The following is a 55429-nucleotide window of genomic DNA, read 5'->3' as shown; positions in this document are numbered from 1 at the left end:
CGAGGCGCACATCTTCGTCGGCGTGCAGACGCACCCGGAGAACGACCCGCGTGCGGCGCTGGTGCAGGGGCTGCGCGACAAGGGCTTTCCGGTGCTCGACCTCACGGATAACGAGCTCGCCAAGCTGCACACGCGGCACATGGTCGGTGGCCACGCAGCCGGCGTCAGCGACGAGATGGTGCTGCGCTTCGAGTTCCCCGAGCGGCCGGGTGCGCTGTTCAACTTCCTCAACAAGCTCGGCGGGCGCTGGAACATCTCGATGTTCCACTATCGCAACCACGGCGCTGCCGATGGCCGGGTAGTCGCAGGGCTGCAGGTGCCTTTGGAGGAGCGCCATATGGTGCCGGCGGCGTTGGACAAGATTGGCTACCGCTATTGGGATGAGAGCGAGAACCCCGCCTACAAGCTGTTTCTCGGCTAAGCGAACTTAAAGGAAGGCACATGGACCACTACCTCACCCTCAGAATCATTCATGGCGCGACGGCGGTGCTGTTGCTGCTGGGTGTCATCGTGCATCTGCTGATGCTATGGAAGGCCGGCCGCGGTGGCGATCAGGCCGTGCTGCAACGCAAGCTGCAGCGAACGCGCCGCCTGTCCCTGCCGCTGCTGGCGGTGATTGGCCTGTCGCTGCCGGTGACCGGCTGGTGGCTGACGCATCTGGCCGGGTGGCCGCTGGGCCAGTTCTGGTTGCTGGCCAGCTCGGTACTGTTCCTCGTACTGATCCCGCTGGTTCTGCTGCTGGCCGGGCGTCTTGCCGCCTGGCAGGCGCCGGGCAGCGCCACCGCGGCGCGTAACGCCGGCATCTATGCCGTGCTGGTGCTGGTCGTGCTAATCGCGATCACCGCGCTGATGGGCGCCAAGCCGGTCTGATTCGACCGGCTCGGGCATGACTGCTGCGCTTGCTCAGCGCAGCGAGATGATCTGCCAGCCACGTTCGGTGGCGAAGTCGCGCAGCACCGGGTCCGGGTCCACTGCCACTGGGTGAGGGACGCGCTGTAGCAGCGGCAGGTCGTTGCGTGAGTCGCTGTAGAAGTAGGCGTCTTCGAGAGTCTGCTCGGTTTCCGCCAGCCAGCGCTCGATGCGCTGGACCTTGCCTTCCTGGAAGCAGGGGATGTCGGTCAGACGGCCGGTGTAGCGCCCGTCACGCATCTCGCATTCGGTCGCCAGCAGGGTATCGACGCCCAGGCGTGCAGCGATCGGCCCGGTGATGAAGCGATTGGTGGCGGTGATGATCACTACCTTGTCGCCCGCCTCCAGATGCTGGCGTAGTAGGGCCTCTCCCTTGCTCAGCACGATGGGCTCGATGAAATCCTGCATGAATTCGTCGTGCCACTGCTGCAGCTGCGCCATCTCGCTGCGGCCGAGCAGTTCCTGGCAGAAATTCTGATAGGCGTGCACGTCGAGATTGCCGGCCAGGTAATCCTGATAGAAGGCGTCGTTGCGCGCCTTGTACTGGGTCGGATCGACGATGCCGCGCTGGCAGAGGTATTCGCCCCAGGCGTGGTCGCTGTCACCGGCCAGCAGGGTGTTGTCGAGATCGAATAGAGCCAGGCGCACGGATGTTTTCCTCGATGATGGTCAGGGCAGCCCCAAGCATACCGGTTGCAGCGCCTTGCGCGCAGCCTCGGGCGGCCCCTCGCCGAGCGCGCGGGTACGTGCCGAACGGCGGCTTGCCGTGCTTTCGGCTTATCGCGGTTTTGTGGAACAATGCCGCGACATGCGTCTGCGAGGTTGTATGCCGTGATCGACTCCGATGGTTTTCGCCCGAACGTCGGCATCATCCTGACCAACGATGTCGGTCAGGTGCTGTGGGCCAGGCGGATCAATCAGGATGCCTGGCAGTTCCCGCAAGGCGGGATCAATGCCCGTGAAACGCCGGAAGAAGCCCTGTTTCGCGAACTCAACGAAGAAGTCGGCCTGGAAGAGCAGGATGTGAAGATCCTCGCCTGCACCCGTGGCTGGTTGCGCTATCGTCTGCCGCAACGCCTGGTGCGTACCCATAGCCAGCCGCTGTGCATCGGACAGAAGCAGAAATGGTTCCTGCTGCGCCTGACCAGCGCCGAAGAGCGTGTACGCATGGACCTGACCGGCAAGCCGGAGTTCGACGGCTGGCGCTGGGTCAGCTACTGGTACCCGCTGGGACAGGTGGTCACCTTCAAGCGCGAGGTCTATCGTCGCGCACTTAAAGAACTCGCACCGCGTTTACCGGTGCGGGACTGAGATTCGGGGAGAAAGCCTCTGAGCATGCTCGGCACGCTGCGCAAGATTGTCCAGGAAGTGAATGCCGCCAAGGACCTCAAGGCGGCGTTGGGCATCATCGTGCTGAGAGTCAGGGAGGCCATGGGTAGCCAGGTCTGCTCGGTCTATCTGCTCGATCCGGAAACCGAACGCTTCGTCCTGATGGCCACCGAAGGCCTCAACAAGCGCGCCATCGGCAAGGTCAGCATGGCGCCCAACGAAGGCCTGGTCGGCCTGGTCGGCACCCGCGAAGAGCCGCTCAACCTCGAACACGCCTCCGAACACCCACGCTATCGCTACTTCGCCGAAACCGGCGAGGAACGCTATGCCTCCTTTCTCGGTGCGCCGATCATCCACCACCGTCGGGTGATGGGCGTACTGGTTATCCAGCAGAAGGAACGCCGCCAGTTCGACGAAGGTGAAGAAGCGTTCCTCGTCACCATGAGCGCGCAGCTTGCCGGTGTTATCGCCCATGCCGAGGCGACCGGTTCGATCCGCGGGCTTGGCCGGCAAGGCAAGGGCATCCAGGAAACCCGCTTCATCGGCATTCCGGGTGCGCCAGGCGCCGGCGTCGGAACCGCCGTGGTGGTGCTGCCGCCGGCCGATCTGGATGTGGTGCCGGACAAGAACATCGACAACATCGATGCCGAGCTGACGCTCTTCGAAGCTGCGCTGGAGGCCGTGCGCGCCGACATGCGCACTCTCTCGGAAAAGCTCGCCACGCAGATGCGCAAGGAAGAGCGCGCGCTGTTCGATGTGTACCTGATGATGCTCGACGACTCCGCCCTGGGCGGCGAAGTGACCAAGGTCATCCGTACCGGCCAGTGGGCGCAGGGCGCGCTGCGCCAGGTGGTCAGCGAGCACGTGCGGCGCTTCGAGATGATGGACGACGCCTACCTGCGAGAGCGCGCATCGGACGTCAAGGACATCGGTCGGCGCCTGCTTTCCTACCTGCAGGAGGCGCGTCAGCAGACGCTGACCTATCCCGACAAGACCATTCTGGTCAGTGAGGAGCTCTCGCCGGCGATGCTCGGCGAGGTGCCAGAGGGCAAGCTGGTGGGCATGGTTTCGGTGCTCGGCTCGAGCAACTCCCACGTCGCCATTCTCGCCCGTGCCATGGGCATTCCGACGGTCATGGGCGCGGTCGACCTGCCGTACTCCAAGGTCGACGGCATCGAGCTGATCATCGACGGCTATCGCGGCGAGATCATCACCAACCCGGGCAAGGTCCTGCGCGAGCAGTATGAAGTGCTGGCCGAGCAGGAGCGCCAGCTCTCTGCCGGGCTTGACGTGCTGCGCGAGCTGCCGTGCGAGACCACCGACGGTCATCGCATTCCGCTGTGGGTGAATACCGGCCTGCTCGCCGATGTGGTGCGCGCGCAGGAGCGCGGCGCCGAGGGCGTGGGCCTGTATCGCACCGAAGTGCCGTTCATGATCAAGGAGCGCTTCCCAAGCGAGAAGGAGCAGATGGCGATCTACCGCGAGCAGCTGGAAGCCTTCCATCCGCTGCCGGTAACCATGCGCAGCCTCGACATCGGCGGCGACAAGTGCCTGCCGTACTTCCCGATCAAGGAAGAAAACCCGTTCCTCGGCTGGCGCGGTATCCGCGTCACCCTCGACCACCCCGAGATCTTCCTGCTGCAGACCCGCGCCATGCTCAAGGCCAGTGCCGGGCTGAACAACCTGCGCATCCTCTTGCCGATGATTTCCGGCATCCGCGAACTGGAGGAGGCGCTGCATCTGATTCACCGTGCCTGGTGCGAGGTGCGCGACGAGGGGCTGGACGTGATCATGCCGCCGGTCGGCGTCATGATCGAAGTGCCGGCGGCGGTCTACCTGACGCGCGAACTGGCGCGCATGGTGGACTTCATCTCGGTCGGCTCGAACGACCTTACGCAGTACCTGCTGGCGGTGGATCGCAACAATCCGCGGGTCGCCGATCTCTACGACTATCTGCATCCGGCGGTGCTCGAAGCACTGCAGCGTGTGGTCAAGGAAGCCCATGGCGAGGGCAAGCCGGTGAGCATCTGCGGCGAGATGGCGGGCGACCCGGCGGCGGCCATGCTGTTGCTGGCGATGGGCTTCGACAGCCTGTCGATGAACGCCACCAACCTGCCCAAGGTGAAATGGCTGCTGCGTCAGATCAGCATGGATACTGCTCAGCAGCTGCTGGCGCGGGTCATGCTGCTGGACAGCCCGCAGGTCATCCACAGCACGGTCCAGCTGACCTTGCGCAACCTCGGCCTGAGCAAGCTGATCAACCCGTCCGCCGCCGTCTGAGCAGCCTGCCGCTCGCCAATCAGCTCGTTGGCGGGTGGCGGTAGCGCACCTCGCCCACTGGGCCGTCCGGGCCGAAACTACGCTCCAGGATGTCCAGCGCCCCGTCGGCATGACGGATCAGCGCTGTGCTGGCGCGCGTGCCGTACTCCGGGCTGGCGATGAAGATGCTCGACAGCCGCCTTTCCCATTCCAGCGGCACGCCGGTCTGCGGCAGTTCATGCTCGGCCGCTGGGCTTGGGTCCGCCAGCAGGGCGAGCAGGTTCTCAGGAGTCGCCGGGTCGAGGTTGGTCGCCAGTGCTGCGCGGGCTTTTCTCAGCTTGGGCCAGGGCGTGTCGAGGCCGGCGTTGGACAGACCGTAGATTCCGGGCTGCAACTCCGTCGGCTCACCGCGGTGTGAGTTCAGGTGCCAGAGTGCCTGCCGATCGCCGACCAGCAGGTTGAAGCCGGCGTAGTCGGCGCGGCGGCCGGCCAGCTCGGCGAGGTAGTCGGCCGGCGGCAAGTTTCCGCGCAGGTACTGTTCCGGCAGCTCGCCGCGCGAACGTGGGCCGATCACCTGGCCGGGTGCGCGAATGTTGGTCAGTGCGGCGAAGCGTCCGCCGGTGGTGACGCCCATCCAGGTGCCGCCTGCCTGCAGGTCGCGCCCGCCGACGATCCAGGGTGCATCCTCCCAGTGCCCCAGCGGCAGGCTCGGGCGGGCGTGGAACTCGTCGCGGTTGGCGGCTACCACCAGCGGTTGGGTGTGGCCGGGGCGCCAGGCGAAAACGATCAGGCACATGGGAAAGCCAAACTATGTCCGGACCGCCAAGAGTACAGGCGCGGCCGGCGTATGAGCCACCGCCGGGTTTTTCACGCTCAACGTCGCCGCGCGGGGCGGGCGCATTTTCCGCTAACATGCCGCTTTGTTTCGCCGGGACGGGGCGCATGGAGTTTCTGCTGTATCTGCTGCTGGGCGGCTTCGCTGGTGTGCTGGCCGGGCTGTTCGGCGTGGGCGGCGGGCTGATCATCGTGCCGGTGCTGGTATTCAGTTTCAGCGCCCAGGGATTTTCTCAGGAAATCCTCACCCATCTGGCCGTCGGTACGTCCCTGGCTACCATCGTCTTCACCTCGGTCAATTCCATTCTCACCCATCACCGCAAGGGTGCGGTGCGCTGGCCGATGGTGCTGTGGATGACCTTTGGCATCCTCCTTGGCGCCGCCCTGGGCAGCCTGACTGCCGCGGCGATCCAGGGGCCGATGCTGCAGAAGATCATCGGTGTGTTCGCCCTGGCGATGGCGGTGCAGATGGGTTTCGACCTGCGACCCAAGGCCACTAGCCGAGCACCCGGGCGGCCGGAACTGTCGCTGGTCGGGGTAGTGATCGGCTGGGCTTCGTCGATTTTCGGCATCGGCGGCGGCTCGCTGTCGGTGCCCTATCTGACCTGGCGCAGCGTGCCGATGCAGCAGGCGGTGGCGACTTCCGCGGCGTGCGGCCTGCCGATCGCGATCGCCGGGGCGCTGAGTTTCATGGTGGTCGGGTGGCACGAAACGCAACTGCCCGACTGGAGTCTGGGCTTCGTCTATCTGCCGGCCATGCTCGGCATCGCGGCAACCAGCATGTTTTTCGCCAGACTGGGTGCGAAACTGGCGCATCGTCTGTCGGCCAAGGTTCTGAAACGGCTGTTCGCTCTACTGCTGCTGAGCGTCGGCATCAATTTTCTGGTTTGAGGAGTAACGGATGCTGCCCTATCCGCAGATCGATCCGGTGGCCATTGCCATCGGCCCCTTGCAGATTCACTGGTACGGCCTGATGTACCTGATCGGCATCGGCGGCGCCTGGTGGCTGGCTTCGCTGCGGGTGCAGCGCTTCGCGCCCGAGTGGCCGAAGGACAAACTCTCCGACCTGGTGTTCTGGGTGGCCATGGGCGTGATCGTCGGTGGCCGTCTGGGTTATGTGCTGTTCTACGATCTGGCCGCCTACATCAATGACCCAAGCCTGATTTTGCAGGTCTGGAAGGGCGGCATGTCCTTCCACGGAGGACTGATCGGCGTGCTGCTGTGCAGCTGGATCTTCGCTCGGCGCAACGGCAAGAGCTTCTTCGAGCTGATGGACTTCATCGCGCCGTTCGTGCCGATCGGCCTGGGCGCCGGGCGTATCGGCAACTTCATCAATGCCGAACTGTGGGGCAAGGCCACCGATGTGCCCTGGGCGATGGTCTTCCCGACCGATCCGCAGCAACTGGCGCGGCACCCGTCGCAGCTCTATCAGTTCGCCCTGGAGGGCGTCGCGCTGTTCCTGATCCTCTGGTTCTATTCGCGCAAGCCGCGGCCGACCATGGCGGTGTCCGGACTGTTCGCGGTGTGCTACGGCATCTTCCGCTTCATCGTCGAGTTCGTCCGTGTGCCGGATGCACAGCTGGGCTACCTGGCGTTCGGCTGGCTGACCATGGGCCAGCTGCTCTGCGTGCCAATGGTGCTACTCGGTGCCGGGATGATCGCCTGGGCCTATCGCCGCGACGCCGGCCGGGCTCCGGCCTGATTCCGTTGCCCTGCCTGTCGCCATGAGGGCGACAAGCGGGGCGCAGGCCTTTTACTATTCGCGCAGCCTTTTCACCGCGCTTCGGCGCCTGCTTCGAGTCAATCGATGAAACAGTACCTCGACCTGATGCGCCACGTGCGCGAACACGGCACCTTCAAGACCGATCGTACCGGCACCGGCACCTACAGCGTGTTTGGCCATCAGATGCGCTTCGACCTGGCCGAAGGCTTTCCGCTGGTCACCACCAAGAAGTGCCACCTCAAATCCATCATCCACGAGCTGCTGTGGTTCCTTCAGGGCGACACCAACATCAAGTACCTGAAGGAAAACGGCGTGCGCATCTGGGACGAGTGGGCCGACGAGAACGGCGAGCTGGGCCCTGTCTACGGCTACCAGTGGCGTAGCTGGCCGGCGCCGAACGGTGAATCCATCGACCAGATCGCCAACCTGCTGGCGATGATCAAGAAGAACCCGGATTCGCGCCGCCTGATTGTTTCGGCCTGGAACCCGGCGCTGGTCGAGCAGATGGCGTTGCCGCCATGCCACGCGCTGTTCCAGTTCTACGTCGCCGACGGCAAGCTCAGCTGCCAGCTGTACCAGCGCTCGGCGGATATCTTCCTCGGCGTGCCGTTCAACATCGCCAGCTATGCGCTGCTGACGCTGATGGTGGCGCAGGTCTGCGACCTGCAACCAGGCGAGTTCATCTGGAGCGGCGGCGACTGCCATCTGTACGCCAATCACCTGGAACAGGCCGACCTGCAGCTGACCCGCGAGCCGCTGTCGCTGCCGACCATGAAGCTCAATCCGGACGTGAAGGACCTGTTCGCCTTCCGCTTCGAGGACTTCGAACTGGTTGGCTACGAAGCGCATCCGCACATCAAGGCACCCGTTGCCGTCTGACTTTGGTCGGTTTTGCCGTCGTGGATAACCCGGCTGTCATGTTTGCTGTATAGACTCGACCGCTCAGGGACTGTCGGGAGGCGAATCATGCGTAGGGTCGTGTTCAATCAGAAGGGCGGTGTCGGCAAGTCGAGCATCGCCTGCAACCTGGCAGCGGTCAGTGCATCGCAGGGCTACCGCACGCTGCTGGTGGATCTGGACGCCCAGGCCAACTCCACGCATTACCTGACCGGGCTGACCGGCGATGACATTCCCACCGGCATCGCCGATTTCTTCAAGCAGATTCTCGCCGGCGGTACCGCTGGCAAGAAGGCGCGCCCGCCCATTCTAGAAACGGCCTTCGACAATCTGCATTTGATCAGCGCGACGGCAGAGCTGGCCGACCTGCAGCCCAAGCTGGAGGCCAAGCACAAGATCAACAAGCTGCGAAAATTGCTCGATGGTCTTGCCGAGGACTATGACCGGATTTACCTCGACACCCCGCCGGCGCTGAATTTTTATACGGTCTCTGCACTTATCGCAGCTGATCGCTGCCTGATCCCCTTCGACTGCGACAGCTTTTCCCGCCAGGCGTTGTACAGCCTGCTCGACGAGATCGAGGAGATGAAGGAAGACCACAACGAGACGCTCGAGGTCGAGGGCATCGTGGTCAATCAGTTCCAGCCGCGTGCCGCGCTGCCGCAGCAAATGATCGATGAACTGCTGAGCGAGGGTCTTCCGGTGCTACCGGTCTACCTGATGAGTTCGGTGAAGATGCGCGAGTCGCACCAGGCCTGCACGCCGCTGGTTTACCTGGACCCGCGGCACAAGCTGAGCCAGCAGTTCGTCGAACTGCATGAACTGCTCGAAGCGAACGGCTGAGCCGGTTCGGCTTCAGTCCTCGGGGCGCCGCTGCAGCTTCTTGCCCAGCCGCGAGGCATAGAGTTCGCCGATCATCCCGCGCCGGAACACCAGTACGCAGACCATGAAGATGATGCCGGTGACCAGCGTCACCGGTAGCTCCGATGTGGCGAAGTAATTGCCCAGCGTGGTCACCAGCGCCGCGCCAAAAACCGGGCCGACCAGCGTGCCAATACCGCCGAGCAAGGTCATCAGCACCACCTCGCCGGACATCTGCCAGCTGACATCGGTCAGCGTGGCGAACTGGAACACCAGCGCCTTCAGCCCGCCGGCCAGCCCGGCCAGCGCGGCGGACATGACGAAGGCGCCGAGCTTGTAACGCGACACCGAATAGCCCAGCGAGATGGCGCGGTTCTCGTTCTCGCGGATCGAGCGCAGGATCATGCCGTACGGCGAGTGGATCACGCGCCAGATCAGCAGCATCCCGGCGAGGAACACCGACAGCACGAAGAAATACATGTACAGCGGTTCCTCGAGATCGATGAAGCCGAACAGGTGCCCGCGCGGGATGTTCTGAATGCCGTCCTCGCCGTGGGTGAACGAAGCCTGCAGGCAGAAGAAAAAGAACATCTGCGACAGCGCCAGGGTGATCATCGTCGAGTAGATACCCTGCCGGCGGATCGCCAGGAAGCCGATGATCAGCCCGAGAAACGCCGCGCCGGCGACGCCGACGAGAATGCCCAACTCCGGAGGCAGCCCCCATTCCTTCACCGCGTGGGCGGTGAAATACGCCGCGCCGCCGAAGAACGCCGCGTGGCCGAAGGATAGGATGCCGGTATAGCCGAGCAGCAGGTTGAAGGCGCAGGCGAAGAGGGCGAAGCACAGCACCTTCATCAGGAAGATCGGGTAGAAGTAGAACGGTGCCAGTGCCAGCGCGACCACGCCGATCAGGATCAGCACGGTCTCCAGGCGCAGCAGCGGGCGTTTGGTGGTCGGCGTGACGTTCACCTGGCTGTTCATCAGGCGTCCCTCCCCATCAGGCCGGCCGGGCGCACCAGCAGTACGATCGCCATGATCACGAAGATCACGATGTTGGAAGCCTCCGGATAGAACACCTTGGTCAGCCCCTCGAGGATGCCGAGCATGTAGCCGGTAATGATCGCGCCGAGAATCGAGCCCATGCCGCCGACCACCACCACCGCGAACACCACGATGATCAGGTTCGAGCCCATCAGCGGGCTGACCTGGTAGATCGGCGCGGCGAGCATGCCGGCCAGGCCGGCCAGCGCTGCGCCCATGCCGTAGGTGAAGGTTAGCAACAGCGGCACGTTGATGCCGAAGGTGCGCACCAGCGTCGGGTTTTCCGTGGCGGCACGCAGGTAGGCGCCGAGCTTGGTCTTCTCGATCAGCATCCAGCTGGCGATGCAGATCACCAGGGAGGCCAGTACCACCCAGGCGCGGTACTTGGGCAGGAACATGAAGCCCAGGTTGTAGCCACCGGCCAGCTCCTTGGGCACGGCGTAGGGCTGCCCGGAGGAGCCGTAGAAGTAGCGGAACGCGCCTTCCAGGGCGAGCGCCAGGCCGAAGGTGAAAAGCAGGCTGTAGAGGTGGTCGAGGTTGTACAGCCGCGATAGCGCCAGGCGCTCGATTACCGCGCTGCATAAGCCGACGATGATCGGCGCGAGGATCAGCGCCGGCCAGTAGCCGATGCCGAGGGTCGCCAGCAGCAGATAGCCGGCGAAGGCGCCGATCATGTATTGCGCGCCGTGGGCGAAGTTGATGATCTTCAGCATGCCGAAGATGATCGCCAGGCCCAGGCTGAGCATGGCGTAGAACGAGCCGTTGATCAGGCCGATCAAGAGCTGGCCGAGGAAGGCCTGGATCGGCACATCGAAAATCGTCGTCATCAGACCCCCAGGGCTTCGTTGAGCATGGTCATGCGGCCGGGCAGATCGGCGACGTCGAACGAATCGATGACCTTGCCATGATCGACCACATAGAAACGGTCGGCCACCTTGCTGGCGAAGCGGAAGTTCTGTTCGACCAGCAGGATGGTCATGCCGCGCTGCTTGAGCGTCTGCAGCACCTCGCCGATGCGCTGGATGATCACCGGTGCCAGGCCTTCGGTGGGTTCGTCGAGCAGCAGCAGCTTGGCTCCCGTGCGCAGGATGCGCGCCATGGCCAGCATCTGCTGTTCGCCACCGGAAAGCTTGGTGCCGGGGCTCTTGCGGCGCTCTTCGAGGTTGGGGAACAGCTGGTAGATCTCCGCCAGGGTCATGCCGCCCTTGGCGATCACCGGCGGCAGGGTGAGGTTCTCCTCCACCGTCAGTGTGGAAAAGATGCCGCGTTCTTCCGGTACATAACCGATGCCGTGGCGAGCGGTGCGGTGCAGCGGTACGCGCAGCATGTCCTTGCCGTCGAATCGGATGCTGCCGCTGCGCTTGCGGATGATGCCGACGATCGAGCGTAGCGCGGTGGTCTTGCCGACGCCGTTGCGGCCGAGCAGGGTCACCGTCTCGCCCTGGTGCACGTCGAGGTCGATGCCGTGCAGGGCATGGCTTTCGCCATACCAGGCGTTGAGGTCGCGCACGCTGAGCAAGGGTTCAGTCATCGTCGGTCCCCATGTAGGCCACGCGTACGCGCTCGTCCTGGCTGACCGTGCGGTAGTCGCCGGAGGTAAGGATTTCGCCGCGCTGCAGCACGGTCACCTGATGGCAGAGGTCGGCGACCACCTTGAGGTTGTGCTCGACCATCAGCACCGCACGCTGGGTGGCCACCTCGCGGATGATCTCGGCCACCACGTGCACGTCCTCGTGGCCCATGCCGGCCATGGGTTCGTCCAGCAGCAGCACCTTGGGCTCCAGCGCCAGGGTGGTGGCGATCTCCAGTACGCGTTTGCGACCGTAGGAGAGATCAGCCGCCAGCTCGTTGCGCTTGTCGGCCAGGCCGACCGACTCGATCAGCTGCATGGCGCGCTCGTTGAGGCGGTTGAGCGAGCGCATCGGCAGCCAGAACTGCGTGGCCAGCCCGCCCGGCCGCTGCAGGGCAACGCGCACGTTGTCCAGCACGCTAAGGTGCGGGAATACCGCCGAGATCTGGAACGAGCGCACCAGCCCCATGCGTGCCACCTTGGCCGGGTCGGTGCGGGTGATGTCCTGGTCGAGCAGGCGGATGGTTCCGCTGGTGGGCTGCAGGAACTTGGTCAGCAGGTTGAACACTGTGGTCTTGCCGGCGCCATTGGGGCCGATCAGGGCGTGCACCTGTGCATGGCGCACGTCCAGGTCGACGTTGTTGACGGCGACGAAGCCGCCGAACTCCTTGCGCAGGCCGCGGGCAGAGAGCATCACCGGCGTGTCCGTGGCTGTGCCAGCGGCCGAACCGCCGGCGTCCAGACCTTGCGCTGCCGCCATGCTCACTGCCCGACCAGATCACAGCCACTCTCGGCCGGATCGATGTAGGCCTCGTTGCCCGGCACGGTCGCCAGCACCTTGTAGTAGTCCCACTCGCGCTTGCTCTCTTCGGGCTTCTTCACCTCCATCAGGTAGACGTCGCTGATCAGCCGGCCGTTGGCGCCGACCTTGGCGTTGCGCGCGAAGACATCGTCCACCGGCATCTCGTGCATCGCCTTGGCGACCGGCTCGGTGGCGTCGGTGCCGGCCTTTTCGATCGCCTTGAGGTACTGCATGACGCCGGAGTAGGTGCCGGCGTGGACCATGTTCGGCATACGGCCGGTGCGCTTGAAGAAGCGTTCGCCGAACTCGCGGGATTTGTCGTCGCGGTCCCAGTAGAAACTTTCGGTCAGGGTCAGGCCCTGGGCGGCGTCGAGGCCCAGGCCGTGCACTTCGGCGAGGGTGAAGAGCAGCGCGGCGAGGCGCTGGCCGCCGGCGACGATGCCGAACTCGGCGGCCTGCTTGATGCTGTTGGCGGTGTCCAGGCCAGCGTTGGCCAGGCCGATGACCTTGGCGCCGGAGGATTGCGCCTGCAAGAGGAACGACGAGTAATCGGTGCTCGCCAGCGGATGGCGTACCGCGCCCTTGATTTCGCCGCCCTTGGATTTGACGAACTTGCCGGTCTGCTCTTCCAGCGAGTAGCCGAAGGCGTAGTCGGCGGTGAGGAAATACCAGCTGTCGCCACCCTGGGAAACCAGTGCGCCGCCAGTGCCGACCGCCAGCGCATGGGTGTCATAGGCCCAGTGGAAGCCATAGGGTGAGCACTGCTTGCCGGTCAGCTCCGTGGTGGCGGCGCCGGTCACCAAGTTGATCTTCTTCTTGCTCTTGGAAATGCCCTGTACCGCCAGCGCCACCGAGGACGTGGTCAGCTCCATGATCGAGTCGACCTGCTCGCGGTCGTACCACTGCCGCGAGATGTTGGAGGCGATGTCCGGCTTGTTCTGGTGATCGGCGGTGACGATCTCGATGGGCGCGTCGAGTACCTTGCCGCCAAAGTCCTCTGCAGCCATCTTCGCTGCCTCGAACGACCACTTGCCGCCGAAATCGGCATACACGCCGGACTGGTCGTTGAGGATGCCGATCTTCACCTTGCCGTCGGAAATCTCGGCCGAGGCGGGTACCGCGGCCACTGCCGTCAGGGTTGCCACTGCGATTGCTGAAAGCTTCATGCGTATCTCCTTGCACGGTTTGCTCGGCATACGGGTTCGCCCCATGCGAAGCGGTCCGTATGGGCGGGTTAGGGGAAAGCTGGGCAGACGGTCAGGCGCGCAATGCCGTGGATCGCCGGCGGGCTGAATGCAGCGGCCAGGCATTGATGCACGCACGGCGAACGCACTCGTGCGCGGGGCATCACGTCGTCGTGGAAAGTCGCAGAGATGAGAGCTGGAAAGCGGGACCAGAAACGAGTCGAAGCGAGGCTCATGGGCGTCTTCTTCTTATTGTTGTTCTGGCTCTAAACGTAGCAGGGGTTTGCAAGGACGCAACCTGATGGTGGCGTGCCGATCAGTGATGCTGTGCCTGCATGCACCTGCGCCGTCGGGCGCAGGCGGGCAGAGACGCGCTTCAGCGCGCGATCAGGATGTCGCAGGGCGGGTTGTCGATAAACTGCCGGGCGAGGCTGCCGAGCAGAGCGCTGCTCAGTTCACCGCGGCTGTGACTGCCAAGGGCCAGCAGCTGCGGTTGCAGGTCGCGCAGCGCCTCGTCCATGCAATTGTTGCGCTCACCCTGATGCAGGCTGTAGCTCAGCAGCGCGCCGGTATCCGGCAGCTGCGGCTGGATATCTTCGATCAGCTGGTCGAACAGCTCCTGCTGCAGCGACAGACCTTCGTAATCGGGGCCGTGTACTTCGGCCATCTCGTCGATGTGCAGAGCGTGCAGTTCGGCACCTTCGCCCAGCAACTCCCAAGCGCAGTGCATGGCGCGCGTGGCGCAGCGGGAGAAATCCAGCGCAGCCACGGCGCGATGATACGGGGCGTCCGCCGGGGTGATAGCCAGCAACAGCGGCGCCCGGCTTTCCAGCATGACGCGCTCCAGCGTGGTGCCGGCGAATCCCTGGCTCGACCCCTTGTGATGGCGGCCCAGCACCAGCAGATCGGCCTCCAGCCCCTCGGCCTGGGTGAGGATCTCCTCCACCGGCTGCCCGCGGCGAATCCAGGGTTCGAGCTGACCCAGCCCGTTCTCCTGCAGGCGTTGCTGCAGGAGTGCGCGTGCCTGCTGTTCGTCGCTCCCGGCGTCGCGCTCGTCGAGTACGTGAAGCAGGCTGATGCGAGCACCGGTCTGGCGCGCCAGGCCGGCGGCACGTTGCAGCGCGAGATCGGCGTCCGGGCTGAGATCGTGGGCGACAAGAATGTGCTGAACCCGATTGTGCTGAAGCATGGGCGGCCTCGCGAAGCTGGCGAAAGGCGCAAGTATGCCGTGGCCGCGGGGGCATGTCCCGCCCGTGACCCGCGTCGCTGGGTTGATCGGGCGCAACAACTTCACGGGCAATGGCCACTCGTGCTTTTGTCGATCCGATCCTGCGGCTATGCTTGCCGGCATTCGAGCAGGAGTTAAGGATGAGCAAGGTCAGTGTGCTGGTGGTGGATGACGCGCCCTTTATCAGGGATCTGGTGAAGAAGGCGCTCCGTAGTCACTTTCCCGGCATTCGCATCGAGGATGCGGTCAACGGGCGCAAGGCCCAGCAAATACTCAGCCGTGAGCGCTTCGACCTGATCCTCTGTGATTGGGAAATGCCGGAGATGTCAGGTCTGGAGCTGCTGACCTGGTGCCGCACGCAGGATGCGCTGAAGATCACGCCGTTCATCATGGTCACCAGCCGTGGCGACAAGGAGAACGTGGTACAGGCCATTCAGGCCGGCGTTTCGGATTTCATCGGCAAGCCGTTTTCCAACGAACAGCTCACCAGCAAGGTACGCAAGGCCCTCGGCCGCGCCGGCAAGCTGGATGCCCTGGCCGCCAGCGCGCCGACGCGAACTCTGGCGACCGGCATGGCCAACGACTCGCTGGCCGCGCTGACGGGCGGCAAGGCCGAGGTGGTACGACCCGCCGCTCCGGCCGCCGAAGCCAAGGCCTCGCCGCTGATTCAGCCCAGTGCAGCGCCTGCCAGCGCACCAGCCGGTGCCGCGTCCGGTCGCGGGCAGGGCCAGTTGCGCCTGGCCAACGGCAGTGTCGCCTGCGTGATCAAGGCGCTGAGCCTCAAGGAAGCGCTGCTGGTGGTCAAACGCGGCGAGCAGTTGCCGCAGGTGCTGGAAAGCGCCGTGCTCGATCTCGAGCAGGGCGAGGGCGGTGAGGTCGCCCGTCTCAATGGCTACCTGCATGCCGTCGCCGCGTTCGAACCCAAGCCCGACAGCGAGTGGCTGCAGCTGTCGTTCCGCTTCGTTGATCGCGATCCGCAGAAGATGGACTACCTGTCGCGCCTGATCGCCCGTGGTACCGCGCAGCGGCACTTCGTCCCAGGCGCCTGATTCGACCCGGCCAGGCGACCGTTCGGCGCCTGGCCGCGCAGACAAACTGACGAGCATCACACCCCGACGGTCGGTGGCTCGCACAGGTCCGCCGGCACTGCTAGTCTTCCCGCTCCAACACTATAACCACTAGAAACTGCCGTTATGCTGGGGCGCATTCTTTTGTTGCTCGGGCTGCCGCTGCTGGCTACGCCGGCGCTGGCCCTGACCATCTACAAATACACCGACGCCAATGGGGTCGTGACCTACAGCGACCAGGCTGCGCCTGGCGCGCAGGTTTTCGTCTTCAGTGACCGCATGGTGGAAAAGCTCGACACCCAGGTCAAACTGGAAACCCGCAAGCACGCGGCAGGCGAGACGCTGCTGGTGCGTAACGACCTGTTCGCGCCGGTCGATATCGAGCTGAAGCTGGAAAACGTCGTCAATGCCGTCGGGGCACCGGCCAAGCCGATTCGCTGGGTATTGCCGCCGCGCAGTCAGATTCGTCTGGCCACCCTGGCCCCGCGCGATGCCAGCAAGCCACTCAAGTACACGCCCAAGCTTCGCCATGCCCTGGGCGATCCGCGCCTGCTGCCCAAACCTTACAAGTATCCGCTGCCATGGCGCGGCGGTCCGTTCCGCCTGACCCAGGGCGCCAACGGCCAGTACAGCCATTTCACGCCCAAGGGCCGCTATGCGGTCGACATCGCCATGCCCGAAGGCACGCCCATCGTCTCCGCGCGCGGCGGCATGGTGGTGAAGATCGAGAACGAGCAGAGCGGGCGGGGCAACAACCCGGCCGGCAACTTCGTGCGCATCATGCATGACGACGGCACCATGGGCGTCTACCTGCACCTGATGAAAGGGTCGGTAGCGGTGCGCGAGGGACAGCGCGTCGAGAGTGGTACGCGTATCGCGCGTTCCGGCAATACCGGCAACAGCACCGGGCCGCACCTGCACTTCGTGGTGCAGCGTAACGTCGGCCTGGCGATCGAGTCGATTCCCTTCGACTTCTCCCAGCCGGTCAACAGCCTGCCGAACTTCGCCGTGGGGGGTGAGTAGCCGCGCGGGCCGCTCACCGGTCCGTTCATGACAGGCCGGCAACTTCAGCGACTCAGAATGCCAGGCCGACCTTCAAACCGACCTGTTCCTGCTTGAGCTTGCTGTTTTCGGCGAACTCGCTGTCACTGTCGATCTCGTAGCGGGTCTGGGTGTAGTACAGGCTGGTGCTGATTGGCATGTTGTTGATGCCCTTGTTCCACAGCACGCTCAGCTCACCGTAGGGGTTGACCTTGTCCTTGAGGTCGACGGTGTCGCTTTCGCCGCCAACCTTCAGCGTGCTGTCCGCTTCAATGGAATAGCGGGCGCCCACTTCAAGGCGCACGGTGTAGTCGGGCGTCAGGTAGTTGTAGCCGATACCTGCCTTGGCGAATGGCGAGCGGGTGGTCAGCTTGACGTCTTCCTCGAAGATGCCGACGCGCACGTCATCCTGCTCGATGCGTCCCCAGTCGTAGCCGCCGCCGACAATCAGGTCGACATAGTTGTTGGTACTCAGGGCTGCGCGCAGGCCCAGGTCGAGATCGGCGCGAGCGGACAGATACTCCACATCGTCTTTTTCACGGTACTGACCTTCGATTCCTGCCTGGTAGATGAAGCCTTCCTGTCCGGTCATCTTGTTGCCGAAGTTGTAGTACAGCCCGCCCTGGTTGAGGCGCTCCTTGTCGCTTTCGTCGTTCACGGTCAGCTTGTACTGATTGTGCGAGCCAATGACGCCGAACGTGGAGATCGGGCCGGTGGCCGATTGAGCGAAAGCCTGAGAGGTGGCTGCCAGGCACAGGGCCAAGGCGGTTGTGGTAGTCAAACCATTGATGCGCATGCGGGAAGCTCCATCGTCATTCGATAAGAAATCGGTGGCGGCTCAAGCGAGCCGCCTATGGCGTGGACTGGCGCTGTCTGAAAATAATTCTGCGTATCACGATGGGCGGTCGTTAATACTTGTAAATCAAGGATTAGCGAGCGGTATGTAAACGAAAAGGTAACTGTGGCTGGCCAGCAATGGGGGCGATCTATCCCGGAAAACGAAGAACCTTGGCCAAGACGATCTTCGGTCCGCGCATCTTCTTGATGACTATCTGCAGGCCATCGACCTGGAGCACTTCGTCTTCATCGGGGACACGTTTCAGCGTCTCGTAAACCAGACCGGCAAGGGTTTCAGCCTCGACGTGATCGAGATCGATCTCCAGCAGGCGCTCCAGCTTGAACAGCGGGGTGTCGCCGCGGACCAGCAGCTTGCCGGGCTGGTAGGCAAGCACGCCGCGTTCGGTCTTGCGATGTTCGTCCTGGATGTCGCCAACCAGCACTTCGAGCACGTCTTCCATGGTCAGGAAGCCAATCACCTTGTGGTCGCCTTCCTCGACCAGTACGAAGTGCGCCCCTCCCTGACGAAACTGCTCGAGCAGGCTGGCCAGCGGCATGTGCTTGGACACCCGTTCCAGTGGGCGCAGCAGCTCGGTCAGGCAGAAGTGCTCGGGCAGGTGATCATCGGCGGCCAGCGCCAGCAGCAGATCCTTGATGTGCAGCAAGCCGACGTACTCGCCCTGCTGGTTGTCGTAGACCGGGTAGCGGCTGTACTTGTGGCGGCGAATGACCTCGAGGACCTCGCTCAGCGGCGCATCGTGCTCGAGTTGCAGCAGGTCCTCGCGGGAGTTGGCCCAGTCAACGACTTCCAGCTCGCTCATTTCCACCGCCGAGGCCAGCACTTGGATCTGCTGGTTGCCGGGGTCGCGGGCGCGGTTGGAATGCAGGATCAGCTTGAGCTCGTCGCGGCTGTAGTGATGATCGTGGTGCGCCCCCGGCTCGCCCTGGCCGGCAATGCGCAGAATGGCGTTGGCACTGGCATTGAGCAGGTAGATGGCCGGGTACATCAGCCAGTAGAACAGGTACAGCGGAACGGCCGTCCACAGCGATAGCAGCTCCGGCTTGCGGATCGCCCAGGACTTCGGCGCCAGCTCACCAACCACGATATGCAGGTAGGAAATGATGAAGAAGGCGGTGAAGAAAGCGATGCCGTGCACCAGCGCCTGGGACTGGATGCCGATGCTGGCCAACAGCGGTTCGAGCAGATGCGCGAAAGCCGGCTCGCCGACCCAGCCGAGGCCGAGCGAAGCCAGTGTGATGCCCAGCTGGCAGGCCGAAAGGTAGGCGTCGAGCTGAGCGTGAACGGTGCGCAGGATGTGCCCGCGCCAGCCGTGCCGGCTGGCAATCGCTTCCACCTTGGTGGAGCGCAGCTTGACCATGGCGAACTCGGCGGCAACGAAGAAGCCGTTGAGCAGCACGAGGAACAGGGCAAAGAGAATCAGACCGAAATCGGCGAAATAGGACGAGGCGGCGTAACTGGGGGAGGGGTCCATGAAGGGGTCGGGTAGCCAATGATCGCGACAGGATGGCGGCGGCGGGCCGGCTTTTCAAGCCATGAGCCGGGATTTTTCCGGCTCGCGCAGGCAGCGGGTCAGCGTTCGGACACCTGGCTGTTCTGGAAGTGGCAGGAGAAGCGGCTGCCTCGGCCAGGTGTACTGCTGATATCCAGGCGGCCCTGGTGGCGCAGCAGCACGTGCTTGACGATGGCAAGCCCCAGTCCCGTGCCGCCGGTGCTGCTGGCACGGCTGGAGTCGACGCGGTAGAAACGCTCGGTCAGGCGTGGCAGGTGCTTCTGCTCGATGCCGATACCGCTGTCCTCGACACTCAGGTGCGCGCCCACCTCGTCACTCCACCAGCGCACATGCACGCTGCCACCATCGGGCGTGTACTTCACTGCATTGAACACCAGGTTGGAGAAGGCGCTGCGCAGCTCCGTCTCGCTGCCCTTGAGCAGCAGCGCCGGGTCGGCATCGAGGCTGATCAGGTGGCCGCGGCTGCCAGATAGTGCGCGGGCATCGCTGACGATCGATTGCAGCAGCAGGCCGACCGCCACCGGCTGGTTGTCGGTCGGGCGACTGCTGGTTTCCAGGCGAGCCAGCAGGAGCAGGTCGTTGAGCAGGTGCTGCATGCGCCCGGCCTGCTGATTCATCTGCTGCAGCGCCCGGAGCCAGCGCGGGTTCACCGCGTCGGCGTTTTCCAGCAGCGTCTCCAGATAGCCGGCGATGACGGTGAGCGGCGTGCGCAGCTCGTGGGATACGTTGGCGACGAAGTCTTTGCGCATCTGCTCCAGCTGGTGCAGGCGGGTGACGTCGCGGACCAGCAGCAGGTGCTCGCGGTTGCCGTAGCGAGTGATGTTGAACTGCAGGCGAATGCGGTCATCGACGGGAGAGGCCAGCTCCAGCGGCTGGTCATAGTTGCCGCCGTCGAAGTACTCCTTGAACGCCGGATGACGCACCAGGTTGCCGATCGGGTGACCGGCGTCCTGCGGCTTCTTCAGCCCCAGCAGGCGGTTGGCGGCGGGGTTCCACCATTCCAGATTGCCATCGCTGTCGAGCATGATCACCGCATCCTTGAGTGCGGCGGTAGAGCCCTGGGCGCGATCGATGATGCCTTGCAGTTCGCCGCGCAGGCGCAGGTCGCGGCGCTGCAGCTGGTAGAGGCTGTCGAAGATATCGCCCCAGATGCCGGCCGAATCCGGCGGCGCTTCGTCCGGGTCGGCACGCCGCAGCCAGCGCTGCAGGCGCAGCAGCTGGCGCAGGGTCCAGATCAGGTAGCCGGTCAGGCCAAGGACCAGCGCCCAGGCAAATTCGCCGGTCAGCAGTCCCAGCAGCAGGCAGCCGCCCAGCAGAAGCAGCAGGCGACGCACGAGGGCTCCTTGCCAGTCCTGATTCAACCGATGCACTCCAGAGCGGTGGCGATGATGGGATGGATGACGCCGGGACGCATGCTCACCCGGCGCGCTCAGCTTTTGCTGGAGAAACGATAACCGGTGCCGCGTACCGTCTGCACCAGGTTCTCGTAGGCCTCACCGAGCGCCTTGCGCAGCCGACGGATATGCACATCGACAGTGCGCTCCTCGACATAGACATTGCCGCCCCAGACCTGATCGAGCAGCTGGCTGCGGGTGTAGGCGCGCTCCTGGTGGGTCATGAAGAATTGCAGCAGACGGTATTCGGTGGGGCCCATCTCGGCCGGTTTGCCGTCGATGGTGACGCGGTGGCTGACCGGGTCGAGCAGCAGGCCACCGATCTCGATCGGCGACTCGCTGTCCACCGGCGTCGCACGGCGCAGTACGGCCTTCAGGCGCGCTACCAGCTCGCGCGGCGAGAAGGGTTTGGTGATGTAGTCGTCGGCGCCGACTTCCAGGCCCTGAATCTTGTTGTCCTCTTCACCCTTGGCGGTAAGCATGATGATTGGCGTGTCGGCGGTCAGCTCGTCACGCTTGAGGCGGCGGGCCAGTTCGATGCCGGAAGTGCCGGGCAGCATCCAGTCGAGCAGGATCAGGTCCGGCTTGCGGTCGATGATCAGCGCGTGGGCCTGCTGGGTGTTCTCTGCTTCGAGACAGTCATAGCCGGCCATTTCCAGGGCGACGACGATCATCTCCCGGATCGGCGCCTCGTCATCGACGATCAGTATGCTCTTGCCGTTCATGGTCAAGCCTCGGGTCTGTTCTTGTCGTCCGGCATTAGATAACGGAATTATTGCAGCCATGTGACAGGCAGACGGCAACAGGCTGCCGTGCTCCGGCGCTCTAGCCCGGCGCGCCTGGGCTTAAGCCTTGGTAGCGTAGTCCAGCACGATGCCCGCCAGGATCGCCAGTCCTGCCCAGTGGTTGTGCAGGAACGCCTTGAAGCAGATCTGCGGTTTGCGCGATTGGGTTTTCCAGAACTCCCAGGCGAAGCAGCCGGCGGCGACCACCAGCCCGAGGTGGAACCACTGGCCCAGCTCGAAGCGCACGCCGGCAAGGAGCAGGCAGAACAGCGCCAGGCCCTGCAGGGTGACGATGATGACGCGGTCCGCTTCACCGAAGAGGATGGCGGTGGACTTGATGCCAATCTTCAGGTCGTCCTCGCGGTCGGCCATGGCGTAGTAGGTGTCGTAGGCCACCGTCCACAGCAGGTTGGCGATGAACAACAGCCAGGCCTCGGGCGGCAGGCTGCCGGTCTCCGCGGTGAAGGCCATCGGCATGCCCCAGGAGAAGGCCGCGCCGAGCACCACCTGCGGATAGAAGGTGTAGCGCTTCATGAATGGGTAGCAGGCGGCCAGCGCCAGGGCGCCGAAGGACAGGTAGACGGTGGTCGCGTTGGTCAGCAGCACCAGGCCGAAGCTCAGGCCCACCAGCACGGCGAACAGCGTCCAGGCCTCGCGCGAGCTGATCTTGCCGGTGGCCATGGGGCGCGCCTGGGTGCGTTGCACGTGGCCATCGAAGTTGCGGTCGGCGAAGTCGTTGACCACGCAGCCGGCGGCGCGCATCAGGATCACGCCGGTGACGAAGATGAACAGGTTCTTCGCGCTGGGCACGCCTTCGGCAGCGATCCACAGCGCCCACAGCGTCGGCCATAGCAGCAGATAGGTGCCGATGGGCCGGTCCAGGCGCATCAGCTGGATGAAGTCCCAGGCGCGCGGGTGCAGGCGATTGCACGATTGCAGCAGTTTCAGATACATCAACGGCTCTCCTTGGCGGAAGGGGGCATGCAGAGCGGCGCGCTCAGGGCGTGACGGCGGCGGCCTGCCACAGCTCGGGGAGGAACACCTCGGCGACCAGCACGCCGAGCCGATTCTGGCGGAAGCACGAGCGCCGCGCCCAGAGGCCGTCGACACGGCACGCATCCGGTAGCCAGCGCGCGGGATAATGACAGGCCTCGAGCGTGCCGCGGGCAAAGGCCGGATCGCTGAACAACAGCTCACCCAGGGAACGATTGCCCAGGCGCTGCAGGTCGAGGCCGGAGTCCTCCAGCTGCGCTCGCGCGGCGACGCTGCGGGCGAACACCCAGGGCTGGCCATGACCGCACAGATAGACTTCACGCACCCAGCCCTCGCTGTCGGCCGGAACGCCTAGCGCGGCGCACTCGTCTGCACGCAGGGGCTGCCAGGCTTCGTGTAGCGGCGTCACGCTGAAGGCGCCATCGGCCAGCTCGGTCAGGCGGCGGGTGAGCGAGCCCTTGTCGACGTAGAGCCAGTCGTGCAGGGCGGGATCGAGGGGGGAGGGGAGGCGGTCGGCACTTAGCCAGTCATGAATTTCGGACACGGTGCGTCAGAGCTAGCGGAAAAGAGCGGCGAGTCTAGCATGCGACTTGGGCGCGGCACGGGTGCGGGCTGTCCGGCCAGGCTGTAGCCGCGCTCGGTAAACGCTACATACGCCTCAGGTCCAGCCTTCAAGACGCATGGTGGCGCGCACCAGGCGCTGCTCCTCCTGTTCGATCTCCTTGAGGTTGTCGCGAATGCCGTGGATATGGTCGCGTGCCGCACGCTGGGCCTGTTCCGGCAGACGCTCGATCACCGCGTGATAGAGCCGCGAGTGCTGGCGGTCGATCTGCCTCTTCTGCGCTGGTCGATGGTAGAGGTTGTTCACCGAGGCGAAAACCGTGCTGAGCATCAGGTCGGTCAGCGACTGCAGCGTGTGCACCAGCACCGGGTTGTGCGAGGCCTCGCAGATCGCCAGATGAAACGCGTGGTCGAGTCGAGCGTGCTCGCGAGGGTCGGCGCCGTCCTCGCTGGCGTGGGCGGCGAGCATTTCCTCGTAACGGCGGCCGAGCAGCACGAAATCCGCATCGGTGCCGCGCAGGGCGGCCAGCCGCGCCGACTCGCTTTCCAGCAGCGCGCGTACTTCCAGCAGGTCGTAGAGCGTGCGCGGTTGCGAGTTGAACAGGTGCATCAGCGGGCTGGCATCGTGGTTGCCGGACAGTTCGGCGACGAAAGAGCCACGGCCCTGGGACGTCTCGATGATGCCGCGTCCACGCAATACGCGCAGGCCCTCGCGCAACGCCGAGCGGGAAATGCCCAGCTTCTCGCACAGGCGGCGTTCCGATGGCAGCGCCTGGCCGACCTTCAATACGCCGTCGACGATCAGCCGTTCGATACGCTCGGCGACGACATCGGCGACTTGACGACGGTCATTGTGGTTTTCGTTCTGCATGTCCTTCGTTCTCCGACTGGTAGGACCAGTTTGGCGGGAGTTTACCCTGAATGCCTGAATACCAGTAAAAGCGCGGTCTGGAGGACTATTCGGTAGTGCCTTTCATCGGGCGACTACAAAAAACTGGTAGGACCAGTTGTCTAGGTCATGGACTGGGGACCATCTTCGACGTTAAAGATGCGTCATTCCACCGCAGTCGTTCGCGCTGGCTGCAACCCACGAGAACCGGAACCTGCCATGAACATTCTCTACGACGAACGCGTCGATGGTGCGTTGCCCAAGGTCGACAAGGCCGCCCTGCTGGCCGAGCTGCAGGCGCAGTTGCCCGACCTGGACATCCTCCACCGCAGCGAGGACCTCAAGCCCTACGAGTGCGATGGGCTGTCCGCCTACCGCACCGCGCCGCTGCTGGTGGTGCTGCCCGAGCGCATTGAGCAGGTCGAGACGCTGCTCAAGCTCTGCCATCAGCGCGGCGTGCCGGTGGTTGCCCGTGGCGCCGGTACCGGCCTGTCTGGCGGCGCGCTGCCACTGGAGCAGGGCATCCTGCTGGTCATGGCGCGTTTCAACAAGATTCTCGAAGTCGACCCGGCTGGGCGCTTCGCTCGGGTCCAGCCCGGCGTGCGCAACCTGGCGATCTCCCAGGCCGCGGCCCCCTATGAGCTGTACTACGCGCCGGACCCTTCGTCGCAGATCGCCTGCTCCATCGGCGGCAACGTCGCCGAGAATGCCGGCGGTGTGCATTGCCTGAAGTACGGCCTGACCGTGCACAACCTGCTCAAGGTGGACATCCTCACCGTCGAGGGCGAGCGCATGACCCTCGGTTCCGATGCACTGGATTCGCCGGGCTTCGACCTGCTGGCGCTGTTCACCGGCTCCGAAGGCATGCTCGGCATCGTCACCGAGGTGACGGTCAAGCTGCTGCCCAAGCCGCAGGTGGCCAAGGTGCTGCTCGCCGCCTTCGACTCGGTGGAGAAGGCCGGTCGTGCGGTGGGCGACATCATCGCCGCCGGCATCATCCCCGGTGGCCTGGAAATGATGGACAACCTGTCGATCCGCGCTGCCGAAGACTTCATCCACGCCGGTTATCCGGTGGATGCCGAGGCGATTCTGCTCTGCGAACTCGACGGCGTCGAAGCTGACGTGCATGACGACTGTGCGCGAGTCAGCGAAGTGCTGAAGCTGGCCGGTGCCACCGAAGTGCGCCTGGCCAAGGACGAAGCCGAGCGCGTGCGTTTCTGGGCCGGACGCAAGAACGCCTTCCCGGCGGTCGGGCGCATCTCGCCGGACTACTACTGCATGGACGGCACCATTCCGCGGCGCGAGCTGCCGGGTGTGCTCAAGGGTATTTCCGACCTCTCCGAGCAGTTCGGCCTGCGCGTGGCCAACGTGTTTCATGCCGGCGACGGCAACATGCACCCGCTGATCCTCTTCGATGCCAACCAGCCCGGTGAGCTGGAGCGCGCCGAAGACCTGGGCGGCAAGATCCTCGAACTCTGCGTGAAGGTCGGCGGCAGCATTACCGGCGAACACGGCGTCGGCCGCGAGAAGATCAATCAGATGTGCTCGCAGTTCAACGCCGACGAGCTGACGCTGTTCCACGCGGTCAAGGCGGCCTTTGACCCGAGCGGCCTGCTCAACCCGGGCAAGAACATCCCGACCCTGCATCGCTGCGCCGAATTCGGCCGCATGCACATCCATAACGGCCAGCTGCCTTTCCCTGAACTGGAGCGTTTCTGATGTCCGTAATCGCCAACGACGCCAGCGCGCAGTTGCTGGACCAGGTCAACCAGGCGCTCGCCGCCAACACGCCGCTGCGCATTCAGGGCAGCGGCAGCAAGAGCTTTCTCGGGCGGCAGGCCGACGGTGTACTGCTCGATACCCGCGAGCACCGCGGCATCGTCAGCTACGATCCCACCGAACTGGTGGTCACCGTTCGCGCCGGCACGCCGCTGACGGAGCTGGAAGTCGCGCTGGATGCCGCCGGGCAGATGCTGCCTTGCGAGCCGCCCCACTTCGGCGAGGGCGCCACCGTCGGCGGCATGATCGCTGCCGGGCTGTCCGGCCCGCGTCGTCCGTGGAGCGGTTCGGTGCGCGATTTCGTGCTCGGCTCGCGGGTCATCACCGGCCAGGGCAAGCACCTGCGTTTCGGTGGCGAGGTGATGAAGAACGTCGCCGGCTACGACCTGTCGCGCCTGATGGCCGGCAGCTTCGGTTGCCTCGGCGTACTCACCGAAGTCTCGCTCAAGGTCCTGCCCAAGCCGCGCCTGTGCACTAGCCTGCGCCTGGAAATCGATCTCGAACGCGCACTGCTGAAGCTCGCCGAGTGGGGCCAGCAGCCGATCCCGATCAGCGCCGCCAGCCATGATGGCCAGGCGCTGCACCTGCGTCTGGAAGGCGGCGAAGGCTCTGTTGGTGCGGCCCGCGAGCGTATCGGTGGCGAGGATCTCGACCCCGGCTACTGGAACGATCTGCGCGAGCAGCGCCTGGCGTTCTTCGCCGACCCGCGTCCGTTGTGGCGCCTGTCGCTGCCGAACAACACGCCGGCGTTGGGTCTGCCCGGCGATCAGCTGGTGGACTGGGCCGGTGCCCAGCGCTGGCTGAAGTCCGACGCCGATGCGGTGACCATCCGCGGCATCGCCATCGAAGTCGGCGGTCACGCCACCTGCTTTACCGCAGGCGCCACGACCAATCCGTTCCAGCCGCTGGCCGCACCGCTGCTGCGCTATCACCGCCAGCTCAAGGCCGCGCTGGACCCGCAGGGGATCTTCAACCCCGGCCGCATGTATTCCGAGGTCTGATATGCAAACCAATCTGAGCGAAGCGGCCAAGCGGTTGCCGCGCGCCGAAGAAGCCGAAAGCATCCTGCGCTCCTGCGTGCATTGCGGCTTCTGCAATGCCACGTGCCCGACGTACCAGCTGCTGGGCGACGAGCTGGACGGCCCGCGCGGGCGCATCTACCTGATGAAGCAGATGTTCGAAGGCGGCGAGGTGACCGAGAGCACCCAGCTGCACCTGGACCGCTGCCTGACCTGCCGCAACTGCGAAACCACCTGTCCGTCCGGGGTGAAGTACCACAACCTGCTGGACATCGGCCGCGACTTCATCGAGCAGCAGGTGCAGCGCTCGTTGGGCGAGCGCATCGTGCGCGGTGGCCTGCGCACGGTGATCCCGCGCCCGGGCCTGTTCAAGGCGTTGCTGGGTGCCGGTAATGCGCTGAAGCCGCTGATGCCGGCCTCGCTCAAGGATCATCTGCCGCGCGAGATCCGCCCGGCCAAGCCACGTCCGCAGGTCATGCACAGCCGTCGCGTGCTGATGCTCGAAGGTTGCGTGCAACCGAGCCTGTCGCCGAGCACCAATGCCGCCGCAGCGCGCGTGCTCGACCGGCTCGGCCTAAGCGTCAGTCCGGCGCGCGAAGCCGGCTGCTGCGGCGCGGTGGACTACCACCTCAATGCCCAGGATGCCGGCCTTGATCGTGCGCGGCGCAACATCGACGCCTGGTGGCCGGCCATCGAAGCCGGTGCCGAAGCCATCGTGCAGACCGCCAGCGGCTGCGGTGCCTTCGTCAAGGAATACGGTCATCTGCTCAAGGATGACCCGGCCTACGCCGCCAAGGCCGCGCGGGTCAGCGAGCTGGCCAAGGATCTGGTCGAGGTGCTGCGCAGCGCCGAGCTGGAAAAGCTCAATGTGCGCGCCGACAAGCGCATGGCCTTCCATTGCCCATGCACCCTGCAGCACGCACAGAAGCTCGGCGGCGCGGTCGAAGACGTGCTCACCCGTCTGGGCTACCAGCTCACTGCGGTGCCGGATGCGCATCTGTGCTGCGGCTCGGCCGGCAGCTACTCGATCACCCAGCCGGAGATTTCCCACCAGCTGCGCGACAACAAGCTCAACGCGCTGGAGAGCGGCAAGCCGGAAGTGATCGTCACCGCCAACATCGGCTGCCAGACCCACCTCGACGGTGCCGGCCGCACGCCGGTCAAGCACTGGATCGAAGTGGTCGAGGAATCGATGCAGTAGCAATGCCTCATGGTTCGGTCGCCCCGCCAGGGCGGCCAGCGAACAACCGAAACACGAAGACAGGAGAATCGAGATGAAAAGCAAAGCCGTACTGAGCCAGACCGAAGTCGCCACCATCCTCGCCGCCGCCCGTGCCGAAGCGCAGGCCAACGGCTGGGCCGTGACCATCGTCGTCGCCGACGACGGCGGCCATCCGCTGGCGCTGGAGCGTCTGGACGGCTGCGCGCCGATCGCCTCCTACATCGCCACCGAGAAGGCCCGCAGCTCGGCCCTCGGCCGTCGCGAAACCAAGGGTTATGAAGACATGGTCAACGGTGGTCGCAGCGCCTTCCTCTCTGCACCGGTGGTCTGCTCGCTGGAAGGCGGCGTGCCGCTGGTCGTCGACGGCCAGGTCATCGGCTCGGTCGGCGTCTCCGGCGTAACCGCCGCGCAGGATGCCCAGATCGCCAAGGCCGGCGTCGCTGCCCTGGCCAACTGAACAGACAAGGAGAACGACTGATGACCGAGCGTGTAACCCTGGGCCGCCTGCAAGTCGCGGCCAATCTGCAGCGTTTCATCGAAGACGAAGTCCTGCCAGGCACCGGTATCGAAGCCGCCGCCTTCTGGCAGGGCCTGGACACTCTGGTCCATGACCTGGCGCCGAAGAACCGCGAGCTGCTCGCCGAGCGCGACCGCATGCAGGTCGAGCTGGACAGCTGGCACAAAGCCAATCCCGGTCCGATCAAGGACATGGCCGCCTACCGCGCCTTCCTCGAGTCCATCGGCTACCTGTTGCCGGTGCCGGGCGAGGTGAAGATCGAGACCGCCAACGTCGACAGCGAGATCGCCACCCAGGCCGGTCCGCAGCTAGTGGTGCCGATCATGAACGCGCGCTATGCGCTGAACGCCGCCAACGCGCGCTGGGGCTCGCTGTATGACGCGCTCTACGGCACCGACGCCATCTCCGAAGAGGGCGGCGCGCAGAAGGGCCCGGGCTACAACGAAGTCCGTGGTGCAAAGGTCATCGCCTACGCGCGCAACTTCCTCGATCAGGCCGCGCCGCTGGCGCAGGGCAGCCACGCCGACGCCACCGCCTACCGCGTGCAGGATGGCCAGCTGAAGGTCACCCTGGAGAACGGCAGCGTCACCGGGCTCCAGCAGCCTGAGAAGTTCGTCGGCTTCCAGGGTGAAGCGGTCGAGCCGAAGGCCGTGCTGCTGAAGAACAACGGCTTGCACGTCGAAATCCAGATCGACCCGAACAGCCCGATCGGCCAGACCGATGCTGCCGGCGTGAAGGACCTGCTGGTCGAATCCGCGGTTTCCACCATCCTCGATTGCGAGGACTCGGTCGCCGCAGTCGACGCCGAAGACAAGGTGCTGGCCTATCGCAACTGGCTGGGCATCGCCCAGGGCACCCTCAGCGAAGAGGTCGCCAAGGGTGGCTCGAGCTTCGTCCGCCGCCTGAACCCGGACCGCGAATACAGCGCGCCCAATGGTGGTGAGCTGAAGCTGCACGGTCGCTCGCTGCTGTTCATCCGCAATGTCGGTCACCTGATGACCAACCCGGCGATCCTGTTGGAAGACGGCCGCGAGATCCCGGAAGGCATCATGGACGGCGTGTTCACCAGCTTGATCGCCAAGCATGACCTCAAGCGCAAGGGTAACTCGCGCACCGGCAGCGTCTACATCGTCAAGCCGAAGATGCACGGGCCGAAGGAAGTCGCCTTCGCCGACGAGCTGTTCGGTCGCGTCGAGGACCTGATCGGTGTGCCTCGCTATACCCTGAAAATGGGCATCATGGACGAGGAGCGCCGTACCAGCGCCAACCTCAAGGCCTGCATCGCGGCGGCCAAGCACCGCGTGGCCTTCATCAATACCGGCTTCCTCGACCGTACCGGCGACGAGATGCACACCTGCATGGAAGCCGGCCAGGTGCTGCGCAAGGGCGACATGAAATCCACCCCATGGATCCAGTCCTACGAGCGCAACAACGTGCTGGTCGGCCTGGCCTGCGGCCTGCGCGGCAAGGCGCAGATCGGCAAGGGCATGTGGGCCATGCCGGACCTGATGGCGGCCATGCTCGAGCAGAAGATCGGCCATCCGAAATCCGGCGCCAACACCGCCTGGGTACCGTCGCCGACCGGCGCCACCCTGCACGCGCTGCATTACCACCAAGTGAATGTGCAGGCCGTGCAGAGCGAGCTGGAAAAGGTCGATCTGGCCGCCGAGCGCGAGCAGCTGCTCAACGATCTGCTGACCATCCCGGTGGTCGCCGAGGACAAGTGGAGCGCCGAGGAGAAGCAGCAGGAGCTGGACAACAACTGCCAGGGCATCCTCGGCTACGTGGTGCGCTGGGTCGAGCAGGGCGTCGGCTGTTCCAAGGTGCCGGACATCCACAACGTCGGCCTGATGGAAGATCGCGCCACCCTGCGTATCTCCAGCCAGCACGTGGCCAATTGGCTGCACCATGGCGTGGTGACTCGCGAGCAGGTGCAGGAAACCCTGGAACGTATGGCCAAGGTGGTCGACCAGCAGAATGCCGGCGATCCGCTCTATCGCGCCATGTCCGCCGACTACACTCAGTCGGCGGCCTTCCAGGCGGCCTGTGATCTGGTGTTCAAGGGACGCGAGCAGCCGGCCGGCTACACCGAGCCTCTGCTGCACGCCTGGCGTCAGCGTTACAAGGCAAGCCAGGTCTGACCGGCTAGGAGGCCGCGTGCTGCCAGAGGCTTGGCGCACGCGGTGCTGGAAAACAGCCCCAGACGCCCCACGGCGTCCGGGGCTTTCGAGCATTGGCGTCGAGGTTACGGCCTCGGCGCCGCGAGACGCACCGCGTGGGGGCGTTTCATGCGAAGCACCGGGCACGCCCGGACACATTAGAAGCGGTTCACAACAAAAACACAGGGACCCAACAAATGAGTCAAACACTACTGTCCATCCTGGCCTTCGTGCCGCTGGTGCTGGCGGGTGTGCTGCTGATCGGCTTTCGCTGGCCGGCCAAGTACGCCATGCCGCTGGTATTCGTCCTCACTGCGCTGATCGGTCTGCTGGCCTGGGATATGACCCTCAACCGGGTCATCGCCTCGACCTTGCAGGGCCTGATCCTTACCGCGGCGATCCTCTGGATCATCTTCGGTGCGATTCTGCTGCTTAACACGTTGAAACACTCCGGGGGAATCAGTTCGATTCGGCGCGGCTTCTCCAACGTCAGCCCTGACCGTCGGGTCCAGGTGCTGATCGTCGCCTGGCTGTTCGGCTGCTTCATCGAGGGGGCCTCGGGCTTCGGTACCCCGGCCGCGGTGGCGGCGCCGCTGATGGTCGCGCTGGGCTTCCCGGCGCTGGCGGCAGTGGTCATGGGGATGATGGTGCAGTCCACGCCGGTATCCTTCGGCGCGGTGGGCACGCCGATTCTGGTCGGCGTCGGCGCGGGTCTGGACAAGACCGGCATCAGCGAGCAGCTGGCAGCGGTGGGCAGTAACTGGGAGGTGTTCTTCCACCTGATCTTCTCGCGCGTCGCGATCATCCATGCGCTGTGCGGGATTCTCATGCCGCTGATCATGGTCAGCATCATGACCCGCTACTTCGGTCGCAACAAATCCTGGACCGAAGGTCTGGCGATTGCGCCGTTCGCGGTGTTCACGGGTCTGGCCTTCGTCATTCCGTATGCTGCGGCCGGCGTGTTCCTCGGTCCGGAATTCCCGTCGATGATCGGTGCGCTGGTCGGTCTGGCCATCGTCGTGCCGGCGGCCAAAGCCGGTTTCCTGCTGCCGAAGGACAGCTGGGATTTCGCCCCGGCGAGCGAGTGGCCGTCCGAGTGGATGGGCAAGATCGAGATGAAGATCGAGGACGTCGCCGGCAAGACGCCGATCTCCGTGCCTATGGCCTGGGCACCGTATCTGGTGCTCGCCGCGTTGCTGGTGGCGTCGCGGGTATTCCCGGACTTCAAGGCGCTGCTGATGTCGTTCACCTTCGGCTGGAAGGACATCCTTGGTGAGACCGGTGTGTCCGGTACGCTGGAGCCGCTGTATCTGCCGGGTGGCATTCTCTGCATCGTGGTGCTGATCACCTTCTTCCTGCATCGGATGAAGGCCGGCGAGCTGGGCGCGGCGATTTCCGAGTCGAGCAAGACTCTGCTTGGCGCGGGCTTCGTGCTGATCTTCACCATTCCGATGGTGCGGATCCTGATCAACTCCGGCGTCAATGGCTCCGATCTGGTGTCCATGCCGGTGGCCATGGCGCAGCTGGTGGCCAACAGCGTCGGCTCGGTCTATCCATTCTTCGCTCCGGCAGTCGGTGCGCTGGGCGCCTTCATCGCCGGTTCCAACACCGTGTCCAACCTGATGCTGTCGCAGTTCCAGTTCAACACCGCCGGGCTGCTCGGCCTGTCCGGTGCACTGATGGTGGCGCTGCAGTCGGTGGGTGCGGCGGCGGGCAATATGATCGCCATTCACAACGTGGTGGCGGCTTCGGCCACGGTAGGCCTGCTCGGTCGCGAAGGGATCACCCTGCGCAAGACCATGCTGCCGACCCTGTACTACCTCATCCTGGCCGGCACCATCGGCCTGATCGGGTTCTACGTGATGGGCATCAGCGATCCGCTGGCGGGTACCGCAGGCTAAGCCTGGCGGTATCGCGACGGGCGGCCCAGGCCGCCCGTTTTCATTTGTGGGATTGGTGCGGCGCGCTGTTCTGGTATAGCGTGCGTCGCAGTCGGAAGAGCATCGAGGTTACCCATGAAGAAATGGCAATGTGTGGTGTGCGGCTACATCTATGACGAAGCGCTGGGCGTACCGGAAGAAGGCATCGCGCCCGGGACGGCCTGGGAAGACGTGCCGGAAGACTGGGTTTGCCCGGACTGCGGTGTCGGCAAGATGGACTTCGAAATGATCGCCATCGGCTGAAAACCGTATCGCCAACCACCCATACGAGGACATGACGTGAGCGCACCTGTAGTCATCATCGGTACCGGCCTGGCCGGCTACAACCTGGCCCGTGAATTCCGCAAGCTGGACACGCAGACGCCGCTGTTGCTGATTACCGCCGATGACGGGCGCTCCTATTCCAAACCGCTGCTGTCCACCGGTTTCGCCGCCAACAAGAACGCCGAAAGCCTGGGCATGGCCACCGCCGGTGCCATGGCCGAGCAGCTGAACGCCGAGATTCGCATCCATACCAGCGTCACCCGCCTCGATCCGGCGAATCGGCGCGTGTGGATCGGCAATGAACCGGTCTCATATCGCGATCTGGTACTGGCCTGGGGCGCGCAGACGATCCAGGTACCGGTCGCAGGCGATGCCGCCGACGCGGTATTTCCGATCAACGACCTGCACGATTACGGCCGCTTCCGCGCCGCCGTCGCCGGCAAGCGCCGCGTGCTGATCCTCGGTGCCGGGCTGATCGGCTGCGAGTTCGCCAACGACCTGCTGCTGGGCGGCCACGAGGTCGATCTGGTCGCGCCGAGCGAGCAGGTCATGCCCGGCCTGCTGCCGCTGCAGGCGGCCCAGGCGGTAAGGCGTGGCCTGGAGGGCATCGGCGCGCGCTTCCACCTGGGCGCAACGCTGCAGCGCCTCGAACGCAGTGACGACGGCCTGCAGGCGCAGCTTTCCGATGGCAATCGGCTGGCCTGCGATCTGGTGGTCAGCGCCGTTGGCCTGCGCCCGCGCACCGAGCTGGCAGCTGAGGCGGGGCTTGAGGTCAAGCGCGGCATCGTCGTTGATCGCCTGCTGCAGACCTCGGCGGCCCACGTCTACGCCCTCGGCGATTGCGCGGAAGTGGAGGGGTTGAACCTGCTCTACGTGATGCCGCTGATGGCCGGTGCGCGGGCCCTGGCTAAAACGCTGTTTGGCAATCCTACCTTTGTCAGTTATGGCCCCATGCCGGTCACCGTAAAGACCCCGGCATGCCCGGTGGTGGTCTCACTGCCTGCGCTTGATAGTGTCGGCAGCTGGACCGTGGAGGCCCAGGGGAATGATGTGAAAGCGCTCTATCTCGGTGCCTCCGGGCAGCTGCTCGGCTACGCCCTGACCGGCGCGGCGGTGCAGGAGCGGCTGGGGCTGAACAAGCAGCTGCCGCCGGTGCTGGCGGAACTACCGCAAATTCTGTCGCTAAAGTCCCCCGGCTGAGCTGGCGAGCCGCCTACAGGGACTGGCGCAGGTGCTAGCGCCGTGCCATTCTCCATGGGTCTGCCCCAGCCTAGAGCTGTTGCAGCGCCTTTAGCGCTGTTCTTGTGAACAGTACGGACACAACAACAAAAACGTCTCAGAGGCTCCCAATGCGTAAACCGGAACTCGCCGCAGCCATTGCCGAGAAGGCCGATCTGTCCAAGGACCAGGCCAATCGCGTACTCAACGCCGTGCTGGATGAAATCACCAACGCGCTGAACCGCAAGGACAGCGTGACCCTGGTTGGTTTCGGCACCTTCGTTCAGCGCCACCGTGGTGCCCGCACCGGGAAAAACCCGCAAACCGGGCAACCGGTAACCATCAAGGCCAGCAATACCGTCGCCTTCAAACCGGGCAAGATGCTCAAAGACGCGGTCAACTGACGCTGCGCCAACCCGGAGCCAACGGGCTCCGGGTCAACCTGACTGCTCGGTCCGTCCCGGACCCATTCGTACCCGTCCTTCCTCCCGCCGACCAAGCCACTACAATGCGGCCTTTTCCCATACCGGTCGGTACCTCAACATGAAATTCCGCTTTCTGCTTTGGATGCTTGGCCGCCTGATGGCCAAGGCCAGCCGCACCAATCCCGAGTTCCAGCAGCAGCTGGTCGACAAGGACCTGAGCTTCCAGCTACACACCCTGGACGGCAAGGTCGCCCGGCATTTCGTGGTGAAGAACCAGCGCGTCACCAGCAAGCGCGGCCCGGCGAGCGAGCCGGCGTTCTCGCTTGGCTTCAAGGATGCCGCCTACGGCTTCGCCACCATGACCGCAAAGAACAAGCAGCTGGCGTTCATGCAGGGGATTCAGAACAAGGACATCCAGATCCAGGGGAATCCGGCGCTGGTGATGTGGTTTCAGGGGTTGATGAAGTACCTGAAGCCGAGAAAGAAGAAGTAGCTTCGCCCTGAGCTCGCGATTCGGTGCGCTCATTTCTGGATGCCCTGGCACCTGGCTCGTCAGCCCCAAACCTGCACGCTAGCTGTGGTGGAAAACGCTGCGCGGTTTTCCACCCTACGGGTCTTTCGAGACTGAAAGAGTGACGCACCGGTCTCCCGCGCCAAGATGCCTGGGTTCCAACCCTAACCCGAGCAAGCACTAACCCAACGCCCCCTCCCGCCAAACTCTCGCTTCCTCCTTCAACCAGTCCCGAAACGCCACCAGCCCCGCCGACTCCACCTTGCGCTCCGGAATCATCAGGTAGTACGCCCGCGTCTCGCTGCGATAGGCGTGCGGATGCGCCAGCACCAGCCGTCCCTCGGCCAGTTCCCGCTGGATCAGGAACGGCGGGATCAGCGCCACCCCCATGCCATGCTCGGCTGCCTGCGCCAGCATGGAGAACAGTTCCAGCCGCGGCCCGGTCATGTCGCGGGCGACTTTCAACCCCAATGAATCGAACCACTGGCGCCAGGCATAGGGTCGGGTGGTCTGCTGCAGCAGCGGCAGTTCGGCCAGGGCGTGGGTCGTGAACGGCCGACCATCGCGCAGCAGGGCCGGACTGCAGACTGGCCGCAGGTCCTCCGGCATCAGGTAGTGCGCCTCGGTACCGGACCAGTCGGCGTCGCCGAAGTAGATGGCGGCATCGAACTCGGTATCGGCAAAGAGAAAGGGCCGGGTGCGGTTGGTCAGGTTCACCGTGATCTCCGGATGCAGCGCCTGGAAATGCCTGAGGCGTGGCACCAGCCATTGGGTGCCGAAGGTCGGAACCACGGCCAGCTCAAGGCTCATCGCGCCCTGCTGGCCCATCACCGACAGCGTGTCGCGTTCCACCGCGTCCAGCTGCGCGGCGATGCGGCGGGCGTAGGACTGGCCGGCGGCGGTCAGCTTCACGCCGCGTCGCGAACGGCGGAACAGCGCCAGGCCGAGAAATTCCTCCAGCCCACCGATCTGTCGGCAGATCGCGCTCTGGGTCAGCGCCAGTTCGTCGGCCGCGCGGGTGAAGCTCTCGTGGCGGGCGGCGGCCTCGAAGGCGATCAGCGCAGCAGTGCTAGGGATCTTGCGGCGCATTATGCGAACACCTCACTGGATAAGCCGGTTATTGGTCGGAAAGGATATCTCGGAGTGAGCAAAGCGCACAGTTCGGTGCGAAATCCTCGTTTGCGACCCGTTGGCGCCGCGCCTAGGATCAATCCATCCACGCGCAGCCGCGCTGCAGAACAAAACAAGAGGAGTCCCCATGGCCGGCAAAGCAAGCTTCAACTGGATCGACCCGCTGCTGCTCGATCAGCAGCTGACCGAAGAAGAGCGCATGGTGCGCGACAGCGCCGCGCAGTTCGCCGCGGACAAGCTGGCGCCGCGGGTGCTGGAAGCTTTCCGCCATGAACAGACCGATCCGGCGATCTTCCGCGAGATGGGCGAGACCGGCCTGCTCGGCGCGACCATTCCCGAAGCCTACGGTGGCAGCGGGCTGAACTACGTGTGCTACGGGCTGATCGCCCGTGAGGTCGAGCGCATCGATTCGGGCTACCGCTCGATGATGAGTGTGCAGTCCTCGCTGGTGATGGTGCCGATCTACGAGTTCGGCAACGAGGCGACCAGACAGAAGTATCTGCCCAAGCTGGCCAGCGGCGAATACATCGGCTGCTTCGGCCTGACCGAGCCGAACCATGGCTCAGACCCGGGCAGCATGGTCACCCGGGCGAAGAAGGTCGACGGCGGCTATCGCCTGTCCGGCAGCAAGATGTGGATCACCAACAGCCCGATCGCCGATGTGTTCGTGGTCTGGGCCAAGGATGACGCTGGCGAGATTCGCGGCTTCGTGCTGGAAAAGGGCTGGGAAGGGCTGTCCGCCCCGACGATCCACGGCAAGGTCGGCCTGCGCGCTTCGATCACCGGCGAGATCGTCATGGACAACGTGTTCTGCCCGGAAGAGAACGCCTTCCCCGATGTGCGCGGGCTGAAGGGGCCGTTCACCTGCCTGAACAGTGCCCGCTACGGCATCAGCTGGGGCGCGCTGGGCGCCGCCGAGTTCTGCTGGCACACCGCGCGCCAGTACGTGCTCGACCGCCAGCAGTTCGGCCGGCCGCTGGCCGCCAACCAGCTGATCCAGAAGAAGCTGGCCGACATGCAGACCGAGATCACCCTAGCGTTGCAAGGTTGCCTGCGCCTCGGCCGGATGAAGGACGAGGGCAGCGCCGCGGTGGAAATCACCTCGATCATGAAGCGCAACAGCTGCGGCAAGGCGCTGGACGTGGCGCGCATGGCGCGCGACATGATGGGCGGCAATGGCATCAGCGACGAGTTCGGCGTGGCCCGGCACCTGGTCAACCTGGAGGTGGTGAACACCTACGAGGGCACCCACGATGTGCACGCGCTGATCCTTGGCCGCGCGCAGACCGGCATTCAGGCGTTCTTCTGAAACTGCTCCCTTCTCCCTCTGGGAGAGGGGACGGGGGTGAGGGCGCTTGGCACTGCTCATGGTTCCTTCACCCCGGCCCTCTCCTACCGGGCGAGGGTGCTTTCACCTTCCAATAGCCTGTGAGGTTTTCCATGCCCGGCGCCCTGTCCCATATCCGCGTTCTCGATCTGTCGCGCGTGCTCGCCGGGCCCTGGTGCGGGCAGATTCTCGGTGATCTCGGCGCCGAGGTGATCAAGGTCGAGCGCCCCGGCACCGGCGACGACACCCGTCACTGGGGGCCGCCCTATCTCAAGGATCAGCACGGCGAAAACACCTCGGAGGCGGCTTATTACCTGACCGCCAACCGCAACAAGCAGTCGCTGACCGTCGACTTCACCCGGCCCGAGGGCCAGCGCATCATCCGCGAGCTGGTGACGCAGTGCGACGTGCTGCTGGAGAACTTCAAGGTCGGCGGGCTGGCCGCCTATGGTCTGGACTACGCCAGTCTGAAGGAAATCAATCCGCGGTTGATCTACTGCTCGATCACCGGTTTTGGCCAGGACGGGCCTTACGCCACACGTGCCGGCTACGACTTCATGATCCAGGGCCTCGGCGGGCTGATGAGCCTGACCGGGCGCAGCGATGCGGAGGAGGGCGCCGGGCCGGTGAAGGTCGGCGTGGCGCTGACCGATATCCTCACCGGCCTGTACGCCACCGTTGGCGTGCTCGCTGCGCTGGCACATCGCGAACGCAGCGGCGAGGGCCAGCATATCGACACGGCGCTACTCGACGTGCAGGTCGCCTGCCTCGGCAACCAGGCGCTCAACTACCTCACCACCGGCGTGGCGCCCAGGCGCATGGGCAATGCCCATCCGAACATCGTGCCCTATCAGGATTTCCCCACTGCCGATGGCGACATCATCCTCACCGTCGGCAACGACGGTCAGTTCCGAAAGTTCTGCGAGGTGGCCGGAAGATCGGAGTGGGCGGACGATCCGCGCTTCGCCAGCAATCGCGCGCGGGTCGCCCATCGCGCCGAACTGATTCCGCTGATTCGTCAGGTCACGGTGTTCCGCACTACGGCCGAATGGGTCAGTGCGCTGGAGCAGGCCGGCGTGCCTTGCGGGCCGATCAACGACCTGGCCCAGGTGTTCAGCGACCCGCAGGTGCAGCACCGCGGGCTGAACGTCGAGATGCCGCACCCGCTGGCCGGCCACGTGCCGCAGGTGGCCAGCCCGCTGCGGCTGTCCGCTTCACCCGTGGATTACCGCATTCCGCCGCCACTGCTCGGCGAACACAGCGAGGCGCTGTTGCAGCGCCTGCTGGGCATGAGCGACGAGCAGATTGCTGGCCTGCGCGCGGCCGGCGTCATCTAGCTCAGAAACCTTCCAGCACGATCTTGCCCTTGGCCTTGCCGCTTTCCAGCAGGGCATGGGCACGGCGCAGGTTGGCCGCGTTGATGGTGTCGAAGTGCTCGCCGAGGGTGGTGCGCAGTACGCCCTGATCGACCAGCTGGCTGACGCGCTGCAGCAGGTGGTGCTGCTCGATCATGTCCGGCGTCTCGAACAGTGAGCGGGTGAACATCAGTTCCCAGTGCAGCGACAGGCTCTTGCGCTTGAGCTTCATCACGTCCAGCGGTTGGGCCGGATCGTCGATCAGTGCCAGGCGGCCCTGCGGCGTCAGCGCCTCGACCAGCTGATCGAAGTGCTGATCGGTCTGGGTCAGGCTGGCGACATGGCTGACGCTGGCGAAACCGGCGCGCTGCAGCTCGGCGTGCAACGGCTGACTATGGTCGATGACACGGTGCGCGCCGAGTTCACGCGCCCAGGCCTGGGTTTCCGGACGCGAGGCGGTGGCGATCACGCTGACCTCGGTGAGCTGACGGGCCAGCTGCAGCATGATCGAACCGACGCCGCCGGCGGCTCCGACGATCAGCAGCTGCTGCCCGGCGCCATGGCCCTCCACCAGTTGCAGGCGTTCGAACAGCAGCTCCCAGGCGGTGATGGCGGTCAGCGGCAGCGCGGCGGCCTCGGCGAAGCTCAGGCTCTGCGGCTTGCGTCCGACGATGCGCTCGTCCACCAGATGGCGTTCACTGTTGCCGCCCGCGCGGGCGATGGAGCCGGCGTAGAACACCTCGTCGCCGACCTTGAACAGGCTGACCTCGCTGCCCACCCCGACCACCACGCCGGCGACATCCCAGCCCAGCACCTTCGGCTCGCCGGCCTCGGGCTGGGTGTTGCGGCGTACCTTGGTGTCCACCGGGTTGACCGAGATGGCGCGCACCTCCACCAGCAGGTCTCGCGGGCCGGGCACCGGCTCGGGCAGTTCCACGTCCTGCAGCGCGCGGGGATCGTCGATGGCGAGGGATTCGAAGTAGGCGACCGCTTTCATGCTGTTGCTCCGTATGGATTCGGCGGGGAAGCGCATGCTCAGCTATTTGACTCGGCGGAAAAACGGGGTAATAAGCGAGGCTCTTTCAACAGGATTTTGAAAATGCTGCGTATCGACGACCTGCAGCTATTCGTCCGTACCGCCGACAGCGGCAGCCTTTCCGCGGCCGCGCGCGGGCTCGACGTGTCGCCCGCAGTGGCCAGTGCGGCCTTGAAGCGCCTGGAAGCGAGCCTGAGTGTGCGGCTGTTCGTGCGCTCCACCCGCAGTCTGCGCCTGACCGCCGAGGGCGAGGCTTATCTGCTACATGCCCGGGCGGCGCTGGCCAGCCTGGACGAGGGGGCACAGGCGCTCGCTGGTGGTCGCGAGGCGATCAGTGGTGTGCTGCAGCTGTCGGCGCCGTCCGACTTCGGGCGCAACGTGCTGCTGCCGTGGCTCGACGAATTCCAGGCGAGTCATCCGCAGTTGCAGGTGCGCCTGCTGCTGGGCGACGGGCTGACCGATCTGTTCCGTCAGCCGGTGGACATCGTCCTGCGCTATGGCGCGCCGGAGGATTCCAGCCTCGTCGCGCTGCCGGTGGCTGGCGAGAACCGACGGGTGCTGTGCGCTTCGCCTGCCTACCTGCAACGGCACGGCGAGCCACGACGGCTGGACGAGCTGGCGGCGCACAACTGCCTGCGCTTCATGCTCGCCGGGCGCGTGCATGACCGCTGGTGCTTTCAGGAAGGACGCCGGGCGCTCACCGTGCAGGTCAGCGGTGACCGGGTCAGTGACGATGCCGACGTGGTGCGTCGCTGGGCGCTGGCCGGCAGCGGGCTGGCCTACAAGTCCTGGCTGGACATCGCCGACGACGTGGCCGCGGGCCGTCTACAGGTGCTGTTGCCGGACTGTCTTGGCGAGGCGGCGCCACTCAGCCTGCTCTGCGCCCATCGCGCGCAGTTGAGCAAGCCGGTGCGGCTGCTGCATGGACATCTGCAGACACGTTGCAAGGCGCTGTTGGCGCGCGCCCCCTGGCATCTCATTTAGACCCGTTATCCGTGCTTGAGCTGTGAGCTTTTTGTTCGCGCCTGAACTCTTATGGCGTTTGGCTATTCTTATCTGAGTACTGGTTAACAGAATGGACAAGCGCATCATGCATACGCAGCGTTTTCGCTACACCTGGCAACTGACGGTTGTCGTCCTCCTGTCCTGGCTTCTGGCCGGCTGCGGGGTCAATAACATCCCAACCTATGACGAGCAGGTGAAGGCCGCCTGGTCGCAGGTGGAGAACCAGTACCAGCGCCGTGCCGACCTGATTCCCAATCTGGTCGAGACGGTCAAGGGGTTCGCCCGTCAGGAGCAGGAAACCCTCACCGCGGTGGTGGAAGCGCGGGCCAAGGCCACGTCGATTCAGGTCGATGCCAGCACCCTGGATGATCCGCAGAAGCTGCAGCAGTTCCAGCAGGCGCAGAACCAGCTGACCGGCGCCCTGAGCCGGCTGATGGCGGTATCCGAGCGCTATCCGGATCTGAAATCCAATCAGAACTTCCTTGCCCTGCAATCGCAGCTCGAAGGCACCGAGAACCGCATCGCGGTGGCACGTCGCGACTTCATTGCCGCGGTCGAGCGCTACAACACCGAGATTCGAACCTTCCCCGGTCGCATCTGGCACACCCTGATGTACAGCGACATGCCGATTCGCGAGAACTTCGAGGCTACCGCCGAGAATGCCGAGCAAGCGCCACAAGTGCAGTTTCAATGACCTCCAGGTTTCCGCTACTGCTGATCCTGCTGCTCTGGGCCGGTAGCCTGGTCGCCCAGGAAGCCGAGGTCCCGGAGCTGACCGGGCGCGTGGTCGATCGTGCCGAGCTGCTCGACACCCAGGCCGAGGCGCGGCTGACCAGCATGCTGGCCGGCCACGAGCAGGCGACCGGTGAGCAGGTTGTCGTTGTCACGGTGCCGGACCTGGGCGGGCGCAGCATCGAGGAATTCGGTCTGGAGCTTGGCCGTACCTGGGGCATCGGCCAGAAGGGCGAGGACAACGGTGCGCTGCTGATCGTCGCTCGCGATGATCGCAAGATTCGCATCGAGGTCGGCTACGGTCTGGAAGGCCGGCTCACCGACGCGCAGTCCTCGGTCATCATCAACCGGATCATCGCGCCGGCATTCCAGCGCGGCGACTTCACAGCCGGGATCACCGAAGGTGCGGAGGCGATCGTCACCGTGCTCGGCGGCGACCCGCTGCCGGCCGAGCTGCGCCCGGTGATGCCGATGGTGCAGGAGCAACCCGGCGGCCTCGGGATTCTCGGTTTCTTCCTTATGCTGGTGGCAATCTTCGTTATCGGCGGGGGGCGCGGTGGCCGCGGTGGCGGTCGTCGTGCCTTGCTGCTGGGCGCCTTGCTTGGCGGTATGGGGCGGGGCGGTGGTGGTGGTTTCGGCGGCGGTGGCTTCGGTGGGGGCGGCGGCGGTTTCGGCGGCGGTGGCGCTTCCGGCGGCTGGTAGATCAATAATGGATGAACGATGACCTTACTGAGCGAAAGCGAACTGCAACAGGTAGCCGAAGCGATCGAGCGCGTCGAGCGCAGCACCGATGCCGAGCTGGTCACGGTGCTGGCCGCGCAGGCCGACGACTACCACTACATCCCGCTGCTGTGGGCCGGCCTGATCGCGCTGCTGCTACCCGGAGCGCTGCTGTTCTTCAGTGGCTGGCTTGGCGCATGGCAGCTGCTGCTGGTGCAGTGGGCGACCTTTATCGTGCTCGCGGTGCTGTTCCGCATGCCGGCGCTGACCAGCCATCTGATCCCCCGTTCGGTGCGCAACTGGCGTGCCTGCAATCTGGCGCGGCGTCAGTTCATCGAGCTCAATCTGCATCACACCGACGGCGACACCGGCGTGTTGATCTTCGTCTCCGAAGCAGAGCGCTATGTGGAGATTCTGGTCGACCGCGGCATTTCCAGCCGCATCGACAATGCCGCTTGGGAATCGGTCGTCGCCTGCTTCACCGATCGGGTGAAGCAGGGGCAGGTGCTCGAAGGCTTTCTTGGCTGCATCGAAGCCAGTGGGGCGCTGCTGGCGCAGCATGTGCCGAAGACCCACGAACGCAACGAACTGCCGAACCGGCTGGTGGTGTTGCCTTAACTCTCCAGCAGCGATGGCGCCCGTGGGCGCCATCCTTTCACTGCATGCGCCGTTGTTCGGCAAGTAGCTGGCGCTCGCGCTGCAGGGCGCGCGCAAGGCGCTGCTGACCACCGCGCTCGGCCGCGGCGATCAGTGTCTGGTCGACCAGGTCGCGCTGTGCATGACTGCCGCCGAACCGCTGCGCCTGATTGCGGATCGCCCGTAGCCGCTCCACGCATCGCCCGTGGTCGCCCTCGACGAACGCCACCACCGCCTCGACGCCCGGAGCGCCGATCTGGCTGGTGAAGCGTGCGTTGTCGTCGTCCCGCGCGCATGCCCGTCGCTGGGCTTCGCGCAGCAGGCCCAGCAGGTCATCGCGGCCGGCGCAGGCGAAGGCCATCGCAGCGTGAAAGTCGTTGAAGGCATAGTTGCCGTCCGCTGCCATCGCTGCCCAGCGCTCAGCCAAGCCCGCCCAGCGTTCGCCGACATCCACGCCACGCAGTTGCAGCCGCCAGAGCAGTGCGCTGGCGTCGATCAGCTCCAGCGCCAGGGTGCTCTGTCGGCCATTCACCGGGCCATCGAACAGGGCTAGCGCAGCATCGCAATCGTCCAGTTCGATGTGATGCAGCGACAGGTGCCACCAGTTGTGCACCGCCAGCATGCTGTCCTGCTGCCAGGCTGGGTTGCCGCGCATCCAGGCGATCCCTTCCTCGCGCCGCCCCTGCATCTCCAGCACATGCGCGACGGCATGCTGCGCCCAGGCGTCGTCGGGTTGAAGCGCGATCGCTTCGCGGCCATAGCGTTCGGCGAGCCGATAATCGCCGGTCTCTTCCAGTCCGAACGCGTACAGGCCAAGCAGCGCATGGTAGCCAGGCACTTCCAGCGACCAGTCCGGCAGGACGCGGGCGATGCGGTCGCGCAGCATGCGTGCATCGCCGGTGAAAAAGTCGATCTGCTGTCCGGCCTGCAGCGCCAGCATGTCGTGGGGATAGTCGATGCTGAGGTCTTCCAGCACGCGTCCGGCGGCGTGCCAGCGGCCATCCAGCAGTTGCCGCAGCGCCTGCAGGTGGCGGGCCTCGCGGTCATTGTGCGGCAGCTCCAAGGCGTGCTCGTACGAGGTGCGGGCCACCGGCAGGGCGGCCGCCTCGGTGCCGAGCAGGTAGAGCCAGGCGTGCAGGACATGGCCCATGACCAGTTCCGGCGAGGCCTGCAGTGTGGCTTCGGTGGTCGCCAGCGATTCGGCGTGCAGGCAGCGGAACTGCGCGAGCGCCTGATCGAGCAGGGCCTGCGCCTCGCTATTGCAGCCGGTCAGTTGGTACCCGTGTGCGTCTTTCATTGTTCTATGCTCCATGAGTCCGGTTCGTTGGCATCGGCCAACGCGCCCATACTCGGGGTTTGGCTTACGTTGGACCCCAGTCATCCTGGAAACAAACCGGCTATTTCCGCCATGGCCCGCTCAGAGATCGCCGAACGCCCGCCGCTGACCGTCGCCCTGCTGGCGACGCCGGACAGTACGGCCTCGACGCTGTTCGGCCTCTACGATCTGCTGCTGGGTGCCCGTCGCGACTGGCAGCAACTGCTGCACCGCGCCGACGTGGCTTCGCCCTTCCTGCCGCTGATCGTCAGCCGCGACGGACGCTCGCTGCGGGTCTACAACGATATCCCGGTCCACCCTCATGCCAGTCTGGACGACGCACCGCCTACCGACGTGGTGATCGTCAGCAACCTGGCGGTCAGCCCCTGGGAGCCGCTCGATGATCGCTACGCGCCCGAGGCGCAATGGCTGTGCGAGCGCTACGCGGCCGGCGCGACGCTGGCGGCGGCTTGCTCCGGGGCGATGCTGCTGGCGCGCACCGGGCTCTTGGCCGGCTGCGAAGGGACTTCGCACTGGGGCTACTGCGATTGCCTGCGCCGCGAGTACCCGGACGTGCACTGGCATCCGGACAAGGCATTGGTCAGCACCGGCGTCGGCCAGCGCCTGGTGATGTCTGGCAGTGGCAGCAGCTGGCATGCGCTGGGGCTGTTTCTCATCGCCCGTTTCGTCGGTGCGCGCGAGGCGATGGAGGTGGCGCGGCTGAACCTGTTCGACTGGGACGCGACCAGCCCGCTGGCCTACGCCGCGATGATGCGCACCGGCCAGCTGGCTGATCCGGTGATCGCGCGTTGTCAGGAATGGGCCGCGCAGCATTACGAGGAAGAGGCGCCGGTGAGCGCCATGGTGCGCATCAGCGGCCTGCCGGAGCGGACCTTCCAGCGCCGCTTCGCCCTGGCCACGGGACTGACGCCGCTGGATTACATCCATACCCTGCGGCTGGAGGAAGCCAAGCAACTGCTGGAAAGCGGAGAGCTGTCGGTTGAAGCGATCGCCTGGGAGGTCGGCTATCAGGACGCCGGCTTCTTCGGTCGACTGTTTCGGCGCAAGGTCGGCCTCACGCCGGCGCAATACCGGCGACGTTTCGGCGTGTTGTCGCGGCGCCTGGATGGCATCGCCACGCTGCAGCAGGTGGCGCCGGCCGTGCACTGATCCCAGCGGATGTGCCGTCCGCCGGGATCGTTATGCCCTCCGGCTCAGAGCCGGGTCGGGCCGTCGTCTTCCGGCTCGCTCGATACCACCGGCGACAGTTCGAAGCTGTCGGTGCTGTCCATGGCGCTGGCCGCGACGCGGTCGATGCTGTTCAGCGCATGGCCGATGATCGAGCTGACACTGGCTTCGTGATGGTGCACGGGCAACCGTTCGATAGCCGCCAGCACCTCTTCTCCAGGCACGGTTTCCACCGCGAGCAGGCGCTCGGTGATGTGGTCGAGCGCTGGTTTCAACTGCTGCAGCAGGGCCAGGCACTCCTGATTAAGCTGTTGCAGCAGCTCATCGGCCGCTTCCAGCGCTTCGCGCGGATCGCTGTCAAGATGCGCGTCGCGTACGGCCTGCAGGCTCAACAGAGAGCCGCGCGGGCCCATGCCGAGGGCGCCGACCATGGAAAGGGCGATCTTCGAGGCTTCCTGCAGATCCTGCCCGGCGCCGGACGACACTTCGTGGAAATACAGCTGCTCGGCGCCGCGCCCGGCCAGCAGCATCTGGATGCGATTGCGCAGTTCGGAATACATGTGCAGGCGCTTGTCTTCCACCGGCGTTACCAGCGTCACACCCAGCGCCTGACCGCGCGGCAGGATGGTGACCTTTTCCACCCGGCCGACCTTAAGTGCCGCCGCTACCAGCGCGTGGCCAGCCTCGTGCACGGCGATGCGCTTGCGGTCGGTGGCGGACATCGGCGTCACGCCGGATGGCTGCTCGCCGATGCGGCAGATTTCCACGGCATCGACGAAGTGGGCCATTTCGACCTGATTTGCCCCGCCGCGCGCTGCCAGCAGCGCGGCGTGGTTGACGATGTAGGCGATCGCGGCCGGCGTCAGGCCGACGGTATTGCGCGCCAATTGCGGGAAGTCCAGCTCCGTTGCGGCAGTGATCTTGCCGGCGTACAGGCGGAACAGCGCTTCGCGGTCATCGAGGCCGGGCAGGCCGACGGCGATCGAGCGGTCGAAGCGGCCTTCACGTACCAGCGCCGGATCGAGCGAGTTGGGGAAGTTGGTGGCGCCCAGCACCAGCACGCCGGCGGCGCCATCGAAGCCGTCCATCTCGGCGAGGAACTGGTTGATGATGCGGTTGCTCTCGGCATCGCTGGAACGTGTCTGCTCGGCGCGCTTGCCGATGCCGTCGATTTCGTCGATGAAGATGATGCACGGCGCCTGCTTGCGGGCGGTGCGGAACAGCGCCTTGACCTTCTGGATGCCAACGCCGAAATACATCGAGGAGAAGTCACTGCCGGTGACCTGGATGAAGCTGGCATTCGATTCACTCGCAAGCGCCTTGGCCAGCTGGGTCTTGCCGGTGCCGGGCTCGCCGGTCAGCAGCACGCCCTTTGGCGGGCGGGCGCCAAGACGGGCGTAGGCGGCCGGGTCGCGCAGGTAGGCGGTGACGTCGCTGAGCGCCTGCTTGGCCTCGGCGGCGCCGATGACATCAGCGAAGGTCACACCGCTGCCCTTTCGCTGGACTTCAAAGCTCCGGGTCTTCATGGCGAAGAACACCGCCGCGCCAATCAGCAGCAGGGCGATCGGTGAGTAGGGCAGAAGGATCTTGTAAAACGGCTTTTCCGCGTCGGTCTGGAACATCGCCAACGGGAACAGCTCGCCGCTGCTCTGCGCGTACTGCTCGAGCAGCAGTCTCGCGACGCGTCCGGACTGGTCCGGCACCCAGTAGCGCAGGCCCTCGTGCAGGCTGACGTAGACCGCATCCTTACCCAATGCGGCGCTGGCAATGCTGGCGCCACGCAGATCGTTCATCAGCACCGAGAGATCGCGGCGATTGGCCTGCCAGGGCTCGGTGGAGTCCTGCAAGGCTTCGAGCATGCTCGCCGCCGCGCCAGTGGCTGGCGTCGACGGGGCGCTGGGGCGCAACTGCCAATAGGCGACGCTGGCGGCGATCAGCAGGAGCAGGAAAATAAGAAGTACAGGGCCGCGGCGACCTTGTAGCAGACGGGGTGTTTTCATTTCACATCCAATCGGGAAACCCGACGTTTCGACAAACCACCGCCAGGAGGCGGACCACAGTTGTTCGCGGGAAACCCCGCGGCGCCATTTGCATGGCGCGCCACAGTTCGGATGTGTTGGATGCGATTTATATGCCCGACTGTGTCTCGGCTCGGCAGACTCCGATAGCCGGCGAGAATACGGCAAGTGCCACCATGGGGGCGGCTACGCGACGAACGGAGAGCAGGTTTTCGACGAATGACCGGCTGTGCGGGGAACGAAAGTTTGCGTCGGATGACGTGCCGCGACGCCCGGCGGGCCTGGCGGAGCATGGCATCTCACGTAAGTGATCCGGCGCAGAGATTGTCCCGCAAGGCCCTGTTAGGGTTCATCGCCGCGCGGTCGCTTGTCCCGAACCGGGCGCAATAAGAACCTGCCGACAGCCGCCCGGAATCGATGCCGGTGCGGAAAAACAATGTCCGATCGACCCGAGACTTCAACATGCCGACCAACAAGAAGTATCTTCGCTGCGCTTTTCTGGGCGCGCTGATTAGCCTCCTGCCATTCGCCTCGGCCAGCGCCGACGGGGAAACCATCAACCTGCTCACGCAGAATTTCCCGCCGTTCAGCATGGCCGACGATGGCAAGAATTTCGCCAAGGAGGGTGCGATCAGCGGCATTGATGCCGAGGTGGTGGCCGCTCTGTTCAAGCGTGCGGGCGTGCCCTATGCGATGACGCTGCGTTTCCCGTGGAGCCGCCTGCAGCAGTTGGCCGAGAAGACCCCGGGCTTCGCTGTGTTCTCCCTCAGCCGTACCCCCGAGCGCGAGCCCAAGTACAAGTGGGTCGGTCCGCTCAGCGAGATCCAGATCGTGCTGCTCAAGACTCCGGAGAGCCAGATTCAGGTCTCCAGCCTGGATGCTGCCAAGCAGTATCGAATCGGCTCGAAGGATGGCAGCGTAGGCAGTCAGTACCTGATCAACCGTGGCATCGAGTTGCAGAGTTCGCTGATCGACACCCCGGCCAAGCTGAAGGCCGGTCAGTTCGATCTGTGGGCGACCACCAACCCCTCCGGCGAATACGAGGCGAAGCAGGCCGGCGTCGGCCCGCTGGCCGTGGCGCTGACCCTGAGCCGTGTCGACCTCTATCTGGCGCTGAACAAGGAAACGCCGGATGCAGTCGTCGAGAAGCTGCAGCGCACCCTCGACCAGATGAAGCAGGAAGGGCTGCTGAAGCAGGCGGCGCAGCGTTACGTGAACTGAAGGCGTTTCACGCTACCGGGGGACGGGTGATCGTCCCTTCGGCGAGTTCTACGTGCAATCGGATCGCATCACTCCCAGGCATGAATGAGGCGTGCCGGCGAGGCATCTGGCTAACGCGGGTTGCCGCCGTGGGGCCTGCCCATACTGCCTCTTAGATTTCGTCTGGCGGATTCTGATAAACGCGTTGGCCGAACTCATCGCCCTGGGGTAGCCGCGTGGCCCCGGTTCGATCAACAAGTCGCCGGGAAAATGAAACGGCAGGGGATTTTTTGCCGGTTTGGACTGCCTTAGTCCAGTGGAGCGGTATCGCTCCGACCGCACTCCTGGCGATTCGAGAATTCGATGACTTGCTTTAATAACTACATGCTGCGTGCCTTCTGCATGGCCGCCGCAGTCTGGATTGCGCCTGCCAACGCCGAGAACCTACCCGAACCGGTAGGCCATGTGGCGCGGGTGGAAGGCGCTGCGTACATCAGCAGTCGCGGCTATACCAACGCCGCCAAGGTCGGCCAGGCAATCGTGCCGGGTGTGGCTTTGAGCACCGGCGCCGAAGGTGCGCTGGGGGTGATCCTCGGCGACGGCAGCGTTTTGGCGTTCGGCCCGCACAGCGAGCTGACCCTCGACGACTATCGCTTCGCCCCGGCATTGGATGAGCTGCGTCTGCGCGCGACGCTCAATCGCGGCACGCTCAACCTGATTGCGGGCGACATGGCCCGCCTCGATCCACAGGCCATCGCTGTCGACACGCCGGACGGCCGCATCGGCGTGCGCGGTGGCCAGGTGTTGATGAAGGTGAGCCCGTGAAGCCGATTACGCTGATGCAAACGATGGTGCTGCTGGCGATGACGGCAGTGGCGGGCTGCGCGCAGCATTCCTACGTGATGCTGGCGGACGACAGTGGTGGGCGCGGTGGTGTGATGTTTGGAGAGGAAGGGGAGCGTCGGCTGGACGCGTCTGGCCAGGGCATGGCAATTGCCGGTACCGGTCAGGCCTATGTCGTACCGGACATGCGCCGCAAGGCGGACTTCGACAAGGCGCTGGCTGCCCAGCCGGCATTGCCCGAGCGTTTTAGCCTTCATATCGCGCCATCCGGCGCGCTGGACAGCACGGCTGAACAACTGCTGGACAGCGTTCTGCTGGCAGCCCAGCGTCGGGACTATCCGGTGGTAACAGTCATCGGCCATACCGATACGCTGGGTCATCGTGCGGCCAACGAGCAGGTCGGTTTGCGTCGCGCCCAGGCGGTCGCCGAGCTGTTGCGTACCAAGGGGCTGGAAGCGATGGAGTTGCGGGTGGAATCCCACGGCGAGCGCAATCTGCTGATAGCGACGCCGGATGCCACGGCCGAGCCGCGCAATCGGCGAGTCGAAATTCTGGTGCGTTGAGGTCGATGACGCGGCGACTGGCGCCGCGCCGACAGACGATCCGATCAGTCGATGACCAGAACGGCGTCCATTTCAACCTGCGCACCCTTGGGCAGCGCGGAGACACCGATGGCGGCACGCGCCGGGTACGGCTGCTGGCAGTAGCGGCTCATCACCTCATTGACGGTGGCGAAGTTGCCGAGGTCGGTAAGGAAGATGTTGAGCTTGACGATGTCCTTCAGCGAGCCGCCAGCCGCTTCTGCCACCGCCTTGAGGTTCTCGAAAACCTGCACCGCCTGCGCTTCGAAACCTTCCACCAGCTCCATGCTCTTGGGATCCAACGGGATCTGCCCGGACAGGTAGACGGTGTTGCCGGCCTTGATGGCCTGGGAGTAGGTGCCAATGGCGGCCGGCGCATTGTCGGTGTTGATCACGGTCTTGCTCATGGAGACTCCTCTGAGGGTTGGGCAACGGGCAGCCAGCATAATGGCTGATGGCGAGAGCGGCCAGCCGTGGCGTTTTGCAGACAGGTCGAAGTCGACGGAGGAGGTCAGGCCTTGACGCGGGTGATGCGGGTGACGCCCTTGATCGCGCGCAGCTTCTTGATGACTCGGGCTAGGTGCACGCGGTCATGCACGCTGACCACCAGCTGGACGACGCTGATGCGGCCGTCGCGCTCGTCCATGCCGATCTTCTCGATGTTGCCGTCGGCGGCATTGACGCTGCCAGCGAGCAGGGCGATCAGGCCGCGCTGGTGCTCCAGCTCGACCCGGAGCTCGACATTGAACTCGCCGGTGACATCCTTCGACCAGGACAGCTGGATGCACTTGTCCGGGTTGTGCCGCACATCGGCGATGTTCCGGCAGGTTTCCAGGTGCACGACCATGCCCTTGCCGGCCGATAGATGCCCGACGATGGGGTCGCCGGGAATCGGCGTACAGCACTTGGCGTAGTTCAGCACCAGCCCTTCGGTGCCGCGAATCGCCAACGGACCTTCGAGTGCCGGTGCTTCCTCATTGTCGTGCGATATCAGACGGCGCGCGATCACATAGGCCATGCGGTTGCCCAGGCCGATATCCTCCAGCAGATCCTCGACGTACTCCATGTGGTATTCGGTCAGTACCTGCTGGATGCGCTCGGCGCTGATCTTGTCCAGGCTGGTCTCGAAGCCGCTGAGCGCCTTGCTCAGCAAGCGCTCGCCGAGGTTGATCGACTCCGAACGACGCTGCAGCTTGAGCGCATGGCGGATATGCGTGCGTGCCTTGCCGGTGACGACAAAATTCAGCCAGGCCGGATTCGGCCGCGCACCTGGTGCGGTGACGATCTCCACCGTCGAGCCACTCTCCAGCGGTTGCGACAGCGGCGCCAGGCGACGGTTGACGCGGCAGGCGATGCAGGTGTTGCCGACGTCGGTGTGCACCGCGTAGGCGAAGTCGACGGCGGTGGAACCCTTGGGCATCTCCATGATGCGGCCCTTGGGGGTGAAGACGTAGACCTCGTCGGGGAACAGGTCGATCTTCACGCTCTCGATGAATTCCAGCGAGTTGCCGGCGCGCTGCTGCAGTTCCAGTACACCCTTGACCCACTGGCGGGCGCGGGCGTGGGTGCCCTTGGGCACTTCGTCCTCGGGAGACTTGTACAGCCAGTGCGCGGCGATGCCGTTGTTGGCCATCTCTTCCATCTCGCGGGTGCGAATCTGGATCTCGATGGGCACGCCGTGCATGCCGAACAGGGTGGTGTGCAGAGACTGGTAGCCGTTGGCCTTGGGAATCGCGATGTAGTCCTTGAAACGGCCCGGCAGCGGCTTGTACAGGCTGTGCACCGCACCGAGCACGCGGTAGCAGGTGTCGACCTTGTCCACCACGATGCGGAAGGCATAGACGTCCATGATCTCGTGGAACGCCTTGCGCTTGCCGCGCATCTTCTTGTAGATGCTGTACAGATGCTTCTCGCGGCCCAGTACGTCGCCTTCCAGCCCTTCGCGTTCGAGGCAGTGAATCAGCGACTGTTCGATCTTGTCGACGATCTCATTGCGGTTGCCCCGGGCGCGGCGTACGGCGGCGCGGATGCGCTCCGAGCGCATCGGGTGCATGGCCTTGAAGCCCAGGTCCTCGAACTCCACGCGCATGGTGTGCATGCCCAGCCGGTTGGCGATGGGTGCGTAGATCTCCAGGGTTTCCTTGGCGATGCGGCGGCGCTTTTCGCCGGCCAGTACTTCCAGCGTGCGCATGTTGTGCAGGCGGTCGGCGAGCTTGACCAGGATCACGCGGATGTCGCGGGCCATCGCCATGGCCATCTTCTGGAAGTTTTCGGCCTGCGCTTCGGCCTTGGTCTCGAAGTTCATCTGGGTCAGCTTGCTGACCCCGTCGACCAGTTCTGCAACGGTTTCGCCGAACTGCGCGACCAGTGCGTCCTTGGGAATGCCGGTGTCCTCGATGACGTCATGCAGCATCGCGGCCATCAGGCTCTGATGGTCCATGTGCATGTCGGCGAGGATGTTGGCTACCGCGAGAGGATGGGTGACGTAGGCTTCACCGCTGCGCCGGCGTTGACCGTCGTGGGCCTGCTCGGCGTAGAAATATGCACGACGGACCAGATTGACCTGATCCGGGCCGAGGTAGGTCGATAGGCGATCCGCAAGCGCGTCTATGGCTGGCAAGACAGTGCTCCTTGCCAGCGGGCTTCGATGTTATCGGTTCGACTTCGACCTGGCATTTATTCAGATGGCCTCGTTCGGCTCTTCCTCGTACTGGGTAAAGAGAGGCTCGTCGTCAACGATCTCGTCTTGTGCAATGACATCGTAGTCGACCAGGCCGGAAGCGATCTCGCGCAGGGCGACGACGGTCGGCTTGTCATTTTCCCATGCGACCTTGGGCTCCTTGCCACCGGTGGCCAGCTGGCGCGAGCGCTTGGTAGCGAGCATGACCAGCTCGAAGCGGTTATCGACGTTGTCCAGGCAATCTTCAACGGTAACGCGGGCCATGGTGTTCCTCATCAATAGCGGTAGAGCGTGCCCGAATGGGCGAGCGGACGGAGTAGTCTAAAAAATCACCAGCCTTAATGGAAGCGCTGTTTCTGCGGGCTGTGCGTCAACCGACCTGCGCGAGCAATTCGCCAAGCAGGCGGGCGTGGCGCTGTTGCTGGGTCTTCTGTATCAGTTGGTTGGCGCGGAAGATCGACTGCAGGTCGATCAGGGCGTGGGCGAAGTCGTCGTTGATCACCAGGTAGTCGTATTCGACGTAGTGGCTCATTTCGCTGACCGCTTCGCGCATGCGCTTGTCGATGATCTCGTCACTGTCCTGGCCGCGGTTGTTGAGGCGTTGGCGCAGTGCTTCCTGGGTCGGTGGCAGGATGAAGATCGATTTGGCCTGGGGCATCAGGCGGCGCACCTGCTGCGCGCCCTGCCAGTCAATCTCCAGGATTAGGTCGAAGCCTTCGGCCAGGGTGTCTTCCAACCAGCGCTGGGAGGTGCCGTACAGGTTGCCGAACACTTCGGCATGCTCGAGAAACTCGTTGCGCTCCAGTCGCGCGAGAAAATCCTCGCGGCTGACGAAGTGATAGTTGACGCCGTCGACCTCGCCCGGCCGCATGGCCCGGGTGGTATGGGAAACCGACACCCGCACCTGCGGTTGTGCATCGACCAGCGCCTTGACCAGGCTGGTCTTGCCGGCCCCGGAAGGCGCGGAAACGATATAAAGCGTACCGGTGGTGGCGGACATGACGGGTTCCTGAAAAGCGCTGTTAATGCTGTGGGACAAAAATAGACCAGCCGTTGTGGTGGCTGATGGCTATTCGAGGTTTTGCACCTGCTCGCGCATCTGCTCGATCAATACCTTGAGATTGACCGCGGCCTGAGTGCTGCGCGGGTCGAACGCTTTCGAGCCGAGGGTGTTGGCTTCGCGATTGAGTTCCTGCATGAGGAAGTCGAGCCGGCGTCCGGCCGCGCCGCCGGTCTTGAGTACGCGTCGCACTTCGGTCACATGGGTGTTCAGGCGGTCCAGTTCTTCGGCAACGTCACTCTTCTGTGCCAGCAGGACCATTTCCTGTTCGAGGCGCTGTGGGTCGAGCTCTGCCTGCATTTCGCTGAAGCGGTCGAGCACCTTCTGGCGCTGGGCTGCGAGCATCTGCGGCACCTGTTCGCGCAGCGTGGCAACTTCTTCGAGGATGCTGTCCAGACGCTCGTTGAGCAGCTTGGCCAGTTCGTCGCCCTCACGCCGGCGGCCTTCCTTGAGCTGCTCGAGCGCACTGTGGAAGAGCTGCAGGGCACTCTGGTTGAGTGTCTGTGGGTCGACCGCGTCGCCGACCAGTACGCCCGGCCAGCCAAGTACCTGCAGCGGGTCAATCGGTGCGGGTTGGCTGATCAGTGCGGCAACGCTTTCGGCAGCGGCGATCAACTCGCTGGCGCGCTCGCGGTCGACCTGCAGGGCGGTGCGGTTGTTTTCCTCGGCGAAGCGCAAAGTGCATTCCACCTTGCCGCGCGAGATGCCTTTGCGCAGGGCATCGCGAACCGCGCCTTCGAGGTCGCGGAAGGCGTCCGGCAGGCGCAGGTGCGGCTCGAGATAGCGATGATTGACCGAGCGGATTTCCCAACTGAGGGTGCCATGGGTGCCGGCCTGCTCGCTGCGGGCAAAGGCCGTCATGCTGTGGACCATCGGGGATACCTCTCGATTGCGGGCTGCGAAAGGCGAAGGATTGTAAAGGAAAACAGGGTGTCGCGGCAGCGATGGCCGGACGGCCGCGACCCTTTTCCGCGCCAATGGGCTCTATAATGCCGGTCAATTTCCTATCTAGCAGGACCTATACATGAAGCGACCCAGTGGCCGTGCCGCCGATCAGCTGCGCTCGATCCGCATCACCCGCAACTACACCAAGCATGCCGAGGGCTCGGTGCTGGTGGAGTTCGGCGACACCAAGGTGATCTGCACGGTCAGCATCGAGTCCGGCGTCCCGCGTTTCCTGAAAGGGCAGGGGCAGGGTTGGCTGACCGCCGAGTACGGCATGCTGCCGCGCGCTACGGGTGAGCGTAACCAGCGTGAAGCCTCGCGCGGCAAGCAGGGTGGACGCACTCTGGAAATCCAGCGCCTGATCGGTCGTTCGTTGCGTGCGGCGCTCGACATGAGCAAGCTCGGTGAGAACACGCTGTTCATCGACTGCGATGTGATCCAGGCCGACGGCGGTACGCGCACGGCGTCGATCACCGGTGCCATGGTGGCGGTGATCGATGCGCTCAAGGTGCTAAAGAAACGTGGCGGTCTGAAGGCGGGCGATCCGGTCAAGCAGATGATTGCAGCGGTATCGGTCGGTATCTATCAGGGCGAACCGGTGCTGGATCTGGATTACCTGGAGGACTCGGCGGCCGAAACCGATCTGAATGTGGTGATGACCGACGCCGGTGGTTTCATCGAGGTACAGGGAACTGCCGAAGGCGCGCCGTTCCAGCCTGCTGAGCTCAATGCCATGCTGGCCCTGGCTCAGGACGGCGTGCGACAGTTGTTCGAGTTGCAGCGCGCCGCGCTGGCTGACTGAGCGAGAGGTAACGCGAAATGACCGATCAGGATCTCGTGCCGCTGCCCAACCGCGAAGCACGTCAG

56 protein-coding genes (2 of these 56 only partly in view) are annotated in these 55429 nt (G+C 64.7%); 32 read left to right on the top strand and 24 right to left on the bottom strand.

What is annotated here, in order from left to right:
- Together ilvA and LLJ08_RS18575 are read left to right on the top strand one after the other, a co-directional pair.
- Positions 1-421, top strand: the 3' portion of a protein-coding gene (ilvA, locus tag LLJ08_RS18580) for a threonine ammonia-lyase, biosynthetic (protein WP_256445881.1). Its footprint begins 1094 nt before the window's first position; 421 of the gene's 1515 nt are visible here — the last part of the coding sequence; its start codon lies off the left edge, out of view; its stop codon occupies positions 419-421.
- A gap of 20 nt (positions 422-441) precedes the next feature.
- Complete coding sequence (locus LLJ08_RS18575) at positions 442-870, top strand: DUF2269 family protein (RefSeq protein ID WP_042927842.1); 429 nt, start codon at positions 442-444, stop codon at positions 868-870.
- Positions 871-903: 33 nt separating this feature from the next.
- Here the strand turns inward: LLJ08_RS18575 and LLJ08_RS18570 are convergent, their stop codons facing one another.
- Complete coding sequence (locus LLJ08_RS18570) at positions 904-1557, bottom strand: histidinol-phosphatase (protein ID WP_014821848.1); 654 nt, start codon at positions 1555-1557, stop codon at positions 904-906.
- 183 nt (positions 1558-1740) lie between these two features.
- Between LLJ08_RS18570 and LLJ08_RS18565 the strand changes: the two genes are divergently transcribed.
- Both LLJ08_RS18565 and ptsP read left to right on the top strand, forming a co-directional pair.
- Positions 1741-2220 carry an RNA pyrophosphohydrolase gene (locus LLJ08_RS18565; RefSeq protein ID WP_015278517.1) on the top strand — a complete coding sequence of 160 codons (480 nt, stop codon included), beginning with the start codon at positions 1741-1743 and terminating at the stop codon, positions 2218-2220.
- 24 nt (positions 2221-2244) lie between these two features.
- The gene (gene ptsP, locus LLJ08_RS18560) at positions 2245-4518 is read left to right on the top strand and encodes a phosphoenolpyruvate--protein phosphotransferase (protein WP_014821846.1); all 2274 of its coding nucleotides are present in this window, start codon (positions 2245-2247) and stop codon (positions 4516-4518) included.
- 19 nt (positions 4519-4537) lie between these two features.
- Here ptsP and LLJ08_RS18555 read toward each other — a convergent pair whose 3' ends face one another.
- A complete protein-coding gene (locus LLJ08_RS18555) occupies positions 4538-5293 on the bottom strand; it encodes an NRDE family protein (RefSeq protein ID WP_228207649.1) in 756 nt (251 codons plus the stop codon).
- Between the two features lie 146 nt (positions 5294-5439).
- On the opposite strand from LLJ08_RS18555, the gene LLJ08_RS18550 reads away from it, so the two are divergent.
- The 4 genes from LLJ08_RS18550 (at position 5440) to LLJ08_RS18535 (ending at position 8794) form a co-directional block, all read left to right on the top strand.
- Complete coding sequence (locus LLJ08_RS18550) at positions 5440-6222, top strand: sulfite exporter TauE/SafE family protein (protein ID WP_228207648.1); 783 nt, start codon at positions 5440-5442, stop codon at positions 6220-6222.
- Between the two features lie 10 nt (positions 6223-6232).
- A complete protein-coding gene (gene lgt, locus LLJ08_RS18545; protein WP_042927847.1) occupies positions 6233-7033 on the top strand; it encodes a prolipoprotein diacylglyceryl transferase in 801 nt (266 codons plus the stop codon).
- Between the two features lie 105 nt (positions 7034-7138).
- Positions 7139-7933: a thymidylate synthase gene (locus LLJ08_RS18540; protein ID WP_041015236.1), complete on the top strand. Its 795-nt coding sequence runs from the start codon at positions 7139-7141 to the stop codon at positions 7931-7933.
- Between the two features lie 87 nt (positions 7934-8020).
- Entirely contained in the window at positions 8021-8794 is a 774-nt protein-coding gene (locus tag LLJ08_RS18535; RefSeq protein WP_041015235.1) for a ParA family protein, read from the top strand.
- 12 nt (positions 8795-8806) lie between these two features.
- Here the strand turns inward: LLJ08_RS18535 and LLJ08_RS18530 are convergent, their stop codons facing one another.
- The 6 genes from LLJ08_RS18530 to LLJ08_RS18505 all read right to left on the bottom strand — a co-directional run bounded on the left by LLJ08_RS18530 (position 8807) and on the right by LLJ08_RS18505 (position 14598).
- Complete coding sequence (locus LLJ08_RS18530; RefSeq protein ID WP_101276201.1) at positions 8807-9793, bottom strand: branched-chain amino acid ABC transporter permease; 987 nt, start codon at positions 9791-9793, stop codon at positions 8807-8809.
- Positions 9793-10680, bottom strand: a complete 888-nt coding sequence (locus LLJ08_RS18525) for a branched-chain amino acid ABC transporter permease (protein WP_228207647.1) — start codon at positions 10678-10680, stop codon at positions 9793-9795. Before LLJ08_RS18525 ends, LLJ08_RS18530 begins: the two co-directional genes overlap by 1 nt.
- On the bottom strand, positions 10680-11384 hold the full coding sequence (locus LLJ08_RS18520) for an ABC transporter ATP-binding protein (protein WP_044314419.1): 705 nt from the start codon (positions 11382-11384) through the stop codon (positions 10680-10682). The genes LLJ08_RS18525 and LLJ08_RS18520 overlap by 1 nt, the downstream gene beginning before the upstream one ends.
- Entirely contained in the window at positions 11377-12183 is an 807-nt protein-coding gene (locus LLJ08_RS18515) for an ABC transporter ATP-binding protein (RefSeq protein WP_419585750.1), read from the bottom strand. The genes LLJ08_RS18520 and LLJ08_RS18515 overlap by 8 nt, the downstream gene beginning before the upstream one ends.
- A gap of 2 nt (positions 12184-12185) precedes the next feature.
- Positions 12186-13391 (bottom strand): ABC transporter substrate-binding protein, encoded by a 1206-nt coding sequence (locus tag LLJ08_RS18510; RefSeq protein WP_125877106.1) that lies wholly within the window; start codon positions 13389-13391, stop codon positions 12186-12188.
- Positions 13392-13785: 394 nt separating this feature from the next.
- Positions 13786-14598: a universal stress protein gene (locus tag LLJ08_RS18505; RefSeq protein WP_228207646.1), complete on the bottom strand. Its 813-nt coding sequence runs from the start codon at positions 14596-14598 to the stop codon at positions 13786-13788.
- Between the two features lie 179 nt (positions 14599-14777).
- Here LLJ08_RS18505 and LLJ08_RS18500 point away from each other — a divergent pair, with 179 nt between their 5' ends.
- Positions 14778-15686, top strand: coding sequence for a response regulator (locus LLJ08_RS18500; protein WP_044314422.1), 909 nt, complete (start codon positions 14778-14780; stop codon positions 15684-15686).
- 144 nt (positions 15687-15830) lie between these two features.
- Positions 15831-16727, top strand: coding sequence for a peptidoglycan DD-metalloendopeptidase family protein (locus LLJ08_RS18495; RefSeq protein WP_023444550.1), 897 nt, complete (start codon positions 15831-15833; stop codon positions 16725-16727).
- 52 nt (positions 16728-16779) lie between these two features.
- Here the strand turns inward: LLJ08_RS18495 and LLJ08_RS18490 are convergent, their stop codons facing one another.
- The 7 genes from LLJ08_RS18490 to glcC all read right to left on the bottom strand — a co-directional run bounded on the left by LLJ08_RS18490 (position 16780) and on the right by glcC (position 23718).
- Positions 16780-17541, bottom strand: a complete 762-nt coding sequence (locus tag LLJ08_RS18490) for an outer membrane beta-barrel protein (protein ID WP_228207645.1) — start codon at positions 17539-17541, stop codon at positions 16780-16782.
- Between the two features lie 190 nt (positions 17542-17731).
- Complete coding sequence (locus LLJ08_RS18485; protein ID WP_042927858.1) at positions 17732-19075, bottom strand: hemolysin family protein; 1344 nt, start codon at positions 19073-19075, stop codon at positions 17732-17734.
- A gap of 98 nt (positions 19076-19173) precedes the next feature.
- The gene (gene phoR / locus LLJ08_RS18480) at positions 19174-20475 is read right to left on the bottom strand and encodes a phosphate regulon sensor histidine kinase PhoR (protein ID WP_228207644.1); all 1302 of its coding nucleotides are present in this window, start codon (positions 20473-20475) and stop codon (positions 19174-19176) included.
- 68 nt (positions 20476-20543) lie between these two features.
- Complete coding sequence (gene phoB / locus LLJ08_RS18475) at positions 20544-21233, bottom strand: phosphate regulon transcriptional regulator PhoB (RefSeq protein ID WP_003283304.1); 690 nt, start codon at positions 21231-21233, stop codon at positions 20544-20546.
- Positions 21234-21353: 120 nt separating this feature from the next.
- Positions 21354-22247, bottom strand: a complete 894-nt coding sequence (gene ubiA, locus LLJ08_RS18470; RefSeq protein ID WP_090521878.1) for a 4-hydroxybenzoate octaprenyltransferase — start codon at positions 22245-22247, stop codon at positions 21354-21356.
- Between the two features lie 43 nt (positions 22248-22290).
- Positions 22291-22830, bottom strand: coding sequence for a chorismate--pyruvate lyase family protein (locus LLJ08_RS18465; RefSeq protein ID WP_046618435.1), 540 nt, complete (start codon positions 22828-22830; stop codon positions 22291-22293).
- A 114-nt stretch (positions 22831-22944) separates the two neighbouring features.
- On the bottom strand, positions 22945-23718 hold the full coding sequence (gene glcC, locus LLJ08_RS18460; protein ID WP_041015224.1) for a transcriptional regulator GlcC: 774 nt from the start codon (positions 23716-23718) through the stop codon (positions 22945-22947).
- A gap of 237 nt (positions 23719-23955) precedes the next feature.
- Between glcC and glcD the strand changes: the two genes are divergently transcribed.
- The 10 genes from glcD to LLJ08_RS18410 all read left to right on the top strand — a co-directional run bounded on the left by glcD (position 23956) and on the right by LLJ08_RS18410 (position 34772).
- Positions 23956-25455, top strand: a complete 1500-nt coding sequence (gene glcD / locus LLJ08_RS18455) for a glycolate oxidase subunit GlcD (RefSeq protein ID WP_042927862.1) — start codon at positions 23956-23958, stop codon at positions 25453-25455.
- A complete protein-coding gene (glcE, locus tag LLJ08_RS18450) occupies positions 25455-26516 on the top strand; it encodes a glycolate oxidase subunit GlcE (RefSeq protein WP_228207643.1) in 1062 nt (353 codons plus the stop codon). Before glcD ends, glcE begins: the two co-directional genes overlap by 1 nt.
- A gap of 1 nt (position 26517) precedes the next feature.
- Positions 26518-27735: a glycolate oxidase subunit GlcF gene (gene glcF, locus LLJ08_RS18445; protein ID WP_228207642.1), complete on the top strand. Its 1218-nt coding sequence runs from the start codon at positions 26518-26520 to the stop codon at positions 27733-27735.
- A 73-nt stretch (positions 27736-27808) separates the two neighbouring features.
- On the top strand, positions 27809-28213 hold the full coding sequence (locus tag LLJ08_RS18440; RefSeq protein WP_003283314.1) for a heme-binding protein: 405 nt from the start codon (positions 27809-27811) through the stop codon (positions 28211-28213).
- Between the two features lie 20 nt (positions 28214-28233).
- Positions 28234-30414 carry a malate synthase G gene (locus LLJ08_RS18435; RefSeq protein ID WP_228207641.1) on the top strand — a complete coding sequence of 727 codons (2181 nt, stop codon included), beginning with the start codon at positions 28234-28236 and terminating at the stop codon, positions 30412-30414.
- Positions 30415-30629: 215 nt separating this feature from the next.
- Positions 30630-32333 carry an L-lactate permease gene (locus LLJ08_RS18430; RefSeq protein ID WP_041015220.1) on the top strand — a complete coding sequence of 568 codons (1704 nt, stop codon included), beginning with the start codon at positions 30630-30632 and terminating at the stop codon, positions 32331-32333.
- Between the two features lie 114 nt (positions 32334-32447).
- Positions 32448-32615 (top strand): rubredoxin, encoded by a 168-nt coding sequence (gene rd, locus LLJ08_RS18425; RefSeq protein WP_003283319.1) that lies wholly within the window; start codon positions 32448-32450, stop codon positions 32613-32615.
- A 36-nt stretch (positions 32616-32651) separates the two neighbouring features.
- The gene (locus LLJ08_RS18420; protein WP_228207640.1) at positions 32652-33836 is read left to right on the top strand and encodes an NAD(P)/FAD-dependent oxidoreductase; all 1185 of its coding nucleotides are present in this window, start codon (positions 32652-32654) and stop codon (positions 33834-33836) included.
- A gap of 149 nt (positions 33837-33985) precedes the next feature.
- Positions 33986-34258 carry an HU family DNA-binding protein gene (locus LLJ08_RS18415; protein ID WP_003283322.1) on the top strand — a complete coding sequence of 91 codons (273 nt, stop codon included), beginning with the start codon at positions 33986-33988 and terminating at the stop codon, positions 34256-34258.
- Positions 34259-34397: 139 nt separating this feature from the next.
- Positions 34398-34772, top strand: coding sequence for an SCP2 sterol-binding domain-containing protein (locus LLJ08_RS18410; RefSeq protein WP_228207639.1), 375 nt, complete (start codon positions 34398-34400; stop codon positions 34770-34772).
- A gap of 198 nt (positions 34773-34970) precedes the next feature.
- On the opposite strand, the gene LLJ08_RS18405 is transcribed toward LLJ08_RS18410, so the two are convergent.
- Complete coding sequence (locus tag LLJ08_RS18405) at positions 34971-35879, bottom strand: LysR family transcriptional regulator (RefSeq protein WP_228207638.1); 909 nt, start codon at positions 35877-35879, stop codon at positions 34971-34973.
- Positions 35880-36048: 169 nt separating this feature from the next.
- Between LLJ08_RS18405 and LLJ08_RS18400 the strand changes: the two genes are divergently transcribed.
- Both LLJ08_RS18400 and LLJ08_RS18395 read left to right on the top strand, forming a co-directional pair.
- Positions 36049-37230, top strand: coding sequence for an acyl-CoA dehydrogenase (locus LLJ08_RS18400; protein WP_041015216.1), 1182 nt, complete (start codon positions 36049-36051; stop codon positions 37228-37230).
- Between the two features lie 131 nt (positions 37231-37361).
- A complete protein-coding gene (locus LLJ08_RS18395; RefSeq protein ID WP_228207637.1) occupies positions 37362-38585 on the top strand; it encodes a CaiB/BaiF CoA transferase family protein in 1224 nt (407 codons plus the stop codon).
- A gap of 1 nt (position 38586) precedes the next feature.
- Here LLJ08_RS18395 and LLJ08_RS18390 read toward each other — a convergent pair whose 3' ends face one another.
- Complete coding sequence (locus tag LLJ08_RS18390) at positions 38587-39600, bottom strand: zinc-binding alcohol dehydrogenase family protein (RefSeq protein WP_228207636.1); 1014 nt, start codon at positions 39598-39600, stop codon at positions 38587-38589.
- Between the two features lie 102 nt (positions 39601-39702).
- Between LLJ08_RS18390 and LLJ08_RS18385 the strand changes: the two genes are divergently transcribed.
- The 4 genes from LLJ08_RS18385 (at position 39703) to LLJ08_RS18370 (ending at position 42714) form a co-directional block, all read left to right on the top strand.
- Complete coding sequence (locus tag LLJ08_RS18385) at positions 39703-40623, top strand: LysR family transcriptional regulator (protein WP_228207635.1); 921 nt, start codon at positions 39703-39705, stop codon at positions 40621-40623.
- 106 nt (positions 40624-40729) lie between these two features.
- On the top strand, positions 40730-41338 hold the full coding sequence (locus LLJ08_RS18380; RefSeq protein WP_031297351.1) for a LemA family protein: 609 nt from the start codon (positions 40730-40732) through the stop codon (positions 41336-41338).
- Positions 41335-42078: a TPM domain-containing protein gene (locus tag LLJ08_RS18375; protein WP_041015212.1), complete on the top strand. Its 744-nt coding sequence runs from the start codon at positions 41335-41337 to the stop codon at positions 42076-42078. The genes LLJ08_RS18380 and LLJ08_RS18375 overlap by 4 nt, the downstream gene beginning before the upstream one ends.
- 18 nt (positions 42079-42096) lie before the next feature.
- Positions 42097-42714: a TPM domain-containing protein gene (locus tag LLJ08_RS18370; RefSeq protein ID WP_042921768.1), complete on the top strand. Its 618-nt coding sequence runs from the start codon at positions 42097-42099 to the stop codon at positions 42712-42714.
- 37 nt (positions 42715-42751) lie between these two features.
- Here LLJ08_RS18370 and LLJ08_RS18365 read toward each other — a convergent pair whose 3' ends face one another.
- Positions 42752-44029 carry a tetratricopeptide repeat protein gene (locus LLJ08_RS18365; protein ID WP_228207634.1) on the bottom strand — a complete coding sequence of 426 codons (1278 nt, stop codon included), beginning with the start codon at positions 44027-44029 and terminating at the stop codon, positions 42752-42754.
- 111 nt (positions 44030-44140) lie between these two features.
- On the opposite strand from LLJ08_RS18365, the gene LLJ08_RS18360 reads away from it, so the two are divergent.
- Positions 44141-45217 carry a GlxA family transcriptional regulator gene (locus tag LLJ08_RS18360; RefSeq protein ID WP_228207633.1) on the top strand — a complete coding sequence of 359 codons (1077 nt, stop codon included), beginning with the start codon at positions 44141-44143 and terminating at the stop codon, positions 45215-45217.
- Between the two features lie 44 nt (positions 45218-45261).
- Here the strand turns inward: LLJ08_RS18360 and LLJ08_RS18355 are convergent, their stop codons facing one another.
- On the bottom strand, positions 45262-47235 hold the full coding sequence (locus LLJ08_RS18355) for an AAA family ATPase (RefSeq protein WP_228207632.1): 1974 nt from the start codon (positions 47233-47235) through the stop codon (positions 45262-45264).
- A gap of 480 nt (positions 47236-47715) precedes the next feature.
- Here LLJ08_RS18355 and LLJ08_RS18350 point away from each other — a divergent pair, with 480 nt between their 5' ends.
- From LLJ08_RS18350 to LLJ08_RS18340, 3 genes are all read left to right on the top strand, one after another.
- Positions 47716-48474, top strand: coding sequence for a substrate-binding periplasmic protein (locus LLJ08_RS18350; protein WP_228207631.1), 759 nt, complete (start codon positions 47716-47718; stop codon positions 48472-48474).
- Positions 48475-48816: 342 nt separating this feature from the next.
- Positions 48817-49278, top strand: a complete 462-nt coding sequence (locus LLJ08_RS18345) for a FecR domain-containing protein (protein WP_041015206.1) — start codon at positions 48817-48819, stop codon at positions 49276-49278.
- A 14-nt stretch (positions 49279-49292) separates the two neighbouring features.
- On the top strand, positions 49293-49859 hold the full coding sequence (locus tag LLJ08_RS18340) for an OmpA family protein (RefSeq protein WP_228208961.1): 567 nt from the start codon (positions 49293-49295) through the stop codon (positions 49857-49859).
- Positions 49860-49903: 44 nt separating this feature from the next.
- Here LLJ08_RS18340 and LLJ08_RS18335 read toward each other — a convergent pair whose 3' ends face one another.
- From LLJ08_RS18335 to LLJ08_RS18315, 5 genes are all read right to left on the bottom strand, one after another.
- Entirely contained in the window at positions 49904-50284 is a 381-nt protein-coding gene (locus LLJ08_RS18335; RefSeq protein ID WP_228207630.1) for a RidA family protein, read from the bottom strand.
- 104 nt (positions 50285-50388) lie between these two features.
- The gene (gene spoT, locus LLJ08_RS18330) at positions 50389-52497 is read right to left on the bottom strand and encodes a bifunctional GTP diphosphokinase/guanosine-3',5'-bis pyrophosphate 3'-pyrophosphohydrolase (protein WP_023444577.1); all 2109 of its coding nucleotides are present in this window, start codon (positions 52495-52497) and stop codon (positions 50389-50391) included.
- 60 nt (positions 52498-52557) lie between these two features.
- Positions 52558-52821, bottom strand: a complete 264-nt coding sequence (rpoZ, locus tag LLJ08_RS18325; RefSeq protein ID WP_003283345.1) for a DNA-directed RNA polymerase subunit omega — start codon at positions 52819-52821, stop codon at positions 52558-52560.
- 106 nt (positions 52822-52927) lie between these two features.
- Positions 52928-53557 (bottom strand): guanylate kinase, encoded by a 630-nt coding sequence (gene gmk / locus LLJ08_RS18320; protein ID WP_014821807.1) that lies wholly within the window; start codon positions 53555-53557, stop codon positions 52928-52930.
- Between the two features lie 69 nt (positions 53558-53626).
- Positions 53627-54490: a YicC/YloC family endoribonuclease gene (locus tag LLJ08_RS18315; protein ID WP_228207629.1), complete on the bottom strand. Its 864-nt coding sequence runs from the start codon at positions 54488-54490 to the stop codon at positions 53627-53629.
- A gap of 151 nt (positions 54491-54641) precedes the next feature.
- Here LLJ08_RS18315 and rph point away from each other — a divergent pair, with 151 nt between their 5' ends.
- Both rph and LLJ08_RS18305 read left to right on the top strand, forming a co-directional pair.
- Positions 54642-55364 (top strand): ribonuclease PH, encoded by a 723-nt coding sequence (rph, locus tag LLJ08_RS18310; RefSeq protein WP_023444579.1) that lies wholly within the window; start codon positions 54642-54644, stop codon positions 55362-55364.
- Positions 55365-55381: 17 nt separating this feature from the next.
- Positions 55382-55429, top strand: partial view of a DUF4870 domain-containing protein gene (locus LLJ08_RS18305; protein WP_228207628.1) — the 5' end (the start) only. 321 nt of this gene lie beyond the right edge of the window; only the first 48 of its 369 coding nucleotides appear in the window; its start codon is at positions 55382-55384; its stop codon lies beyond the right edge, outside the window.

Origin of the sequence: Stutzerimonas chloritidismutans (assembly GCF_020783375.1) — a bacterium.
Classification (GTDB): Bacteria; Pseudomonadota; Gammaproteobacteria; order Pseudomonadales; family Pseudomonadaceae; genus Stutzerimonas; species Stutzerimonas kunmingensis.
This window is presented reverse-complemented; position numbering and strand designations above follow the sequence as displayed.

Coding starts and splice junctions, on each gene's coding strand:
- LLJ08_RS18575 (WP_042927842.1), top strand. CDS start 442: ATGGACCACTACCTCACCCTCAGAATCATTCATGGCGCGACGGCGGTG.
- ptsP (WP_014821846.1), top strand. CDS start 2,245: ATGCTCGGCACGCTGCGCAAGATTGTCCAGGAAGTGAATGCCGCCAAG.
- LLJ08_RS18555 (WP_228207649.1), bottom strand. CDS start 5,293: ATGTGCCTGATCGTTTTCGCCTGGCGCCCCGGCCACACCCAACCGCTG.
- LLJ08_RS18550 (WP_228207648.1), top strand. CDS start 5,440: ATGGAGTTTCTGCTGTATCTGCTGCTGGGCGGCTTCGCTGGTGTGCTG.
- lgt (WP_042927847.1), top strand. CDS start 6,233: ATGCTGCCCTATCCGCAGATCGATCCGGTGGCCATTGCCATCGGCCCC.
- LLJ08_RS18540 (WP_041015236.1), top strand. CDS start 7,139: ATGAAACAGTACCTCGACCTGATGCGCCACGTGCGCGAACACGGCACC.
- LLJ08_RS18535 (WP_041015235.1), top strand. CDS start 8,021: ATGCGTAGGGTCGTGTTCAATCAGAAGGGCGGTGTCGGCAAGTCGAGC.
- LLJ08_RS18530 (WP_101276201.1), bottom strand. CDS start 9,793: ATGAACAGCCAGGTGAACGTCACGCCGACCACCAAACGCCCGCTGCTG.
- LLJ08_RS18525 (WP_228207647.1), bottom strand. CDS start 10,680: ATGACGACGATTTTCGATGTGCCGATCCAGGCCTTCCTCGGCCAGCTC.
- LLJ08_RS18520 (WP_044314419.1), bottom strand. CDS start 11,384: ATGACTGAACCCTTGCTCAGCGTGCGCGACCTCAACGCCTGGTATGGC.
- LLJ08_RS18515 (WP_419585750.1), bottom strand. CDS start 12,183: ATGGCGGCAGCGCAAGGTCTGGACGCCGGCGGTTCGGCCGCTGGCACA.
- LLJ08_RS18510 (WP_125877106.1), bottom strand. CDS start 13,391: ATGAAGCTTTCAGCAATCGCAGTGGCAACCCTGACGGCAGTGGCCGCG.
- LLJ08_RS18505 (WP_228207646.1), bottom strand. CDS start 14,598: ATGCTTCAGCACAATCGGGTTCAGCACATTCTTGTCGCCCACGATCTC.
- LLJ08_RS18500 (WP_044314422.1), top strand. CDS start 14,778: ATGAGCAAGGTCAGTGTGCTGGTGGTGGATGACGCGCCCTTTATCAGG.
- LLJ08_RS18495 (WP_023444550.1), top strand. CDS start 15,831: ATGCTGGGGCGCATTCTTTTGTTGCTCGGGCTGCCGCTGCTGGCTACG.
- LLJ08_RS18490 (WP_228207645.1), bottom strand. CDS start 17,541: ATGCGCATCAATGGTTTGACTACCACAACCGCCTTGGCCCTGTGCCTG.
- LLJ08_RS18485 (WP_042927858.1), bottom strand. CDS start 19,075: ATGGACCCCTCCCCCAGTTACGCCGCCTCGTCCTATTTCGCCGATTTC.
- phoB (WP_003283304.1), bottom strand. CDS start 21,233: ATGAACGGCAAGAGCATACTGATCGTCGATGACGAGGCGCCGATCCGG.
- ubiA (WP_090521878.1), bottom strand. CDS start 22,247: ATGTATCTGAAACTGCTGCAATCGTGCAATCGCCTGCACCCGCGCGCC.
- glcC (WP_041015224.1), bottom strand. CDS start 23,718: ATGCAGAACGAAAACCACAATGACCGTCGTCAAGTCGCCGATGTCGTC.
- glcD (WP_042927862.1), top strand. CDS start 23,956: ATGAACATTCTCTACGACGAACGCGTCGATGGTGCGTTGCCCAAGGTC.
- glcE (WP_228207643.1), top strand. CDS start 25,455: ATGTCCGTAATCGCCAACGACGCCAGCGCGCAGTTGCTGGACCAGGTC.
- glcF (WP_228207642.1), top strand. CDS start 26,518: ATGCAAACCAATCTGAGCGAAGCGGCCAAGCGGTTGCCGCGCGCCGAA.
- LLJ08_RS18440 (WP_003283314.1), top strand. CDS start 27,809: ATGAAAAGCAAAGCCGTACTGAGCCAGACCGAAGTCGCCACCATCCTC.
- LLJ08_RS18435 (WP_228207641.1), top strand. CDS start 28,234: ATGACCGAGCGTGTAACCCTGGGCCGCCTGCAAGTCGCGGCCAATCTG.
- LLJ08_RS18430 (WP_041015220.1), top strand. CDS start 30,630: ATGAGTCAAACACTACTGTCCATCCTGGCCTTCGTGCCGCTGGTGCTG.
- rd (WP_003283319.1), top strand. CDS start 32,448: ATGAAGAAATGGCAATGTGTGGTGTGCGGCTACATCTATGACGAAGCG.
- LLJ08_RS18415 (WP_003283322.1), top strand. CDS start 33,986: ATGCGTAAACCGGAACTCGCCGCAGCCATTGCCGAGAAGGCCGATCTG.
- LLJ08_RS18410 (WP_228207639.1), top strand. CDS start 34,398: ATGAAATTCCGCTTTCTGCTTTGGATGCTTGGCCGCCTGATGGCCAAG.
- LLJ08_RS18405 (WP_228207638.1), bottom strand. CDS start 35,879: ATGCGCCGCAAGATCCCTAGCACTGCTGCGCTGATCGCCTTCGAGGCC.
- LLJ08_RS18400 (WP_041015216.1), top strand. CDS start 36,049: ATGGCCGGCAAAGCAAGCTTCAACTGGATCGACCCGCTGCTGCTCGAT.
- LLJ08_RS18395 (WP_228207637.1), top strand. CDS start 37,362: ATGCCCGGCGCCCTGTCCCATATCCGCGTTCTCGATCTGTCGCGCGTG.
- LLJ08_RS18390 (WP_228207636.1), bottom strand. CDS start 39,600: ATGAAAGCGGTCGCCTACTTCGAATCCCTCGCCATCGACGATCCCCGC.
- LLJ08_RS18385 (WP_228207635.1), top strand. CDS start 39,703: ATGCTGCGTATCGACGACCTGCAGCTATTCGTCCGTACCGCCGACAGC.
- LLJ08_RS18380 (WP_031297351.1), top strand. CDS start 40,730: ATGCATACGCAGCGTTTTCGCTACACCTGGCAACTGACGGTTGTCGTC.
- LLJ08_RS18375 (WP_041015212.1), top strand. CDS start 41,335: ATGACCTCCAGGTTTCCGCTACTGCTGATCCTGCTGCTCTGGGCCGGT.
- LLJ08_RS18370 (WP_042921768.1), top strand. CDS start 42,097: ATGACCTTACTGAGCGAAAGCGAACTGCAACAGGTAGCCGAAGCGATC.
- LLJ08_RS18365 (WP_228207634.1), bottom strand. CDS start 44,029: ATGAAAGACGCACACGGGTACCAACTGACCGGCTGCAATAGCGAGGCG.
- LLJ08_RS18360 (WP_228207633.1), top strand. CDS start 44,141: ATGGCCCGCTCAGAGATCGCCGAACGCCCGCCGCTGACCGTCGCCCTG.
- LLJ08_RS18355 (WP_228207632.1), bottom strand. CDS start 47,235: ATGAAAACACCCCGTCTGCTACAAGGTCGCCGCGGCCCTGTACTTCTT.
- LLJ08_RS18350 (WP_228207631.1), top strand. CDS start 47,716: ATGCCGACCAACAAGAAGTATCTTCGCTGCGCTTTTCTGGGCGCGCTG.
- LLJ08_RS18345 (WP_041015206.1), top strand. CDS start 48,817: ATGACTTGCTTTAATAACTACATGCTGCGTGCCTTCTGCATGGCCGCC.
- LLJ08_RS18340 (WP_228208961.1), top strand. CDS start 49,293: ATGCAAACGATGGTGCTGCTGGCGATGACGGCAGTGGCGGGCTGCGCG.
- LLJ08_RS18335 (WP_228207630.1), bottom strand. CDS start 50,284: ATGAGCAAGACCGTGATCAACACCGACAATGCGCCGGCCGCCATTGGC.
- rpoZ (WP_003283345.1), bottom strand. CDS start 52,821: ATGGCCCGCGTTACCGTTGAAGATTGCCTGGACAACGTCGATAACCGC.
- gmk (WP_014821807.1), bottom strand. CDS start 53,557: ATGTCCGCCACCACCGGTACGCTTTATATCGTTTCCGCGCCTTCCGGG.
- LLJ08_RS18315 (WP_228207629.1), bottom strand. CDS start 54,490: ATGGTCCACAGCATGACGGCCTTTGCCCGCAGCGAGCAGGCCGGCACC.
- rph (WP_023444579.1), top strand. CDS start 54,642: ATGAAGCGACCCAGTGGCCGTGCCGCCGATCAGCTGCGCTCGATCCGC.